At 74.1% G+C, this 57,671-nt stretch carries 44 protein-coding genes, 2 pseudogenes and 1 riboswitch (1 of these 47 running past the window's edge); of the genes and pseudogenes, 13 read left to right on the top strand and 33 right to left on the bottom strand.

Annotated features, from left to right (window positions below; translation table 11 throughout):
• On the bottom strand, window positions 1-397 hold the 5' portion of the coding sequence (locus AB0G14_RS23120; protein WP_357700578.1) for a MarR family transcriptional regulator. The gene continues 53 nt to the left of window position 1, outside the view; 397 of the gene's 450 nt are visible here — the first part of the coding sequence; it begins with the start codon at window positions 395-397; its stop codon lies beyond the left edge, outside the window.
• Between the two features lie 138 nt (window positions 398-535).
• Here AB0G14_RS23120 and AB0G14_RS23115 point away from each other — a divergent pair, with 138 nt between their 5' ends.
• The 4 genes from AB0G14_RS23115 (at window position 536) to crcB (ending at window position 3,585) form a co-directional block, all read left to right on the top strand.
• Window positions 536-1,756 (top strand): MFS transporter, encoded by a 1,221-nt coding sequence (locus AB0G14_RS23115; protein WP_357700576.1) that lies wholly within the window; start codon window positions 536-538, stop codon window positions 1,754-1,756.
• Between the two features lie 139 nt (window positions 1,757-1,895).
• Complete coding sequence (locus AB0G14_RS23110) at window positions 1,896-2,654, top strand: class I SAM-dependent methyltransferase (RefSeq protein WP_357700574.1); 759 nt, start codon at window positions 1,896-1,898, stop codon at window positions 2,652-2,654.
• Window positions 2,655-2,719: 65 nt separating this feature from the next.
• Window positions 2,720-3,226 (top strand): CrcB family protein, encoded by a 507-nt coding sequence (locus AB0G14_RS23105; RefSeq protein ID WP_357700572.1) that lies wholly within the window; start codon window positions 2,720-2,722, stop codon window positions 3,224-3,226.
• On the top strand, window positions 3,223-3,585 hold the full coding sequence (gene crcB / locus AB0G14_RS23100) for a fluoride efflux transporter CrcB (protein WP_357700570.1): 363 nt from the start codon (window positions 3,223-3,225) through the stop codon (window positions 3,583-3,585). The genes AB0G14_RS23105 and crcB overlap by 4 nt, the downstream gene beginning before the upstream one ends.
• Here the strand turns inward: crcB and cobA are convergent.
• The 15 genes and pseudogenes from cobA to AB0G14_RS23025 all read right to left on the bottom strand — a co-directional run bounded on the left by cobA (window position 3,555) and on the right by AB0G14_RS23025 (window position 23,311).
• Complete coding sequence (gene cobA, locus AB0G14_RS23095) at window positions 3,555-5,255, bottom strand: uroporphyrinogen-III C-methyltransferase (RefSeq protein WP_357700568.1); 1,701 nt, start codon at window positions 5,253-5,255, stop codon at window positions 3,555-3,557. The two genes, crcB and cobA, sit on opposite strands and share 31 nt — an antisense overlap.
• Window positions 5,252-5,842 carry a precorrin-8X methylmutase gene (locus AB0G14_RS23090; protein ID WP_357700566.1) on the bottom strand — a complete coding sequence of 197 codons (591 nt, stop codon included), beginning with the start codon at window positions 5,840-5,842 and terminating at the stop codon, window positions 5,252-5,254. The genes cobA and AB0G14_RS23090 overlap by 4 nt, the downstream gene beginning before the upstream one ends.
• Window positions 5,839-6,924: a HoxN/HupN/NixA family nickel/cobalt transporter gene (locus AB0G14_RS23085; protein WP_357700564.1), complete on the bottom strand. Its 1,086-nt coding sequence runs from the start codon at window positions 6,922-6,924 to the stop codon at window positions 5,839-5,841. The genes AB0G14_RS23090 and AB0G14_RS23085 overlap by 4 nt, the downstream gene beginning before the upstream one ends.
• 23 nt (window positions 6,925-6,947) lie before the next feature.
• Window positions 6,948-7,118, bottom strand: a pseudogene (locus tag AB0G14_RS23080) (4Fe-4S binding protein); the annotation flags it as partial.
• Entirely contained in the window at window positions 7,106-8,962 is a 1,857-nt protein-coding gene (cobJ, locus tag AB0G14_RS23075; protein WP_357700562.1) for a precorrin-3B C(17)-methyltransferase, read from the bottom strand. The gene cobJ and the pseudogene AB0G14_RS23080, both read right to left, overlap by 13 nt.
• Window positions 8,959-10,200, bottom strand: a complete 1,242-nt coding sequence (gene cbiE, locus AB0G14_RS23070) for a precorrin-6y C5,15-methyltransferase (decarboxylating) subunit CbiE (RefSeq protein ID WP_357700560.1) — start codon at window positions 10,198-10,200, stop codon at window positions 8,959-8,961. The genes cobJ and cbiE overlap by 4 nt, the downstream gene beginning before the upstream one ends.
• Window positions 10,188-11,333, bottom strand: coding sequence for a cobalt-precorrin-5B (C(1))-methyltransferase (locus tag AB0G14_RS23065; RefSeq protein WP_357700559.1), 1,146 nt, complete (start codon window positions 11,331-11,333; stop codon window positions 10,188-10,190). Before AB0G14_RS23065 ends, cbiE begins: the two co-directional genes overlap by 13 nt.
• Complete coding sequence (gene cobM, locus AB0G14_RS23060; RefSeq protein ID WP_357700558.1) at window positions 11,330-12,211, bottom strand: precorrin-4 C(11)-methyltransferase; 882 nt, start codon at window positions 12,209-12,211, stop codon at window positions 11,330-11,332. Before cobM ends, AB0G14_RS23065 begins: the two co-directional genes overlap by 4 nt.
• Window positions 12,208-12,993, bottom strand: a complete 786-nt coding sequence (cobI, locus tag AB0G14_RS23055) for a precorrin-2 C(20)-methyltransferase (protein ID WP_357700593.1) — start codon at window positions 12,991-12,993, stop codon at window positions 12,208-12,210. The genes cobM and cobI overlap by 4 nt, the downstream gene beginning before the upstream one ends.
• A 50-nt stretch (window positions 12,994-13,043) precedes the next feature.
• Window positions 13,044-14,411 (bottom strand): cobyrinate a,c-diamide synthase, encoded by a 1,368-nt coding sequence (locus AB0G14_RS23050; protein WP_357700556.1) that lies wholly within the window; start codon window positions 14,409-14,411, stop codon window positions 13,044-13,046.
• Window positions 14,408-15,019 (bottom strand): cob(I)yrinic acid a,c-diamide adenosyltransferase, encoded by a 612-nt coding sequence (gene cobO, locus AB0G14_RS23045; protein WP_357460027.1) that lies wholly within the window; start codon window positions 15,017-15,019, stop codon window positions 14,408-14,410. Before cobO ends, AB0G14_RS23050 begins: the two co-directional genes overlap by 4 nt.
• Window positions 15,019-17,232, bottom strand: a complete 2,214-nt coding sequence (locus AB0G14_RS23040) for a VWA domain-containing protein (protein ID WP_357700553.1) — start codon at window positions 17,230-17,232, stop codon at window positions 15,019-15,021. Before AB0G14_RS23040 ends, cobO begins: the two co-directional genes overlap by 1 nt.
• Entirely contained in the window at window positions 17,229-20,897 is a 3,669-nt protein-coding gene (gene cobN / locus AB0G14_RS23035; RefSeq protein WP_357700551.1) for a cobaltochelatase subunit CobN, read from the bottom strand. Before cobN ends, AB0G14_RS23040 begins: the two co-directional genes overlap by 4 nt.
• Before the next feature lie 366 nt (window positions 20,898-21,263).
• Window positions 21,264-21,393, bottom strand: a riboswitch (cobalamin riboswitch).
• A gap of 117 nt (window positions 21,394-21,510) precedes the next feature.
• Complete coding sequence (locus tag AB0G14_RS23030) at window positions 21,511-22,167, bottom strand: response regulator transcription factor (protein WP_357700549.1); 657 nt, start codon at window positions 22,165-22,167, stop codon at window positions 21,511-21,513.
• A complete protein-coding gene (locus AB0G14_RS23025; protein WP_357700547.1) occupies window positions 22,160-23,311 on the bottom strand; it encodes a sensor histidine kinase in 1,152 nt (383 codons plus the stop codon). Before AB0G14_RS23025 ends, AB0G14_RS23030 begins: the two co-directional genes overlap by 8 nt.
• A gap of 108 nt (window positions 23,312-23,419) precedes the next feature.
• On the opposite strand from AB0G14_RS23025, the gene AB0G14_RS23020 reads away from it, so the two are divergent.
• Window positions 23,420-24,868 (top strand): serine hydrolase domain-containing protein, encoded by a 1,449-nt coding sequence (locus tag AB0G14_RS23020; protein ID WP_357700545.1) that lies wholly within the window; start codon window positions 23,420-23,422, stop codon window positions 24,866-24,868.
• 90 nt (window positions 24,869-24,958) lie between these two features.
• Here AB0G14_RS23020 and AB0G14_RS23015 read toward each other — a convergent pair whose 3' ends face one another.
• The gene (locus AB0G14_RS23015; protein ID WP_357700543.1) at window positions 24,959-26,209 is read right to left on the bottom strand and encodes an MFS transporter; all 1,251 of its coding nucleotides are present in this window, start codon (window positions 26,207-26,209) and stop codon (window positions 24,959-24,961) included.
• A 200-nt stretch (window positions 26,210-26,409) separates the two neighbouring features.
• On the opposite strand from AB0G14_RS23015, the gene AB0G14_RS23010 reads away from it, so the two are divergent.
• Window positions 26,410-27,120, top strand: a complete 711-nt coding sequence (locus tag AB0G14_RS23010) for an MBL fold metallo-hydrolase (protein ID WP_357700591.1) — start codon at window positions 26,410-26,412, stop codon at window positions 27,118-27,120.
• Window positions 27,121-27,139: 19 nt separating this feature from the next.
• Here AB0G14_RS23010 and AB0G14_RS23005 read toward each other — a convergent pair whose 3' ends face one another.
• Both AB0G14_RS23005 and AB0G14_RS23000 read right to left on the bottom strand, forming a co-directional pair.
• Window positions 27,140-27,475, bottom strand: coding sequence for a hypothetical protein (locus tag AB0G14_RS23005; protein WP_357700541.1), 336 nt, complete (start codon window positions 27,473-27,475; stop codon window positions 27,140-27,142).
• 93 nt (window positions 27,476-27,568) lie between these two features.
• Window positions 27,569-28,789 (bottom strand): MFS transporter, encoded by a 1,221-nt coding sequence (locus AB0G14_RS23000; protein ID WP_357700539.1) that lies wholly within the window; start codon window positions 28,787-28,789, stop codon window positions 27,569-27,571.
• A 158-nt stretch (window positions 28,790-28,947) separates the two neighbouring features.
• Here AB0G14_RS23000 and AB0G14_RS22995 point away from each other — a divergent pair, with 158 nt between their 5' ends.
• The 3 genes from AB0G14_RS22995 (at window position 28,948) to AB0G14_RS22985 (ending at window position 31,758) form a co-directional block, all read left to right on the top strand.
• Window positions 28,948-29,934 carry a LacI family DNA-binding transcriptional regulator gene (locus AB0G14_RS22995; protein ID WP_357700537.1) on the top strand — a complete coding sequence of 329 codons (987 nt, stop codon included), beginning with the start codon at window positions 28,948-28,950 and terminating at the stop codon, window positions 29,932-29,934.
• A 111-nt stretch (window positions 29,935-30,045) separates the two neighbouring features.
• On the top strand, window positions 30,046-30,750 hold the full coding sequence (locus AB0G14_RS22990) for a phospholipase (RefSeq protein ID WP_357700535.1): 705 nt from the start codon (window positions 30,046-30,048) through the stop codon (window positions 30,748-30,750).
• A 75-nt stretch (window positions 30,751-30,825) separates the two neighbouring features.
• Window positions 30,826-31,758, top strand: a complete 933-nt coding sequence (locus AB0G14_RS22985) for an AraC family transcriptional regulator (RefSeq protein WP_357700533.1) — start codon at window positions 30,826-30,828, stop codon at window positions 31,756-31,758.
• Between the two features lie 224 nt (window positions 31,759-31,982).
• On the opposite strand, the gene AB0G14_RS22980 is transcribed toward AB0G14_RS22985, so the two are convergent.
• A complete protein-coding gene (locus AB0G14_RS22980) occupies window positions 31,983-32,612 on the bottom strand; it encodes a TetR family transcriptional regulator (RefSeq protein WP_357700531.1) in 630 nt (209 codons plus the stop codon).
• A 67-nt stretch (window positions 32,613-32,679) separates the two neighbouring features.
• Here AB0G14_RS22980 and AB0G14_RS22975 point away from each other — a divergent pair, with 67 nt between their 5' ends.
• Both AB0G14_RS22975 and AB0G14_RS22970 read left to right on the top strand, forming a co-directional pair.
• Window positions 32,680-34,386: an FAD-dependent oxidoreductase gene (locus tag AB0G14_RS22975; RefSeq protein WP_357700529.1), complete on the top strand. Its 1,707-nt coding sequence runs from the start codon at window positions 32,680-32,682 to the stop codon at window positions 34,384-34,386.
• A gap of 20 nt (window positions 34,387-34,406) precedes the next feature.
• Window positions 34,407-35,135, top strand: a complete 729-nt coding sequence (locus AB0G14_RS22970) for an HD domain-containing protein (RefSeq protein ID WP_357700527.1) — start codon at window positions 34,407-34,409, stop codon at window positions 35,133-35,135.
• Between the two features lie 27 nt (window positions 35,136-35,162).
• Here AB0G14_RS22970 and AB0G14_RS22965 read toward each other — a convergent pair whose 3' ends face one another.
• The 8 genes from AB0G14_RS22965 to AB0G14_RS22930 all read right to left on the bottom strand — a co-directional run bounded on the left by AB0G14_RS22965 (window position 35,163) and on the right by AB0G14_RS22930 (window position 49,111).
• On the bottom strand, window positions 35,163-37,295 hold the full coding sequence (locus AB0G14_RS22965; protein WP_357700525.1) for a DEAD/DEAH box helicase: 2,133 nt from the start codon (window positions 37,293-37,295) through the stop codon (window positions 35,163-35,165).
• Between the two features lie 14 nt (window positions 37,296-37,309).
• Complete coding sequence (gene brxD / locus AB0G14_RS22960; RefSeq protein WP_357700523.1) at window positions 37,310-38,623, bottom strand: BREX system ATP-binding protein BrxD; 1,314 nt, start codon at window positions 38,621-38,623, stop codon at window positions 37,310-37,312.
• Window positions 38,620-41,361 carry a BREX-2 system phosphatase PglZ gene (pglZ, locus tag AB0G14_RS22955; RefSeq protein WP_357700521.1) on the bottom strand — a complete coding sequence of 914 codons (2,742 nt, stop codon included), beginning with the start codon at window positions 41,359-41,361 and terminating at the stop codon, window positions 38,620-38,622. The genes brxD and pglZ overlap by 4 nt, the downstream gene beginning before the upstream one ends.
• The gene (locus tag AB0G14_RS22950; protein ID WP_357700519.1) at window positions 41,358-45,104 is read right to left on the bottom strand and encodes a hypothetical protein; all 3,747 of its coding nucleotides are present in this window, start codon (window positions 45,102-45,104) and stop codon (window positions 41,358-41,360) included. The genes pglZ and AB0G14_RS22950 overlap by 4 nt, the downstream gene beginning before the upstream one ends.
• A 274-nt stretch (window positions 45,105-45,378) precedes the next feature.
• Entirely contained in the window at window positions 45,379-45,762 is a 384-nt protein-coding gene (locus AB0G14_RS22945) for a hypothetical protein (RefSeq protein WP_357700517.1), read from the bottom strand.
• 74 nt (window positions 45,763-45,836) lie between these two features.
• A complete protein-coding gene (locus AB0G14_RS22940; protein ID WP_357700515.1) occupies window positions 45,837-46,751 on the bottom strand; it encodes a hypothetical protein in 915 nt (304 codons plus the stop codon).
• Between the two features lie 21 nt (window positions 46,752-46,772).
• Complete coding sequence (locus tag AB0G14_RS22935; protein ID WP_357700513.1) at window positions 46,773-47,918, bottom strand: DUF3696 domain-containing protein; 1,146 nt, start codon at window positions 47,916-47,918, stop codon at window positions 46,773-46,775.
• Window positions 47,915-49,111, bottom strand: a complete 1,197-nt coding sequence (locus AB0G14_RS22930; protein WP_357700511.1) for a DUF262 domain-containing protein — start codon at window positions 49,109-49,111, stop codon at window positions 47,915-47,917. Before AB0G14_RS22930 ends, AB0G14_RS22935 begins: the two co-directional genes overlap by 4 nt.
• A 290-nt stretch (window positions 49,112-49,401) precedes the next feature.
• Between AB0G14_RS22930 and AB0G14_RS22925 the strand changes: the two genes are divergently transcribed.
• The gene (locus tag AB0G14_RS22925) at window positions 49,402-49,641 is read left to right on the top strand and encodes a hypothetical protein (RefSeq protein ID WP_357700509.1); all 240 of its coding nucleotides are present in this window, start codon (window positions 49,402-49,404) and stop codon (window positions 49,639-49,641) included.
• 30 nt (window positions 49,642-49,671) lie between these two features.
• Here the strand turns inward: AB0G14_RS22925 and AB0G14_RS22920 are convergent, their stop codons facing one another.
• From AB0G14_RS22920 to AB0G14_RS22910, 3 genes are all read right to left on the bottom strand, one after another.
• Complete coding sequence (locus AB0G14_RS22920; RefSeq protein WP_357700507.1) at window positions 49,672-49,812, bottom strand: hypothetical protein; 141 nt, start codon at window positions 49,810-49,812, stop codon at window positions 49,672-49,674.
• Window positions 49,809-50,285, bottom strand: a complete 477-nt coding sequence (locus AB0G14_RS22915; protein ID WP_357700505.1) for a restriction endonuclease — start codon at window positions 50,283-50,285, stop codon at window positions 49,809-49,811. The genes AB0G14_RS22920 and AB0G14_RS22915 overlap by 4 nt, the downstream gene beginning before the upstream one ends.
• A gap of 280 nt (window positions 50,286-50,565) precedes the next feature.
• Complete coding sequence (locus AB0G14_RS22910) at window positions 50,566-50,739, bottom strand: hypothetical protein (protein ID WP_357700503.1); 174 nt, start codon at window positions 50,737-50,739, stop codon at window positions 50,566-50,568.
• Between the two features lie 134 nt (window positions 50,740-50,873).
• Here AB0G14_RS22910 and AB0G14_RS22905 point away from each other — a divergent pair, with 134 nt between their 5' ends.
• A complete protein-coding gene (locus AB0G14_RS22905; RefSeq protein WP_357700501.1) occupies window positions 50,874-52,190 on the top strand; it encodes a DUF3883 domain-containing protein in 1,317 nt (438 codons plus the stop codon).
• Window positions 52,191-52,251: 61 nt separating this feature from the next.
• Here the strand turns inward: AB0G14_RS22905 and AB0G14_RS22900 are convergent, their stop codons facing one another.
• Both AB0G14_RS22900 and pglX read right to left on the bottom strand, forming a co-directional pair.
• A complete protein-coding gene (locus tag AB0G14_RS22900) occupies window positions 52,252-55,116 on the bottom strand; it encodes a hypothetical protein (RefSeq protein WP_357700499.1) in 2,865 nt (954 codons plus the stop codon).
• Window positions 55,117-55,334: 218 nt separating this feature from the next.
• Window positions 55,335-57,569, bottom strand: a pseudogene (pglX, locus tag AB0G14_RS22895) (BREX-2 system adenine-specific DNA-methyltransferase PglX); the annotation flags it as partial.
• Window positions 57,570-57,671 lie beyond the last annotated feature (102 nt).

Raw genomic sequence — 57,671 nt, 5'->3', positions numbered from 1 at the left:
GTGCGGCCTCGGCATCGGCCAGCGCCTCGGCCAGCACCCGGTCGTGGGTGGGCCGGGCCTGGGCGAGCAGCTCGCACCCGGCGGGGGTGAGCTCGGTGTAGATGCCGCGTCGGTCGTCGGCGCAGAGGACCCGGGTGAGCAGGCCGCGGTCCTCCAGGCGGGTGACCAGCCGGGTGGTGGCGCTGTCGGAGAGCGCGGCGGCCCGGGCCAGCTGCCGCATCCGCATGTGCCAGCCGTCCTGCCGGGAGAGCGCGTCGAGCACCGTGTACTCGACCACGGAGAGCTGGTGCCCGGCCTGGAGCGCGCGTTCCAGCGACGCCTCGATGAGGCCGTGGAGCGCGGCGAGGGTGCGCCAGCCCTGTGCGCGGACCTCCACGGCGTCGTCACCGATGCCCATCCGACCTCCTCGCGATGTGACCCGGTCGACCCCCAGCCTAGCAGGCTTGCGCCGATATCCCGCGCGTGCAACCATTTCGTTGCTTCCGCGTGTAGTTGCATGCGCCATCTATCTGCCTCTCTCCTGGAACGGAAGACCATGTCTGGACGGAACCGGTCCCTGCCCGGTGGGCTGCTCGCGCTGGCCGTCGGCGCCTTCGGCATCGGCCTCACCGAGTTCGTGATCATGGGGCTGCTGCCCCAGGTGGCCGCCGACTTCGCGGTGACCGAGTCGGTCGCCGGGTGGCTGATCTCCGGCTACGCGCTCAGCGTCGCGATCGGCGGCGTGGCGCTGACCGCGGCGGTCACCCGGCTGCCGCGCAAGCCGGTGCTGCTCGGCCTGATGGTGCACTTCATCATCGGCAACCTGCTCTCCGCGCTGGCCGACGGCTACGGCGTGATGATGGCCGGCCGGATCGTGGCCGCGCTCTGCCATGGGGCGTTCTTCGGCATCGGCGCCGTGGTCGCCGCCGGACTGGTCGCGCCGGCCCGGCGCGCGGGCGCCATCGCGCTGATGTTCGCCGGGCTGACCACGGCCAACGTGCTCGGCGTACCGTTCGGCACCTTCCTCGGCCAGCATCTCGGCTGGCGGTCGACGTTCTGGGCGATCACGGGCATCGGCGTGGTCGCGCTCGCCGGCCTGGCCCTGCTCGTCCCGGCCCGCCCGACCGGCGACGCCGACCGACCCGCCGACGGGCTCCGCGGCGAGCTGCGCGCCTTCACCCACCCGCAGGTGTGGCTGTCGCTCGCGGTGACCGTTCTCGGCTTCGGCGGCATGTTCGGCGCGTTCACCTACATCGCGTACACCCTGACCGAGGTCAGCGGCTTCGCCACCGGGACGGTGCCGTGGCTGCTGGTGCTCTTCGGGGTGGGCCTGTTCGTGGGGAACCTGCTCGGCGGTCGCGCCGCCGACGTGTCGTTGTCGCGCACCCTGGTCGTCGTGCTCGCGGCGCTGACCGTGGTGCTCGCGTTCTTCGCCCTGACCGCCGGCAGCCAGCCGCTCACCGTGGCCTCGCTGCTGCTGATGGGCGGGTTCGGCTTCGCCACCGTTCCCCCGTTGCAGATGCGGATCATGAGGTACGCCCACCAGGCGCCGACGCTGGCCTCCGGGGCGAACATCGCGGCCTTCAACGTCGGCAACGCCCTCGGCGCATGGGTGGGCGGGACGACGATCGCGGCCGGGCTCGGCTACACCGCCCCGATCTGGGCGGGCGCGGCGGTCACCCTGGCCGGCCTGGGCGTGCTGCTGGCCGCCCTGCGACTGGCCCGCCGGCAGGCCGCGGCGCGGCCGGCGGAGCGGGAACTGGTCGCCTCGGCCTGACCGGCCGGCGGCAGCGGGGCCGGCCGGGCCGGTGCCCTGCCGACCCCACCCGGACCATCGCGCTGCAAGCTTCTCACTGTTGCAAATTATTGGCAACAAGGTCTGGACACGCTCCGGGACGGTAACTAGCCTCATCGCCATGAGTCCTTACATCAGCAACGTCGCCGCCTGGCAGGAGAGCTGGGACCGGCAGCAGGAGGCGTACCTGCCGGACCGGGAGCACCGGTTCACCGCGATGCTCGACGCGGTCGAGGCGGTCCTCGACGGCGGGCGACCCCGCCTGCTCGACCTGGCCGGCGGCACCGGCACCATCTCGGCCCGGGCGCTGCGCCGCTTCCCCGACGCCGAGATCACCCTGGTCGACCTCGATCCCGCGCTGCTGGCCATCGCCAGGGCGACGTTCGGCGACCGGGTCACCGTGGTCGAGGCCGACCTGGCGCAGCCGGAGTGGACGGCCGCGCTGCCGGTGCGGGAGTACGACGGGGTGCTCACCGCCACCGCGCTGCACTGGCTGCCGGGCGAGCGGCTGGCCCGCCTCTACGCCGAACTGCGCAGCCTGCTGCGCCCGGGCGGGATCCTGCTCAACGCCGACCACATGCCCGACGACGCGCTGCCGGAGCTGACCAAGCGCCTGCTGGACAGCGCGCGGACCCGGCGCGAGGCCCGGTACGCCAGCGGCGCCGTGCTGTCCTGGTCGGACTGGTGGGAGCGGGCGGCGGCCGACCCGGCGCTCGCCCCACTGGTGGAACGGCGGCGCGAGATCTACCCGACCGGGCACAGCCCGGAGTGGAACCCGCCGGCCTCCTGGCACCTGGCGGCGCTGACCGACGCCGGTTTCACCGAGGCCGGCGTGGTCTGGCGGGGCGGCACCGACGCCGCCGTCGCGGCGGTGCGCTGACCCGGCGCACCACGGCACGTCGGTCGTCCGCGGCCGAGCCGGCGTTATGCTGCGGCGACGGCCGGATGGCGGCCGACGGCACCGTGGGAGGAGACGTGACCGGCCCGTCCGAGCCGTCGCGCGTCGACCCGGACGTCGACCTGCGGGTCCCGGCCGACCGCGACGAACTCACCGCGCACCCGGCGGCGGTGCTCGCCGCCGTCTCCGCCGGGGGTGTGCTCGGCGCGCTGTCCCGGGCCGGCCTGCAGGCCGCCGTCCCGCACTCCCCCGCCACGTTCGACTGGGCCACCTTCGGCGTCAACGTGAGCGGGTGCCTGCTGATCGGGGTCCTGATGGCGGTGCTCGGCCACGCCGGCGGCGGCCAGCCGATGGCCCGCCCGTTCCTCGGCGTGGGCGTGCTCGGCGGGTACACGACCTTCTCCACCTACGCGGTCGACGCGCACCAGGCGCTGCTCGCCGGCGCCCCCGGCACCGCGCTGGCCTCCCTCGGCGCCACGCTGGTCGGCGCGCTGCTCGCCGTCTGGGCCGGCGAGGCCGCCACCGGGCGGCTGCTCGCCCGGAGCGGCCGGTGACCGCCCTGCTCGTGGCCCTCGGCGCGGCGCTCGGCGCCCCGCTGCGCTACCTCACCGACCGGGCCGTGCAGGCCCGCTTCGGCACCGGGTTCCCGTGGGGCACGCTGACGGTCAACGTACTCGGGTCGCTGCTGCTCGGCGCGGTCACCGGCCTGCCGGCGGACCCGGCACTCACGGCGCTGGTCGGCACCGGCTTCTGCGGGGCGCTGACCACGTGGTCCACCCTGAGCTACGAGACGCTGCGGCTGGCCCGGGCGGGCCGGCGGCACGCCGCGCTGGCCAACGTGGCCCTCAGCGTCGCCGCCGGCCTCGCCGCGGCCACCGCCGGTTACGCCCTCGCCCGCGCGGCCACCGGTTGACCGGCCGTGCCGGTCTCCCGCAGCCGCACCACCGGTCCGAGCACGAACACCGCCGGCGGCCGGACGTCCTCCCGCGCGGCCAACCCGCCCACCTCGTCCAGCCGGGACGACCAGGTGCGCTGCCCCGGCTGGCCGCCGTCGGCCACGACGAGCACGGGGGTGTCCGGGGCGCGGCCGTGCTCCACCAGCACCGCCGCGATCTTGGCGATGGTGTCCACCGCCATCAGCAGCACCACGGTGCCCCGGGACCTGCCCAGCGCCACCCAGTCCACCAGGGAGTCGGGGTGCCCCGGCGGCAGGTGCCCGGAGACGACGGTGACGTCGTGGGCGACGCCCCGGTGGGTGACCGGGACGCCGGCCAGGGCCGGCGCGGCCACCGCGCTGCTCACCCCGGGGACCAGCACGGTCTCGACCCCGGCCGCGGCGCACGCCTGGACCTCCTCGTGGCCCCGGCCGAAGACGTACGGGTCGCCGCCCTTGAGCCGGACCACCCGCTTGCCCGCGCGGGCGTACGCGATCAGGGTGTCGTTGATGGTGTCCTGCGGCATCGACGGCCCGCGCGGCACCTTGGCGGCGTCGACCACCACCACGTCCGGGCGCAGCCCGGTGAGCAGCCCGCGCGGGGCGAGGCGGTCGGCGACCACCACGTCGGCGCTGTCCAGCAGGGCCTTCCCGCGTACGGTGATCAGGTCGTCGGGGCCGGGGCCGCCGCCGACGACCGCGACCTGTCCCGGGCGCAGGCCGGGCCGCTGGTCGTGGTGGTGGTGACGGCCACCGTGGTGGTGGTCCCCGTGATGGTGGTGGCCGTGGCCGTCGACCGGGTCGTCGGGGTGGTCGTGCGGGGTCTGCGGCCGGCCCACCTTGTCGGCGAAGCCCGGCATCAGCACCCGGTACGCGCAGGTGTCGCAGTTCATCCGGATGTCGCCGCGGCGCGCCTCGGCGTGCCGTTCGAGGACGAGGTCGGCGAGGGCGTCGCAGTCGCCGATCAGGTCGGCCACCCGCACGTCCAGGTCGGGGTAAGCGGCAGCGAAGTCGGCCGACTGGGCGACGATCCGGTCGGGCAGCACGCCGGCGAAGAGGAAGTACGGCGCGACGACGATCCGCCGCGCGCCGAGCCGGCGCAGCCGGTCCAGCACCGCCGGCACCGACGGCTCCGCGAGCGAGATGAAGCCCGGCTCGACGCCGGCGTAGCCGCGTCCCTCCCAGAGCAGCCGGGCCACCTTGGCCACCTCGGCGTTGGCGTCCGGGTCGGTGGAGCCGCGCCCGATCAGCGCCACCCAGGTGCCGGCCCGGTCGGCGCCGGCCAGCGCGGCGTCGATGCGCTGCTCCAGGGCGGTGTGCAGCAGCGGGTGCGGGCCCAGCGGCCGGCCGTAGGCGTAGCTGAGCCCGGGGTGGCGCTGCCGCTCGCGGGCCAGCGCGGCGGGGATGTCGCCCTTGCCGTGGCCGGCGGCGGTCAGCACCAGCGGCAGCGCCACCAGCGACCGGTGTCCCCGGTCGACGAGCGCGCCCACCGCGTCGGTCAGCGGCGGCCGGGACAGCTCGATGAAGCCGCCCTCGACGTCGCCGACGGCGCCGGCGGCGCGCCGGCGGACCCGCTCCACGAACGCCACGAACTGGTCGACCCCGGCCGCGCTGCGCGTGCCGTGCCCGACGATGACCAGAGCGGTCAATGCTCCTCCTCCACGTACAGCAGGGCGTTGAGGGCGGCGGCGGCGACCGCCGAGCCGCCCTTCTCGCCCCGGTTGGACACCCCGGGCAGGCCACTGGCCCGCAGCGCCGCCTTCGACTCGGCGGCACCCACGAAGCCCACCGGCAACCCGACGACCAGCGCCGGCCGGGCGTCCAGGGTGATCAGTTCCTCCAGCGCGGTCGGTGCGCAGCCGACCACCCACACCGCGCCGGGGCCGACCCGCTCCAGGGCGAGCCGCACCGCCGCCGCCGACCGGGTGATCCCGGCCGTGCGGGCCAGGTCGGCGGCGGCCGGCTCGGCGACCGGGCAGACGGTCTGCCGACCGGTGATGCCGGCGGCCACCATCGCCACGTCGGTGACCACCGGCGCGCCCGCGCGCAGGGCGGCCAGCCCGCCGGCCAGGGCCGCCTCGTCGCAGACCAGGTCGGTGACGTAGTCGAGGTCGGCGCTGGCGTGCACCACCCGCTCGGTGACGGCCCGGGTCAGCGGCGGCAGGTGCGCGAGGTCCACCCGGGAGCGCAGGATCCGGTACGACTCCCGCTCGATGGGGTGCACGACCCGGCTCACGGCCGCACCGCCCCGGCACCGTAGCGCTCGTCGTAGCGGCGCAGCTTCCACAGCGCCACCGCGCCGGCCCAGGCGAGCACGAAGAGCGCCACGACGGCGTACCCGAGCTGCTCGAAGTGGTCGGCGATCCCCGCGTACCAGGACAGCGCCGACAACCCGAGGTGGTCGACCAGCAGGCCGGCGGCGTAGACGCTGGCGACCAGGCCGCCGACCAGCACCGTCACCGCCGTGGTGGCCAGGTTGTAGTAGAGCCGCCGGGCCGGGTGCCGGTACGCCCACGAGTAGGCGCGGCTCATCAGCAGGCTGTCGGCGGTGTCCATGGCGGACATCCCGGCGGCGAAGAGCAACGGCAGGGTGAGCAGGGCGAGCACGGGCAGCCCGCCGGCGGCGGCGGTGCTCGCCGACAGGGCGAGCAGGGTCACCTCGCTGGCGGTCTCCAGGCCGAGGCCGAAGAGGAACCCGACCGGCGCCATGTGCCAGGAGGAGCGCACCAGCGCGCGGGCCCGGGAGCCGAGCACCCGCTGCACCAGCCCCCGGTTGAGCAGGTGCAGGTCCAGCTCGCGCTCGTCCAGGTCGCCGTGGCGCAGCCGCCGCCACAGCCGCGCCAGGCCGGCCAGCACCGCCGCGTTGAGCACCGCGACCAGGGCGAGGAACAGCGTGGCGGTGAGGATCGCGACGGTCGCGCCCACCTCGCGGGCCTCGGCCAGCCCGGGGCCGGCGAGGTTGGCCGAGGCGAGGCCGACGACCAGCGCCAGCAGCAGCACCACCCCGCTGTGCCCGAGGGCGAAGAAGAAGCCGACGCCGACCGGGCGCCGACCGCGCAGCAGCATCAGCCGGGTGGTGTCGTCGATCGCCGCGATGTGGTCGGCGTCGAAGGCGTGCCGCACCCCGAGCAGGTACGCCAGCGTGCCGGCCCCGGCGAGGCCGCCGGCCGCGGCGGGCTGGTTGTTCCAGTACAGGTAGAGACTCCAGCCGGCGACGTGCAGCACGGCGACGGCGAGCACGATGCCGCCGAGGCGTACCCGCTCGGCGCGGCTCCACCGGCCGGCCGGGGGTGCGGCGCTGACCGCGGTCGGACTCATCGGCTTCCTCCACGTTCGTCGGTGCCGGTGGCGCGGATGGCGTCCACCGGGCAGATCTCCAGGCATTCCAGGCAGCCGGTGCAGCGGTCCGCGCGGACGGCGAGGCCGCCGGGCACCGGTCGGATGGCGTGCGTCGGGCAGGTGAGCAGGCAGGCGCCGCAGCCCTGGCAGGCGCCGATGGTCACCGCCGCCACCGGTACCCCCGAGGGGTGACCATCCGGCCGGCGACCACCCGGGTCTGGCTGCTGCCCACCACCACGACGCTGTACATGTCGACCAGCGCCGGGTCGAGGTCGGCCAGGGTGGCCAGGTGCACCCGCTCGTCGGGTCGGCTGGCGTTGCGCACCACCCCGACCGGGGTGTCCGGCGGCCGGTGCGCGGCGAAGACCTCCAGCGCCGCGCCGAGCTGCCAGTCGCGGGCGCGGCTGCGCGGGTTGTAGAGCAGCGCCACGAAGTCGCCCTCGGCCGCGGCGGCCACCCGGCGCGCGATGACCTCCCACGGGGTGTGCAGGTCGGACAGGCTCAGGTAGGCGTGGTCGTGGCCGAGCGGCGCGCCGAGCAGGGCGCCGGCGGCGAGGGCGGCCGTCACCCCGGGCACCCCGACCACGTCGATCCGCTCGTCGGCGTACTCCAGGGCGGGGCTGGCCATCGCGTACACGCCGGCGTCGCCGGAGCCGACCAGCGCGACGGCGTGCCCGGCCACCGCCTCGGCGACGGCGGCGCGGGCCCGTTCCTCCTCGGCGCCCAGGCCGCTGGCGAGCACCCGGGTGCCGGGGCGGAGCAGGTCGCGGACCTGGTCGACGTACTGGTCGAGGCCGACGACCACGGCGGCGCGGCGCAGCTCGGCCACCGCGCGGGCGGTGCGCAGGTCGGGCGCGCCGGGCCCGAGGCCGACGATCGCCAGCCGGCCGCGCGGGGCGTGCCGGGCGACCGCCACGGTGGCCATCGCCGTCGCGGTCTTCGGCACCAGCAGCGCCGCGTCGCCGCCGAGCAGCGCCGCCGCCTCGGCGACGCTGGGGGTGCCGACGGCGGCGCGGACCACCTCGCTGGGGTGCGGCACGTCGACCGCCGCCAGCTCCGCCGCCGGATGCGTCACCAGGGGTACGCCGAGCGCGTCGGCGGTCGCCCGGATGCCCGCCTCGTCGGCCTTGATGTCGGCGCTGGCCAGGTGCCGCAGGCTGGCCGGGCTGAGGCCGGCCTCGGCGAGCACCCGGTCCAGCAGGCCGCGCACCTCGGCGGCGGGCACGCCCCGGCTGGCCCCCACGCCGGCGACCAGCGACGGGGGTCGCAGCACGGCCGTCCGGTCGTCGAGCGGCACCACCCGGTCGGTGACCAGCAGCCGGTACCCGCCGCCGACCGCCTCCCCGGGCCCGGCCGGGCCGACCGGCGCACCGGACCCGGCCGGGCCGACCGCCTCCCGGGGCCCGGCCGGGGCGGCCGGCGCACCGGGGCCGGGCGGGGCGGCCGGCGGGGCCGGGTCGGCGGGCGCGACCGGCGTCGGGGCGGGGCGCACGTTGTCGGGCAGGGCGGGCAGCGGCCAGGCGGCGTCGGCGACGAGGGTGACCGGCTCGCCGTCGAGGATGGCGCGGCTGACGGCGGCGACGGCGCCCTCGACCGGCCAGCCGAGCGTGTCCAGCCCGGGCAGGCCGGCGGCGTCGGTGGCGGTGGTGACCACCGGCCGCGCGTCGAGCACCGCGCCGACCCGCCCGGCGAGGTCGTTGGCGCCACCGGCGTGCCCACCGAGCAGCGCGACCGCGTGCCGGGCCGCCTCGTCGACCACCACCACGGCCGGGTCGGTGTGCTTGTCGCCGAGCAGCGGCGCGAGGATGCGCACCACCGCCCCGGTGGCCAGGAACGCCACCACTGCGTCGCATTCGGCCCAGGCGGCGCGCAGCGCGTCCGCGACGGTGTCCGCCGTGACCAGGCGGGCGTGCGGCCAGGCGTCGGCGAGGGTGCGGGCGTGCCGCCGCCCGGCGGCGGTGGCGGCGACCAGGCCGATCCGGGTCGGCTGGTCCGTGGCGGTGGGTGGGTGGTTCACGGGCGCTCCCCGGTGAGGACGACCACCGGGTTGGTGGCCGCGAGTCGAATGGATCCGCCGGGCAGGTCGGCGAGGCGGGCGGCGGAGAGCTGGACGCCCTCCACGGCGTAGCCGCCGGCGCGCAGCAGCCCGACCGCCGGGGCGACCCGGTCGACGGCGGCGAGGGTCACCACCACCCGGTCCGGCCGGCGGTGCGCCACGGCGGCGAGCACGTCGGTGCCGCCACCCCCGACGAAGACGGCGTCCGGGTCGGGCAGCCCGTGCAGCGCCCCGGGGGCGGCGCCGACCACCACCCTGACGTCGACGCCGTGCCGGGCGGCGTTGGCGCCGACCGGCGCCGCCGGGTCTCGGTCGACGGCGACCACGGCCGCGCCGAGCAGGGCACACTCGATGCCGACCGAGCCGCTGCCCGCGCCGACGTCCCAGACCAGCCGGCCGAGGCGGGGGCGCAGCCGGGCCACGGCGAGGGCGCGTACCTCCGACTTGGTGATCATCGAGTCGCGGTGCGCGTAGGCGGACTCGGGCAGCGCCCACCCGCCGGCCGGCGCGGCGGCCGGCTGGTTGTCCGCCCGCATCCCGGCGGCGCCGGGCTCCCCGGCGAGGCTGAGCAGCACGTGCGGGTCGGCCCAGACGCGGGCGGCGGCCGCCTCGGGGGTGGTCTCGGTGAGCCGCTCGGCGTCGGTGCCGAGGTGCTCGGCGACGACCAGCCGACGGGCCCAGCCGACCAGACCAGCGCCCAGCTCGGCGGCCCCGGCGCCGGGCGCGGTGAGCACCGCGACGGCGGGCAGCGCCCGGCAGGCGTTCAGCGCCGGTCGCGGGTCCCGGCCGTGGGCGGTGACCACGGCCGCGCCGTCCCAGGGCAGCCCGGCGCGGGCGAACGCGGCGGCCACGCTGGACACGGCCGGCAGCACCCGCAGCGGCAGCCCGGCCGCCCGCAGCCGCCGGACGACGCCGAACAGCCCGGGATCCCCGCTGGCCAGCACGACCGCGTCCGTTCCGGCGGCGACGGCGGCGGCCAGCCGGTCCAGCGCCGGCGCGAGCGGCCCGAGGGCGACGGTGTCGGCGCCGGCCGGCAGGCGTACGGCGGCCAGGTGGCGGGCCGCGCCCACCACCAGCCGGGCCCCGGCGAGCGCGGGCGCGGCGGCGGGGTGCGGCGGCCCTCCTCCGGCGTCGATCCCCACCACGGTCACCGCCGGCCCGGTGCCCCCGGCGGGCGGGCTCCCGGTCACGCCGCCCACCGGCCCGACGAGGCGACGACCCGGTCGCCCGCGAAGTCCACCATCGCCACGTCGACGGTGACCGCGTTCCCGGCGAACCGGAGCAGCACCTGGCGTACCCGCCGGCAGAGCAGGTCACCGGCGGCGCCGAGCAGCCCGGCGGCCTCCCACAACTCGTACGCGTGCCGCCCGGTGTTCGCCGCGGCGACCGCCGCCACCAGGTCGGGGTCGCCGCCCGCCTCGGCGGTGACGTCGCCGAGCAGGGACAGGTCCACCTTGGACCGGGTGTAGTGGGTCATCAGGATGCCGGCGGCGAGCTTCGCCAGCTTGCCGGCCATCCCGACGAAGACCACCCCGGTCATCCGGTCGCCGACGGCGGCGGTGACCGCCGCGCCGGTGAAGTCGCCGACCTCGACGAAGCACACCTCGGGCAGCTCCGGCAGCAGCGCGCGGGCGGCCCGCTCGGTGCGCCCGCCGGTGCACAGCACCACCGTCCGCTCCCCCTGGGCGGCCATCACGTGCACCGCCTGCACCACGCTGGCCCGCCAGGAGGCGGTGGAGAACGGCCGGACGATGCCGGTGGTGCCGAGGATGGAGATGCCGCCGAGGATGCCGAGCCGCCGGTTGGTGGTCTTGCGCGCCATGATCTCGCCGCGCGGCACGCTGACCACCACGCGGACGCCCACCTCGGCCAGGTCGACCACCTCGGCGACGGCCTGCCCGATCATCCGGCGCGGGGTCTCGTTGATCGCCGGCCCGCCGACGGGCAGCCCGAGTCCCGGCTTGGTGACCGTGCCGACGCCCGGCCCGCCGTCGAGCCGCAGCCCGGGCACGTCCCGCCAGCCGACGGTGACGGTCAGCTCGGCGCCGTGCGTGACGTCGGGGTCGTCGCCGGCGTCCTTGACCACCACGGCCTCCGCCGACGTGCCGGCGTGGACCTCGCAGCGGGCCACCGGGAAGCTGACCCGGCGGCCGGCGGGCAGCCCGATCTCCACCTCCCGCTGCGGCACGCCGGTGACCAGGGCGGTCACCGCCGCCTTCGCCGCCGCCGTCGCGCAGGCGCCGGTGGTCCAGCCCGTGCGCAGCGCGGTGGGCCGGACCTTCGCCGTACGCGGCAGGTCCGGCTCGCGCAGCGGTGGCTCGGCGTACGTCATCCGGCGTGCCCGTCCCCCGCCGTCCCGCCGGCGGCCCGGGCGCGGCGCAGGTCGGCGCGGGCGGCCGGCTCGGCCCGCCGGAACGTGTGGAAGTGCCCGGGGTGGTAGAGGTGCGAGCGGGTGCCGGCGGCGGCGAGCGCCGGGCCGACCAGGAAGAGGGTGTGCTTCCAGAGCTTGTGCTCCTTGACCGTGGCCTCCAGGTCGCCGAGGGCGCACCGCACCACCAGCTCGTCCGGCCAGGTCGCCTGGTACGCCACCACGACCGGGGTGTCGGGCGGGTAGCCGCCGGCCAGCAGCTCGGCCTGCGCCTGCCCGGAGCGGGCGGCGGAGAGGAACAGCGCCATGGTGGTGCCGTGCCGGGCGAACTCGCGGACCCGCTCGCCCGGCGGCATCGGGGTCTTGCCGCCCTCCAGCCGGGTCAGGATCACCGACTGGGCGACCTCGGGGATGGTGAGTTCCCGGCCGACGATCGCCGCGACGGCGGTGAACGACGAGACGCCCGGGACGATCTCGACGGCCAGCCCGAGCGCCCGGCACAGGTCGAGCTGCTCCTGCACCGCGCCCCACAGCGCCGGGTCGCCGGAGTGGATCCGCGCCACGGTCAGCCCCTCGGCGGCGGCCCGCCGGTAGAGCGGCAGCACCCCCTCGATCGGCAGCCGCGACGAGTCGACGATCTCCGCGTCGGGACGGGCGTGGGCGAGCACGTCGGCGTGCACCAGGCTGGCCGCCCAGACCACCACGTCGGCCGCGCCGATCACCCGGGCGGCGCGCAGGGTCAGCAGGTCGGCCGCGCCGGGGCCGGCCCCGACGAACCACACCCTGCCCGTGCTGGTCGGCCCGCCGTCGTCGGCGCGGTCCGCGGTCGGCGCGGTGGTCACAGTTTTCCTCCCCTACGGTCCCGGCGGGCCGGGACCAGCAGCGTCGACAGGTACGGCAGGTCGTCGGCGGCGTCGGCGACGGGGCCGATCCGCTCGTCGGGCAGCCCGAGGCCCCGGCCCAGCACGGCGTCGCCCAGGCGGCCCTGCCGGCGCAGCTCGGCGACCAGCTCGGCGTGCCGCCGCCAGCCCTTGTAGGCCACGACGGTGCCGGGGCCGGCGAGCGCGTCGGCGAAGAGCGCCAGCCCCGCGGTGGCCGGCAGCAGGGTCAGCGGCTCCCGCCCCTCGCAGAGCGGGACGCCGCTGCGCGCCGCCAGGTCCTGCATGGCGGTGATCCCGGGGACCGTGCGCACCTCGACCGCCGGGCGGCGGGCGCGGACGGTCTGCGCGAGGTAGCCGAAGGTGGAGTAGACGTTCGGGTCGCCGATGGTGGCGAAGGCGACGGCGCGGGCGCCGCCGTCGACCGCGTCCACCACGGCCCGCGCGGCCTCGTCCCACGCCCTTTTCCGGCGCGTGGTCACCCCGCCCCGGTCGTCCAGGGCGAACGGCAGCCGGCGCAGCCGGTCCGGCGCGACGTGCGCGGCCACGGTGGTCTCGGCCCGCCCGGGAGGCGCGTCGCCGTCCACGGCGAGGCGGTCCAGCACCGGTACGAACACGAGGTCGGCCTCGGCCAGCACCCGGACCGCCCGGAGGGTGAGCAGTTCCGGGTCGCCGGGACCGACCCCGACCCCGGTCAGGGTGGCGGTGGGGGCGTCCCCGCCCGACGTCCCGCCGCCCGCGCTCACCGGCTCGCCGCCGTCGTGCCCGGCCACCCGCTCGCGGTGCTCCTGCGCGCTCACCGGCTCGCCGCCTCGACCAGGCGGCGGGCGGCGTGCGGGTGCCCGGCCCAGTGGGTGTGCAGGTAGGAGGCGTGCACCCGGCCGGCGACGAAGCCGTGGTCGGCGCCGTCCCAGCGCCACGCCGGCCGGTCGCCGTGCCCCGGGTCGGTGGCGGTGCGGTGGAACTCGTGGCCGCGTACCGGGTCGCCGGGGCGGTGCAGCGGGGAGCTGCTGACGGCGACGGCGTCCCGGTAGCCGAGGGTGAGCCGGTCGGTCATCCGGGCGGTGAGGTCGAGCCGGCCGCACATGGGCACACCGTCGAGGGACCGGCCGAGGTAGAGCAGCCCGGCGCACTCGGCGACGACCGGGCCGTCGAAGCCGGCGAGCTCGGCGCGGAGCGTGGCGTTGTCGGCGAGCTGCGGCGCGTACGCCTCGGGGAAGCCGCCGCCGACGACCACCGCGCGGGTGCCGGCGGGCAGGCCGGCGTCGCGCAGCGGGTCGAAGGGGGCGACGGCGGCGCCGGCGGCGGCGAGCAGCTCGGCGGTCTCGGCGTAGGAGAAGGTGAAGGCGGGCCCACCGGCGACCGCGACCACTGGGCGCTCGCCGCCGGCGGGGCCGCCGACGGCGGCGGCCGGGTCCCAGGCGGGCGCGGTCAGCGGCCCGGCGGTGCGGGCCAGGTCGAGCACCGCGTCGAGGTCCACGGTGGACGTCACGAGGTCGGCGAGGGCGGCCACGATGGCCAGCGACTCCGGCGCCCGCTCGGCGACGGGCACCAGCCCGAGGTGGCGCGCCGGGGCGGCGACCTCGGCGGCGCGGCTGACCGCCCCGAGCACCGGCACGTCCACCTCGGCGAGGGCGTCGCGCAGCAGGGACTCGTGCCGGGGGGAGCCGACCCGGTTGAGGATCACCCCGCCGATCCGCACGCCGGGGTCGAACGCGGCCATGCCCAGGGCGAGCGCGGCGGCGGAACGGCCCTGCGCGGTGGTGTCCAGCACCAGCAGCACCGGCGCGTCGACGAGCCGGGCGACGTGCGCGGTGGAGGCGTACCCGCGGCGGCCGACCGCGCCGTCGTGCAGCCCCATCACCCCCTCGACCACGGCGATGTCGGCGGGCGTCGGGGTGGCGGCGCCGTGCCGCAGCAGCGGCGCGATCCGCTCCTCGCCGACCAGCCACGGATCGAGGTTGCGGCCGGGGCGACCGGCGGCGAGCGCGTGGTAGCCGGGGTCGATGTAGTCCGGGCCGACCTTGTGCGGGCTGACGGCCAGGCCACGGCGGCGCAGCGCGGCGAGCAGCCCGGTGGCGACGGTGGTCTTGCCGTGCCCGCTGGCGGGTGCGGCGACCACCACCCGGGGCAGCGCCCACGGCACCCCCGGATCGACCGTCACCACTCGATGCCCTTCTGGCCCTTCTGGCCGGCGTCCATCGGGTGCTTGACCTTGGTCAGCTCGGCGACCAGGTCGGCGGCGTCGACCAGGCGCGGGTCGGCGTCGCGACCGGTGACGACGACGTGTTGGAACCCGGGGCGGTTCGCGAGGGTGTCGACCACCTCGTCGACGTCCACCCAGCCCCATTTCATCGGGTAGGTGAACTCGTCGAGCACGTACAGGCCGTAGCGCTCGGCGGCCAGGTCGCGCTGGATCTGCCGCCAGCCCTCCAGGGCGTCGGCGGCGTGGTCGGCCTCGCCGCCACGCTGGATCCAGGACCAGCCCTCGCCCATCTTGTGCCAGGCCACCGGGGCGCCCTGCCCGGTGCGCTCGTGCACCTCGCCGAGGGCGCGGAAGGCGTTCTCCTCGCCCACCCGCCACTTGGCGCTCTTGACGAACTGGAACACCCCGATCGGCAGCCCGGCGGTCCAGGCGCGCAGCGCCAGCCCGAACGCGGCGGTCGACTTCCCCTTCATCTGTCCGGTGTGGACCAGCAGCAGCGGCCGGTTGCGTCGCTGCCGCGTGGTCAACCCGTCGGCGGGCACGTGGGACGGCTTCCCCTGCGGCATCAGGCAACACTCCTGTTCTTCGCCACGGCGGTGGCGGCGGCGAGGTCGGTGAGGGGGGCGGTGGCGACCTCGTCGAGCCGGTGGTGGTCGGCACCGAGTTGGGCGGCGAGGCGGCGGGCCAGGCCGAGGCGGACGGGGCCGCTCTCGCAGTCCACGACGACGCAGGGGACGCCGGTGGCCGCGAGCACGGCCGCCGCGCGGGCCGACCGGTCGAGCGGGCGCTCCCCGGCGGTGGCCCGGCCGTCGGTGACGACCAGCACCAGGGGGCGGCGGCGCGGATCGCGCAGCCGCTCCACCCGCAGCAGGTCGGCGGCGGCGAGCAGCCCCTCGGCCAGCGGCGTCCGCCCGCCGGTGGGCAGCTCGGCCAGCCGCGTCGAGGCCGCGAGCACCGAGGAGGTGGCCGGCAGCAGGGTCTGCGCGGCGGCTCCCCGGAAGGCGACCACCGCGACCTTGTCCCGACGCTGGTAGGCGTCGGTGAGCAGGGCGAGCACGGCACCCTTGACGGCGGCCATCCGCGCCCGGGCGCCCATCGAGCCGCTGGCGTCGACCACGAAGAGCACCAGGTTGCCCTCGCGTCCCTCGCGGACGGCCTCGCGGACGTCGTCGGGGCGCAGCCGCAGCGGCCCGGCGACGCGCCCCCGGGCGCTCTGGTGCGGGGCGGCGGCCCGCAGGGTCGCCGGCAGGTGCAGCGCCCCGGCCCGGCCGGCCGGCACCCGCGCCCCGGTGGTGCGGCCCCGCCCGGTGCGGGCGCGGGAACGTCGGCCGGGCACCCCGTCGCCGATCCCGGGCGCGGTGAACAGCCGCGCCTTGAGCCCCTGGCGGGGTACGGCCACCGCCTGCCCACCGGCGCCGGGCCGGCCGTCCGCCGAGCCGGTCGACCCGGACCCGCCACCGTCGACCGGGCCTCCGTCGGCCGGACCGGCCCGGTTGTCGTCGTACCGCCCCTGCGCCGGGTCGCCACTGTCGGGCTCCCCTCGGTCGCTGCCGTCCCCGCCGGCGGCGTCGCCGCGCCCGGGACCCGGCTCGTCGCGACCGGCCGGCGGCGTCCCGCCGGATCCGTCGTCGTCCGGCAGGACGCCGGGGCCACCCGGGCCGCCGGACGGGCCGGGACCGTCGGGGCCGCCGGACGGGTCGGGACCGTCGGGCCCGCCGGACGGGCCGTCGCCGGGGCCGCCGGGGCCACCCGGGTCGTCGGGGTCGTCGTCGCCGGCCCGGTCGAGGGCCTCGTCGAGGCGCTTCTCGTCCAGTCCGGGGGTGTCGAACGGGTCCCGGCGGCGGCGGTGCGGCAGCGCCAGCCGGGCGGCGACCCGGACGTCCTCCACCGTGACCACGTCCCGGCCCTGCCAGGCGGCGTGCGCCAGCGCGGTGCGGGCGGTGACGATGTCGGCGCGCATGCCGTCCACGTCGAACGCCGCGCACACCTCGGCGATCCGGCGCAGCGCGGCGTCGGGCAGCAGCACCCGCTCCAGCCGCTGCCGGGCGGCGGCGACCCGGCGGGCGACCTGCGCGTCGGCGTCGGCCCAGCGGGCGGCGAAGCCGGCCGGGTCGGCGTCGGCGGCGAGCCGGCGGCGGACCACCTCGACGCGTACGGCGGGGTCGCGGCTGGCCCCGACCTCCACGGTCAGCCCGAACCGGTCCAGCAGCTGCGGGCGCAGCTCCCCCTCCTCCGGGTTCATCGTGCCGACCAGCAGGAACCGGGACGCGTGACTGACCGAGACGCCCTCCCGCTCCACGTGGCAGCGGCCCATCGCCGCGGCGTCGAGGAGCAGGTCCACCAGGTGGTCGTGGAGCAGGTTGACCTCGTCGACGTAGAGCACGCCGCGGTGGGCGGCGGCGAGCAGGCCCGGCTCGAAGGCGCGGACGCCCTCGCCGAGCGCCTTCTCCAGGTCGAGCGAGCCGACCACCCGATCCTCGGCCGCGCCGACCGGCAGCTCCACCAGCCGGGCGGGACGCCGCTCGGCCGCCGGCGCGTCGGGGTGCGGGCCGTCCGGGCAGGACGGGTCGGGGGCGGCGGGGTCGCAGGCGAAGCGGCAGCCGGCCACCCGGTCCACGGGCGGCAGCAGCGCGGCCAGGGCCCGCACGGCCGTCGACTTGGCGGTGCCCTTCTCGCCGCGGACGAGCACCCCGCCGATCGCCGGGGAAACCGCGTTGAGCAGCAGGGCGAGCCGCATGTCGTCCATGCCCAGCACCGCGCTGAACGGGTAGGTGGTCATGAGCGTTCCTCCAGGTCGCCCTCGCTGGTCAGGTACGTCTCGCGGAGCCGGTCCAGGGTGGTCGGCTCGGGTGCCGCCCACATGCCCCGGTCGGCGGCTTCGAGCAGCCGCTCGGTGATGCCGCGCAGCGCCCACGGGTTCGACTGCTCCAGGAACTCCCGGGTGGTCTCGTCGAAGACGTACGCGGCGGCCAGGTGCTCGTACATCCAGTCGTCGACGACGCCGGCGGTGGCGTCGTAGCCGAACAGGTAGTCCACGGTGGCGGCCAGCTCGAACGCGCCCTTGTAGCCGTGCCGGCGCATCGCTGCGATCCACTTCGGGTTGACCACCCGGGCCCGGAACACCCGCCGGGTCTCCTCGCCGAGGGTGCGGGTACGCACGTCGTGCGGCATCGCCGAGTCCCCCACGTACGCGGCCGGGGCGGCGCCGGTGAGGTGGCGGACCATCGCCACCATCCCGCCGTGGTACTGGAAGTAGTCGTCGGAGTCGACGATGTCGTGCTCGCGGGTGTCCTGGTTCTTCACCGCCACCGCGATCCGGGCGAAGGAGCGTTCCATGTCGGCGCGCGCCTCCCGCCCGTCCAGCCCCCGGCCGTAGGCGTAGCCGCCCCAGACGGCGTACACCTCGGCGAGGTCGGCGTCGCTGCGCCAGTTGCGGGAGTCGATCAGCGGCAGCAGCCCGGCCCCGTACGCGCCCGGCTTGGAGCCGAAGACGCGGGCGGTGGCCCGCCGCTCGTCGCCGTGCTCGGCGAGGTCGGCGGCGACGTGCGCGCGGACGAAGTTCTGCTCGGCGGGCTCGTCCAGGGCGGCGACCAACCGCACCGCGTCGTCGATGAGCGCGACCACGTGCGGGAAGGCGTCCCGGAAGAAGCCGGAGATCCGCACGGTGACGTCGACGCGGGGGCGGCCCAGCTCGGCCGGCGGCACCACCTCGACGCCGGTGACCCGGCGGGAGCGGTCGTCCCAGGTGGGGCGGCAGCCGAGCAGCGCGAGCACCTCGGCGACGTCGTCGCCCTGGGTGCGCATGGCGCTGGTGCCCCAGACGGTCAGGCCGACGGAGCGCGGGTACTCCCCGGTGTCGGCGAGGTGCCGGGCGAGCAGCGAGTCGGCCAGGGACACCCCGACGTCCCAGGCGTTGCGGCTGGGGATGGCCTTGGGGTCGACGGAGTAGAAGTTCCGGCCGGTGGGTAGCACGTTGACCAGGCCCCGGGTGGGCGAGCCGGACGGCCCGGGCGGGACGAACCGGCCGTCGAGCGCGCCCACCACCCGGTCGATCTCGTCGGTCGTGCGGTCCAGCCGGGGCACCAGCTCGGTGGCGGCGAAGCGGAGCACGGCGGCGGCGTCCGGGACGGCCCGGCCGGTGACCTCCTCGACCACGGCGTCGACCTTGTCGGCGGCCCAGCCGAGGGTCTCCATGCCGAGGACCAGCCGGCGCGCGAGGGCCTCGATCAGGTCGACGGCGTCGGCGGCGGTGCCGGCGGGCCCGTCGACGGTGTCGGTCAGCCCCTCGGGCAGGGCCAGCCGCTTCCCCGGCGCGGCGAGCAGCGCCTGCTCGTCGAGCCCGTACGCGGCGGCGAGGGCCTGGCGCAGGCCGGGCAGGGCACGGGCGCCGCCCCAGACCTGCGGGGCCCGCAGCACGGCGAGGACGAGGTTGACCCGGGGCTCGCCGGTGGGCGCGGCGGCGAGGATGTGCAGGCCGTCGCGGATCTGCACGTCCTTGACCTCGCAGAGGTACCCGTCGAGGTGCAGCACGAAGTCGTCGAAGTCCTCGGCGCCGGGCATGTCCTCGGCGTGCAGGTCGTGGTGCAGCTCCGCGGCGCGCACCAGGGCCCAGATCTGCGCCTGCACGGTGGGCACCTTGGCGGGGTCGAGCGCCTGCACGGTGGCGTACTCGTCGAGGAGTTGCTCCAGTTTCGCCAGGTCGCCGTACGTCTCGGCGCGGGCCATCGGCGGCACCAGGTGGTCGACGACGACGGCGTGCGCGCGGCGCTTGGCCTGGGTGCCCTCGCCGGGGTCGTTGACGATGAACGGGTAGACCAGCGGCAGGTCACCGAGGACGGCGTCGGGGGCGCAGTCGGCGGCCAGCCCGAGGCCCTTGCCGGGCAGCCACTCCAGGGTGCCGTGCTTGCCCAGGTGCACCACCGCGTCCGCGCCGAAGCCGCCGTCGGTGGCGGGCGCGGCCAGCCAGCGGTACGCGGCCAGGTAGTGGTGGCTGGGCGGCAGGTCCGGGTCGTGGTAGATGGCGATCGGGTTCTCGCCGAAGCCGCGCGGCGGCTGGATCAGCAGCACCACGTTGCCGAAGCGCAGCCCGGCCAGCACGATGTCGCCGCCGTCGGTGTAGAGCCCGCCGGGCGGCTCCCCCCAGTGGGCGAGCATCCGCTCCCGCAGCTCCGCCGGCGCCTCGTCGAACCAGCGCCGGTACGTCGCCCCGGGCACCCGGGCCTCGGCGGCGGCGAGCTGTTCCGGGGTGAGCCACTCGACGTCGTGTCCCCCGGCGGCGATGAGGGCGTGGATGAGCGCGTCCCCGTCGTCGGGCACCGGGGCGTCGCCGAGGTGGTAGCCGGCCTCGGCGAGGGCGGCGAGCAGCCGGACCGCCGAGGCCGGGGTGTCCAGGCCGACGGCGTTGCCGACCCGGGAGTGCTTCGTCGGGTAGGAGCTGAGCACGACCGCGAGCCGCTTGTCGGCGTTGGGCACGTGCCGCAGCCGGGCGTGCCGCACGGCGATGCCGGCCACCCGGGCGGCCCGCTCCGGGTCGGCGACGTAGCTGGAGAGCCCGTCGGCGTCGATCCGCTTGAACGAGAACGGCACGGTGACGATCCGGCCGTCGAACTCGGGGATGGCCACCTGCATCGCGGCGTCCAGCGGGGACAGTCCGGCGTCGCTGCCGGCCCACTGCTCGCGGGTGCTGGTGAGGCAGAGCGCCTGGATCACCGGCACGTCGAGGGCGGCGAGCGCGCCCACGTCCCAGGCGTCCTCGTCGCCCCCGCCGGAGGCGTCGGCGGCGACCGTGCCGCCGGCGGCGAGCACGGTGACCAGCAGGGCGTCGCAGCGGCCGAAGAGCCCGAGCGGTCCCGCGCCGGCGGTGAGGCCGCGCAACGAGCCGCAGAAGATCGGCAGCGGGTTGCCGCCGGCCGCGTCGACGGCGTCGGCGAGGACGTCGACGAAGCCGGTGTTGCCGGCGAGGGCGTGCGCCCGGTAGAAGACGATCCCGACGGTCGGCCGGTCGGGCCACACGGGCCGGTCACCGTGGACGCCGTACGTCGGGGTCGGCGCGGGCGGGGCGAACCCCTCGCCGGTGAGCAGCACCGTGTCGGAGAGGAACCGGGCGAGCTGGGCGAGGTTCTCGGGGCCGCCCTCGACCAGGTAGGCCAGCGCCTGGGTGGCCACCCCGGCCGGGACGGTGGAGGCCGCCATCAGCTCCGCGTCCGGCAGGGCCTCGCCGCTGAGCACGACCGTGGGCACGCCGGAGGCCAGCACCGTGGCGAGCCCGTCCGGCCACGCCTGCCGGCCGCCGAGCAGGCGTACGACCGCGAGGTCCACGCCGTCGAGCAGCGCGGGCACGGCGTCGGCGGCGACCCGGGCGGGGTTGGCGAGGCGGTAGTCGGCGCCGCTGGCGCGGGCGGCGAGCAGGTCGGTGTCGGCGGTGGACAGCAGCAGGATGCGCACGGACGGCTCCGGAGAGTGACGCCCGGATCGACGCGAGGACGATCGGGCGGTACGAGGGGTGGGCGCGGTTCAGCGGGTACGGCGGGCCGGGAAGCGGCTCACCGGCGGGCCGGCGGGGTCGGGCGGCGCGGTGCGGGCGTCAGGGACGGGCGACGCGTCCGACCGCTGCGGGGCGGCCGGGGGCGGGCACACCACGGCCGGCCGGACGCGCGGCGCGGCGGCCGGACGGGGCTGCGGAAATGCGGCTGCTCGCCGGCGCGCTGTCGCGGCCGGGCACGATGCGACGATGATCGTCGATGGCGGAGACGCGGTGCGTCATCGGGTCCTCCTCGGGTGTCCACGCCCTGGGGTCGCTCCCGACGGCCGAAGTATCCTGGCTCCCGGATCGACGCTCACCCCCGGTCTTCCAACCGCGCACGCACGGCCGTGACTCACGAGGGGGGATCGCTCCCCGGTGACAGTGGCGGGACCGCGCCGGAATCGCACCGGCTTCCTTCACTGCCGTCAGGCCGCGAATGCTGCCACACCCCCGGTCCCCGGGTCAACGCGACGGGATCGGACGCCGACCCCGCCGGGCCGGCGCGGCGCGGCGCTCACGACGGTCGACCGCACCTCACCGGTCGGCGAGCCCCGACTCGTAGCCCGCGATCACCAGTTGCGCCCGGTCGCGGACGCCCAGCTTCGTCATCAACCGGCCGATGTGCGTCTTGACGGTGCCCCGGCTGAGGTGCAGGTGCTGCTCGATCTCGGTGTTGGACATCCCACGGGTGATCAACGTCAACACCTCCCGCTCCCGCGGGGTCACCCCGTCGAGCCGTCCCGGCACCCGTCGGGCCGCCGGCATCCGGGTGAACTCGGCGATGAGCCGACGGGTGACGCTGGGGGCCAGCAGCGCCTCACCCGCGGCGACCACCCTGATCGCGTCGAGCAGCCGTACGGGGGACGTGTCCTTGAGCAGGAAGCCGCTCGCCCCGGCCCGCAGCGCCCGGTACACGTAGTCGTCGAGGTCGAAGGTGGTGAGGACGAGCACCCGGGGCGCGTCCCGGCCGGCGGTGACCTGCTCGGTGGCGGTGATGCCGTCCAACTCGGGCATCCGGACGTCCATCAGCACCACCTCGGGCGAGTGCGTCCTCGCGAGTTCGACGGCCGCCCGCCCGGTGCCCGCCTCGGCCACCACGGTCATTCTCGGGGTGGCGTCAACCAGCAGCCGCAGGGTGCCGCGCAGCAGCACGTCGTCGTCGGCCAGGAGCACGCGTACGGGCTCACCCATCGTCCGACACCGCCGGGGTGAACGGCAGCCGGGCGCGCACGGCAAAGCCGCCGCCGGGCTCGACGCCGGCCTCCAGGGTGCCGCCGTGCATCACGGCCCGCTCGCGCATGCCCCGCAGCCCGTGGCCGGGCGGCCCGACGGCGCGCCCCGACCCCCCGTCGTCGACGACGGCGACGGCCAGCACCCCGGGCTCGACCGCCACGGCGAGCCGACAGCGGGTCGGGCCGGCATGGCGCAGCACGTTGGTGAGCGCCTCCTGCACGATGCGGTACGCCGAAGCCTGCACGGCCGCGGGCACCCGGGCCAGGTCGGTCGCCCGGTCGACGTCGACGGTGACACCGGCGGACCGGACGGCCTCGACCAGCCGGTCGAGTTCGGCGAAGCTCGGCGCGGTGTCGGCCGGGTCGCGCAGCGCGCCGAGCACGACCCGGATGTCGTCGAGCGCGCTCCGGCTGACCCGCTCGATCGCGCCCAGGGCGGCCCGGCCCTGCTCGGGATGGCTGTCCGCCAGGTGATTGGCGACGGCCGCCTTCATGGCGATCAGGCTGAGGCTGTGCCCGACCACGTCGTGGATGTCCCGGGCGATGCGCAACCGTTCCTCGGCCACCGCCTGGTCGGCACGCGACGCGGCGAGTTGGGCGACGTGACGTCGACGGGCGCGCACCGCGCGGGCGAGCGCCCACGAAGCGGCGACGACGGTCGCGGCGTAGAGCAGGACCGGGACCGGCGTGGCGGCGAACGACTCCTCCCCCGCCCGGGTCGAAACGATCGGCAGCCCGGGGACCGTGCCGCCCGCCAGCCCCGCGCCCGTGAGGGCGGCCAGCACCACGACGAGCGCCGACACGCCGTCCCGGGTGGAGGTGACCAGCGCGACCGGGTAGAGCGCGAACGCGACCGCGAACACCACCGCGTCGCCGGCCACCCCGACGGCGACCGCCACCGCCCCCGCCAGCACCACGACGGCGAGCACCGGCGCCGGCCAGCGCCGGCGGACGGCGAGCGGAGCCCCGAACAGCACCGCCAGGCCACCGGCGAGCGCCGGGACGCCGGGCGTCCGGAACACCGTGAGGAGCAGGAGGGCGACGCCCACCAGCGCGTCGAACGCCATCAACTGCCGCAGCCCGAGCCGCCCCGAGGTGACCACCGGACCACCGTATCCACCGGCCGGCCGCCGGGCGTCGGACCACGGTCCGATCCCGGGTTCGGACCACGATCCGATGTGCGGGGTCCCCGACCGGCCGAGACTCCGACCATGATCACGCGACTCCTCGTCCTGGCCGGTGCGGTGGCGCTCGCCGCGTCGCCCGCCCCGGCAGCCCCGGCCGCGCCCCCGGTCGGGATCGACGCCGCCGCCGTCGACGCCGCCGTCCGCCAGTACCGCGACGCCACCGGGCTGCCCGGCGTCGCGGTGGCCGTCACCCGGGGGACCGCGGTGGTGCACGCCGCCGGGTACGGCCGCACCCCCGCCGGCGACCCGATCACGGCGCACACCCCGATGGCCGTGGCGTCGGTGAGCAAGTCGTTCACCGCCCTCGCCGTGATGCAGCTGGTCGAGGCGGGCCGGGTGGAACTCGACGGGCCGGTCCACCGGCACCTGCCGGAGTTCACGATGGCCGACCCCCGGGCGGTCCGGATCACCGTGCGGCAGCTGCTCGACCAGACCTCCGGGATGTCGGACACGACGTTCCCCGCGTTCAGCAGGCGGCAGCCGGGTTCGCTGCGGGAGGCCGTCGCGGGGATGCGTACGGCCCGGTTGGCCGCCGCCCCCGGCACCAGGTGGGAGTACCACAACCCGAACTTCCAGGTGGCCGCGCGACTCGTCGAGGTGGTCAGCGGGCTGCCGTTCGACGAGTACCTGCGGACGCGGGTCTTCGCCCCGCTCGGCATGACCGACAGTCGCACCCTCGACGTGGCCGCCGACCTGCCGTCGAGCGCGCGCGGCCACCTCATGATCCTCGGCAGGCCGGTCGCCCTGCCCGAGCCGCCGGCCTTCGGCAACGGCTCCGGCGGGGTGCTCAGCTCGGCGCGCGACATGGCGGCGTGGCTGATCGCGCAGGGCAACCAGGGTCGCGGTCCGGACGGCACGGCGGTCGTCTCCCCGGCGGGCCTCGCCACGCTGCACCGCCCGTCCGCGGTCTCCGACTCCTACGCCCTCGGCTGGTTCTTGGAGAAGACCGGGTCGGGGGCGCCGATGATCGCGCACAGCGGTGACCTGTTCACCTCGACGGCGTACCAGGCGCTGCTGCCCGCGTCCGGCCACGGGGTCGCGGTCATGGCGAACACCGGACTGGCGTACGGCCACGCGTCGGCCCTCGCCGAGCGGCTCATCGCGCTGATAGAGGGAACGTCGGCGCCCTCGGCGGGCACGCCGCTCGTGGTCGTCGACGCCGTGCTGCTGGTGCTGGCGGTCGCCTCCGCCGCACTCGCCGGCCGGGGCGTGCTCCGGTCACGCCGCTGGGCCGCCGGCCGGGCGGTACGCTCCTGGACGCTGGTGCGGCTGCTTCCGCTGCTCGCGCCGCTGCCGCTGCTCGCCTCGATCCACCGAGTGGTCGGTTGGCTCTACCGGGGTCGCGACGTCGCCTGGATCCAGGTGGCGTACATCTATCCGACGTTCCTGGTGCTGCTGGTCACCGCGACGCTCGGCTGCGCCGCCGTCCTCGTGGCCCGGCTCGTCCGACTCGGACGCAGCAGGCGCGGCTGACGACGGGCACGACCCTGCCGGTGAGCCGACCGCTCGCGCCCGGTGGCCCGCACTCACGGGTCGCCGGGGCGGCGAGGGCCAACGCCTCCGTCAGGCCGGGTCGGCCGGCGCGGAGGGCCGGGACGCGACGCTCCAGGCGACGGTCGCGGCCACCGCGACGGCGCCGCTGAGCAGGAACGGCGCGTCCAGGCCCAGGCCGGCGGCCAGCGCGCCGCCGGCAAGCGCCCCCAGCGCGGTGCAGCCGTAGGTGAGGACCCGGGAGGCGGCGACCACCCGGCCGAGCAGGTCGCCGGGCACGAGGCGCTGCCGGAGCGACAGCGCGGCCACGTTGAGGACGGCGAACGCCGCGCTGGTGCTGACGACGACGGCCACGGCGGCGACCCGGTGCGGCGCGACGACCAGGAGCGCCGGCGCTCCGGCGGTGACCGCCATCGACCACGTCAGCACGTGCCGGTGCCGGAAGCGGGCGATCAGCCGGTCGGCGAGGAGGGAGCCGGCGAGGCCGCCGCCCGCGCCGGTGGCCAGCAGCAGGCCGAAGCCGAGCGCGCCGAGGCCGAGGCTGTCCCGCGCGTACAACACGAAGATCGCGAACCAGGCGCTGTCCGCGGCGGCGACGGCCGCGCCGACGAGCACGAGCGTGCGGAGCACGGACTGCCGGGCCAGCCACCGCAGCCCGGCGAGCGCCCCGTCCCGCGCGGGGGCGACCGCGCCGCCGGACGGCTCGCCGGCACCGGCTTTCGACCGCTCTGGGGCCGGGCGGGCGAGGGTCAGCGGCAGGGACAGCACGAGCATGACGGCCAACGCGAGGGAGGCGCCGTTGACGGCGAACGGCAGTGCCGCGCCCGCGACGAACAGCAGCGCGCCGACCGGCGGGCCGACGAACTCGTTGCCCACGATCTCGCCCGCCACGAGACGGCCGTTGGCCTTCTCCAGCCGCGCGTCGTCCACCAGCCGGGGAACGGCAGTCTGGGCGGCGGTGTCGCGCAGGGTCTCGCCGACGCCGAGCAGGAACGCGGCGACGACAACGAGGCCGATCGGTGCCCTGGCCGTCGCGACGGCCAGGGCCAACGTCGACAGGACCAGGACCCGGGCCACGTCGGCGGCGGCGATGATCTCCCGGGCTCCCCTGCGGTCCGCGAGCACTCCGGCGAACAGGCCGGTGACCAACCAGGGCAGGAACTGCGCCGCGGCCACGGCGGCCACCGCCACGGGGTCGTCGCTCAGCGCGGCGGCGAGGAGCGGGAACGCCGCCACGCGGATGCCGTCGCCCAGGTTGGCCAGGGCGGCAGCGGTCCAGAATGTCCAGAAGGGACGGCCCAGGGCCGACGACCGGTCAGCCATGCCGGAAACCCTACCGCCCGCCCCGTCCCCCCGGGCGGCGCCGCCAGGCAGGGGCGGCCGACGCGACACCAACCGCCGGCGCCCGGGGCCGGCCGCGACATCGCCTGCATCCAGGCGTCGCACCTGCCCGAGAGCACTACGATCGGGCGGCAGTCCGACGCGTTGTCCGGAATCCAGGGAGGATGTACGCCGTGGCCGCCATGACGTTCCAGCACCTCGCCGGTCGGGTCTGGCTCTGCCCGGGTGATCCAAACCCGGAAGCCGTCCAGGCCGGCGTCGCCCTGGTCGCCGACGACCGGGGCAGCGTGCTGGTCGACGCGGGGCAGAGCCCCGCGCACGCCCGGGAGATCCGGTCCGCGCTGGCTGCCGCCGGGCTGCCCCCGCCCCGCTGGCTGGTCTACACGCACCACCACTGGGACCACGTCTGGGGCGCCTGCGCCTGGCCCGGCGTGGAGATCGTCGGCCACGTCGCCGGCGAGCGGCTGCTGCGTGCGGAGGCGGCCCGGCCGTGGAGCCATCGGTACCTGCGGGAGCAGGTGCGGGCGAATCCGCGGCTCGGCCCGAGTTTCCGGGCCCGGGCGCTGGCGGTCGACTCGTGGGACGACTTCGCGGTGCTGCCGCCGACCCGGACCTTCACCGACGAGTTGGAGCTGCCGGTCGGCGTGCGGGTGCGGCACGTCGGGGGCGCCCACGCGCCGGACTCGACGGTGGTGGCGGTGCCGGACTCGGGCGTGCTGCTGCTCGGCGACTGCTTCTATCCGCCGCCGGCGCACCTGCGCACCCCCGAGGACCGGCCCGACCTCACCCTGGTACGCCGACTGCTGGCCGACGACGTCCACTGGTACGTCGCGAGCCACCAGCCGCCGATGACGGTGGACGAGGCACGCGCGGCGGTCGCCGCCGCGCGGTGACGCCGCGGCGGCGCCACGCTCAGCGGAGGCGGCGCTCCGGGTGGGCCCGGTTCCAGGCCCGCATCCGCTCCGGGTAGCCGGTGCGGGCGGCCTCGTACAGCGGCACCGCGTGCTTGCGGGCGATCGACCCGGCGGCGCGCGGCGAGCCGGTGCGGCGGCGGATCCACTCGCCGTCGTGGGCGATCGCCACCACGGTGGTGTCGGTCGCCGTGGTCTCCGGCTCCAGGTAGAACTCCACGCCCCGGCGGCTGGTGACGAACGCCTCCAGCGCGGCCAGGTCCTCGCGGGTCGCCTCGCGGTCGAGCTTCGTGGGGGCCGCGTCGGTGCCGCGCGACCGTCGACTGAACCAGCCCATCCCCCGCTCCTCTCCTCGGCGTCCTCCCAGTGCAGCACCGCTTCCTGGGACGCGGCTGCGAGCCGGGTGTGAGTGCCCTGCGGAGGTGCCGCGTCAGCGGGCCGGCGGGCGGGTGGCCGGCACCAGGGCGAGGGTGGGCAGCAGCAGCATCGACACCACGAGCAGGGCGGGCAGCGTGCCGACCCGGTCGCCGAGCAGGCCGAGCAGCGGCGGGCCGGCGAGGAACGCCGTGTAGCCGATCACGGCGACCACGCTGACCCGGGCCGGCGCCCGCCGCTCGTCGTCGGCCGCCGCGCTCATCCCCACCGGGAAGCCCAGCGACGCGCCGATCCCCCAGAGCGCGACGCCGGCGACCGCCACCGGCCCGGAGCCGGCGAGCACCGCCACGCCCGCGCCGACGGCGGCGAGCAGGATCGTGCCGGACAGGACGGGCACCCGGCCCCACCGGTCCAGCGCGACGGTGCCCGCCGTGCGGCCCAGGGTCATGCCGACGACGAAGACGCCGAAGACGGCCGCCCCGGCCGCCTCGCTGAGGTCGTGGCCGTCGATGAAGGCGACGGCGAGCCAGTCGTTGGCGCTGCCCTCGGCGAACGCCGACACCAGCACCAGCAGGCCGATGAGCAGCGTGCGCGGCTCCCGCCAGGCGGCGAGCAGGTCGCGGCGGCGCTGGGCCGGGGCCGCCGACGCGGCGGCGGTGCCGCTCTCGGCCGCCGGCAGGAACGACCGGACGGCCAGCAGCGTGCCGCAGAGCACCACCGCCGCCAGCGCGGCGAGGTGCGCCGCGACCGGCAGGCCGAGGCGGGCGGCCCCCGCGCCGAGCCCGGCGCCGGCCACGGAGCCGAGGCTCCACGCGGCGTGGAAGCGGGGCATGATCGTGCGCCCCAGCCGCCGCTCGACCGCCGCACCCTCGACGTTCATGGCGACATCGCAGATGCCGGAGCCATAGCCGAGAGCGCACAACCCGACCGCGACCCCGACCAGGGAACCGGCCGGGGCGGCGACCCCGGCCACGGTCAGCCCGGCCGCGACGAGCAGGCAGCCGAGGGCCACCGTGCGGGCCGCCCCGAGCCGCTGGGCCACCAGGCCGGCGGTGGGCATCGCGAGCAGCGCGCCGACGGACATGGCGAGCAGGAGCAGCCCGAGCCGGCCGGCGCTGAGCCCGAGCGCGTCCCGGACGGCGGGCACCCTGGAGAACCAGGTGGCGACGGCCAGGCCGTTGAGCGCGAACACGACCGCCACGCCGGTGCGGGCGGCCAGCACCGACCGCGGTACGGCCGGGGTCGGCGCGGCGGGCGGGGCGGTGGTGCGGCTCACGGTGGCGTCCTCTCGCCTCGGGCGTCTGCCGCACGATCCCACACCTGAGAGCGCTGCCAGGACAACGCCTTCCCACCCTCTTACCGTCGCCGACCCGTGAGGGAGATGATGCGCATCGACCGTCCGCGCCGGGGACGGCGACCACGGGGAGGACAGGTATGACGACAGCTGGCCGACCGCCCACACTCGACGACGTCGCCCGGGCGGCGGGCGTCTCCCGGGCCACCGCCTCGCGGGTGATCGCCGGCACCGGCTACGCCTCGCCCACCGCCCGCGACCGGGTCACCGCCGCCGCCGACCGGCTCGGGTACGCACCGAACCTGGCCGCCCGCGCGCTGGTCCGGGGCACCGGTGTGCGGCTGGTGGTCGCGGTGTCCGGGGTCGCCCCGAGCGTCCTCGACGACCCGTACGTCGACCGGGTGGTCGGCGCGGCCGCCCGGATCTGCGCGCCGTACGGGCTCGGGGTCGCGCTGCACTGGCTCCCGACGCGGGAGCCGGCCGGGCTGCGCCGGCTGGCCGAGGACCGCAGCGTCGGCGGGATCATCCTGGTCAACACCACCGAGGCGGTGCTCCGGGCGGTCCCGGCGGCGCTGCGCGGCCGGGTGGCCTCGATCGGCATCGGCTCCGCCCTCGTGCCGGCCTTCGACGTGGACAACGGCGGCGGCACGGAGGCCGTGGTCCGGCACCTGTACGCCACCGGCCGCCGCCGCATCGCGATGGTGACCGGCCCCCGCTGGCTGCCCTGCGCCGGCCGGTCGGTGGGCGCGTACCGCCGGGTGGTGCGCGACGCGGGCCTGCCGGTGCGGCTGGTGCCGGGGGACTTCAGCGCGGGCCGGGGCCGGGCGGCGGCCCGGGAGGTGCTGGCGCGCTGGCCGGACACGGACGCGATCGTCGGGATCAGCGACGCGACCGCGCTGGGGCTGATCGACGGGCTGCGCGGCGACGGCGTCCAGGTGCCCGGGGACGTCGCCGTCACCGGCTTCGACGACATCCCGCTCGCCGCGATGACCACCCCCGCGCTGACCACGGCGACCCATCCGGTGGGGCAGATCGCCACGGCGGCGGCGACCGCCGTGCTGGCCGGACGGCCGGTGCCGCCGGCGACGGTGTTCCCGTCCCGGCTGGTCCGCCGGGTCAGCGGATGAGCCGGCCCGGCAGGGGCCGCTGGCGCGCTGGAGGCGGCCCCGCAGGGTTAACCCCGGGGCAGCGGGGTAACCGCTGGCGCACCCCCGCCGAGGACGAGGAGCGGTGATCCCGTGGCCGAACCCGCCGCGCCGCACCGGCAGCCGGAGGAGAACCCACGGCACGGCCGGCTCACCGCGCGTCCGGCGCCGCCCGTCACCCGGGCGGCCACCGGCATGGTGACGCTGACCGACGCCGACGGCGGGCCGCTGGCGATGGTGTACGCCCCGGAGCCGGTCGACGGCCGGCCGTACCGGCTGGTGCTGCTGCTGCACGGGGCCGGCGGCTCGGCCCGGCAGGGCGTGGACCTGCTGCTGCCGGTCGCCGACGCGCACCAACTGCTGCTGGTGGCCCCGCAGGCGGCGTCGAGCAGCTGGGACCTGATCGTGGAGGGCTTCGGGGTGGACGTCCGACGGATCGACGGGCTGCTGGCCACGGCCTTCGCCGGTTACCCCGTCGGGCAGGTGGCGTTCGGCGGGTTCTCCGACGGCGCCTCGTACGCCCTCTCGCTGGGCCTGACCAACGGCGACCTGGTCGACGCGGTGGTGGCCTTCTCCCCCGGCTTCGCCGCGCCGCTGGTCACCCACGGCCGGCCCCGCGTCTACGTCTCGCACGGCGCCGACGACCCGGTCCTGCCGGTCGACGTGTGCAGCCGCCGCCTGGTGCCCCGGCTGCGTTCGCTCGGTTACGACGTCACCTACGACGAGTTCCCGGGCCCGCACGAGGTGCCCGCCGACATCCGCCACCGCGCCGCCGACTGGCTGACCATCGCAGACTGACCCGGTCGGTCCACGCCTGAGACGCCGGAGGACGCGTGACCGCCGGCGCCATGCGCGCTCGTCTACGCTCGCGGGATGGACCCGCTCACCGGGCTGCTCGACGGGCCGCGGGCCCGGGGCGCCTTCCTGCTCCGGTCACTGCTGGATCCCCCGTTCGCGCTGCGCATCGAGGACCGCGCCCCGCTGACCGTCGTCGCCCTGGTCCGTGGCGCGGCCTGGGTGGTGCCCGACGACGGCGCGCCCGTCGCGCTGGGACCGGGCGACGTGGCGGTGCTGCGCGGGCCCGACGGCTATCTCGTGGCGGACGACCCGGCCACCCCGCCGCAGGTCGTCATCCACCCCGGGCAGCGGTGCACCACGCTGCGCGGGGAGCCGCTGGCCGAGACGATGTCGCTGGGCGTACGCACCTGGGGCACGGGCTCGGACGGCGCCACCGTGCTGCTGACCGGCACGTACCAGCTTCCCGGGGAGCTGAGTCGACGGCTGCTCACCGCCCTGCCGCCGCTGCTCGTGGTGGGCGGCGAGGAGTGGCGCAGCCCGCTGGTGCCCCTGCTCGCCGAGGAGGTCTCCCGGGACGCGCCCGGCCAGGAGGCGGTCCTGGACCGGCTGCTCGACCTGCTGCTGATCGCCGCGCTGCGCACCTGGTTCGCCCGCCCCGGCGCCGCGCCCGCCTGGTACGTCGCCGCCGCCGATCCGGTGGTCGGCCCGGCGCTGCGGCTGCTCCAGAACGACCCGGCCCGGCCGTGGACGGTCGCCTCCCTCGCGACCGAGGTGGGCGTCTCCCGGGCGGCGCTGGCCCGCCGGTTCACCGAGTTGGTCGGCGAGCCGCCGATGACGTTCCTGACCGGGTGGCGGCTGGCGCTCGCCGCCGACCTGCTCCGCGAGCCGGACGCCACCCTGGGCGCGGTCGCCCGGAAGGTCGGCTACGGCAGCCCGTTCGCGCTGAGCACGGCGTTCCGCCGGGTCCGCGGCGTCACGCCGCGCGACCACCGCCTCGCCGCGTCCTGACCGACCGCCCACTTCCCCGCCCGGCCGGCACGCGCGGCGCGCTTCCGCTGCCGGATCGTGCTCTCCGGCACCGGCTGGCCGCCGCTCGACGCTGCCGGGGCGTCGGGCGAAGCAGCCGGGACCCGCCGGGCAAGGCAGCCGGGACCCGCCGGGCAACACAGCCGGGACCCGCCGGGCAACACAGCCGGGACCCGCCGGGCAACGCAGCCGGGACCCGCCGGGGGTCAGGTGGTGGTCAGGGCGCGCAGCAGGGCGCGGACGGCGGCGGCGAGGTCGGCGCGGCTGGCGGGGGTGCCGGGCGTGGGTGCGCTGAGGGCGCCGGCGCCGACGAGGCGGTCGAAGAGGAGCCCGTCGAGGAACGCGACGAGCTGGTCGCCACGGCGGTCGGGGTCCGGGGCGCCGGCCCGGGCCAGCAGGTCGCGGGCCTGCACCCGGAGCAGGGTGCCGTGTTCCAGGATCCGCCGCAGCTCGGGGCGGTGCACCGCCTCGAGGAGGCAGGCGTACCGGGCGAGGGTGCGGCTGCGCCCGACGGTGAGCCAGCGGTCCAGCACCTCGCCCGCCCCGTCCGCGAGCTGGTCGAGGTCCGCCCCGGTCAGCGCGGGGAGCGGCGTGCGGGGCGGCGCATCGGTGGGCAGCTCGCGGGCCGCCAGGTCGGCCCGGTCGAGGTCGGCGAGGCGCCGCACCACCGCCTCGATGAGCGCCTGCCGGGTGCGCAGGTACGCCGACGTGCTGCCGGGCGGCAGGCCGGCGCGGGCGTCGACCGCCCGGTGGGTCAGCGCCCGCATGCCGCCCTCGGCGAGCAGTTCGATGGCCGCGTCGGCCAGCAAGGCCACCCGGTTGGTCCGCCCCGCCACACGCCCTCCCCACGTCACTTCTACGGATGTAGTATGCCTTTCTACAGGCGTAGAAGGGCGGGACGTCATGGGCGGGTCGGACGCGGTCGTGGTCGGGGGCGGGATCGGCGGCCTCGCCGCGGCGCTCGCGCTGCACCGGCGCGGCTGGCGGGTCACCGTGCTGGAACGCGCCGCCGAGCTGCGCGAGGTCGGCGCCGGGCTGACCCTGATGGCGAACGCGGTGCGTGGCCTCGACGCGCTCGGCGTCGGGGCGGCGGTCCGGGCGCGCGGGGACGCCGGGGCGGCGGGCGGCATCCGCACCGCGCGTGGGCGCTGGCTGTCCCGGGTGGACGCCGACGAGCTGACCAGGCTGCTCGGCACCACCGCGCTGGGCGTGCACCGGGCGACCCTGCACGGCATCCTGCGCGAAGCGCTGCCGGCGGAGGCCGTGCACACCGGGGCCGAGGTGTCCGACGTGGACCCGGAGGCCGGCGAGGTGCGCCACCGGCGGCACGGCGAGCCGGTCAGCCTCCGGGCCGACCTGGTGGTCGGCGCCGACGGCCTGCACAGCGCGCTGCGCGCCCGGCTCTGGCCCGGCACCCCGCCCCCGGCGTACGCGGGCACGACCGCCTGGCGGGCGGTGGTCGACTTCCCCGAGCCGGTCCCGGCCGCGATCAGTTGGGGCCGGGGCGCCGAGTTCGGCATGGTGCCGGTCGGCGACGGCCGGCTCTACTGGTTCGGCGCCGTCACGGCTCCGCCGGGCGGGCATGCGCCCGACGAACTGGCGGCGGTCCGGGAGCGCTTCGGCTCCTGGCACGACCCGATCCCGGCGCTGCTCGCGGCGACCCCGCCGGAGGCGGTGCTGCGCAACGACATCCACCACCTCGCCACGCCGCTGCCGTCGTACGTGCGGGGGCGGGTGGCACTGCTCGGCGACGCGGCGCACGCGATGACGCCGAACCTGGGGCAGGGCGCCTGCCAGGCGATCGAGGACGCGGTGACGCTGGGGGCGGTGTGCGCCGGCGGGGCCGGGACGGTGCCCGCCGCGCTGGCCGCGTACGACCGGCAGCGGCGGCGCCGCAGCCAGGCCGTCGCCCGGGCGTCGTTCCGGACCGGGCGGTTCGGTCAGCAACTGCGCCACCCGGCGGCCGTCGCGCTGCGCGACACCCTGCTGCGGCTCACCCCGGCCCGCGCGTCGCTCCGCGCCATGACCCGGTACGCGGACTGGCAGCCGCCCACCGCCCCTGACCCGAGGACGCGCACCCGACCCCGGCCCGGCCAGCTTCCGGAGCACTGGCTGCGGGTGGTGTCCGCGCACGCCCCCGGCCTGCTGCGCGACCTCGACCTGGACCTCGGCCCGACCGGCCCCGCTCCCCCGCCGCCCGTCGACGCCGACCACGGCGCGAGCTGCCCCGTTGGGCCGGACCACGCCGCAAGCCGCCCGGCCGGCGCAGGCCACCGCGCGACTCGCCCCGCTAACGATCCGCCGGGCGGCGGGCCGGGCCGCCCTGGACGGCCGATCCACGACCGCCCGCCGTCGGGCCCGGGTGGGGATCGACGCCTGGCGCTGGTCGCCGCGGTCGCCGTGTGGAGCACCGGGCTGTTCTGCCTGAGCCTGGTGCTGCCGGACCGGGTCCAGGGCTGTTCAGCTCGATCCCGGCCATCGTCAAGGCGCTCCGGGTCACCGGCGCCGCCGCCGAACGCTCCGGCGACGGCCGGGCCGGAGCCCCACGCCGGACCTCGTGCGCCGGGCGGTGCGTCGGGCACCCGACGCCAGGGGCCCGCGACATGGTGAAGATCGGCTATAAGTGGCGCATGGAATTTCCCGCCTACCTGGCCACCATGCCGATGCACGCGATCACCGAGATCCACGGCGAGCCCGGCCTGCTGGCCCGGTTCCGGCTGGAGCTGCGCGCGTTCGACGAGGCCGCCCGGGAGCGGCTCACCGAGGCCCTCGACCTGGCCGCCGAACTGCACCGCGACGACCGGCGGGTACGCGAGCCCTACCTGAACCACCTGCTGCGGGTGGCGATCCGGATGATGCACCACTACCAGGTCCGCGACGTCGACGTGATCGTGGCCGGCCTGCTACACGACGCGGTGGAGGACCACCCCGACGAGCTGGCCGGCGAACACGCCGGCGACGATCCGACCGCCGCCGCGCTGGCCATCCTGGCCGAGCGGTTCGGCCCGCGCGTGGCCCGCCTGGTCGGCGCGGTCACCAACCCGGCGTACGACCCGGGGCGCGACAAGCACGTCCAGTACCGCGAGCACGTGGCGGCCAGCCTGGCCCGGGAGCCGTGGGCGCGGGTCATCAAGATCTCCGACTTCACCGACAACGGGGTGGGCGTCATCCACACCGTCGGGCCGAAGGTGGCCTCGTCGGCGGCGAAGTACCGGCCGCTGGTGCCGGTCTACCGGGACCTCGTCACCCGGCCGGACACTCCCCTGTCGGCGCCGGTGAAGCGGCACATCCTCGACCAGCTCGACCTGGCCGAGGAGCGCTTCAGCGCCATCCTCGACCAACCCGCCCACCCGAACTGACACGTTGCCGCCGCAGTCTGGTCGTGGTCAGGCCGGAAGGTGCACGACCCGGGTGGGCTCGGCGAGCACCGCGCGTGCCGCCGGCAGGTCGGCCAGCCGCGCGGCCAGGGTCGCCACCGCCAGTCGTTCCGGCAGCGCGGCGCTGAACTTGAGCCCGGCGAGGGCCTTCTCCGTCACGTCGGGAAGGCAGACCCGGTCTGCGGCGTCGGCCAGGGCCGCCCGCACCATGTGCCGGTCGAGGTCGGGTCGCAGCCGGATCGAGGCGTCGTCGTACCGCTGGGTCGGGTCGGCGATCTCGCTGAGGGTGGCGATCAGGGTGGCGTTGGCCCGGTAGCCGGCCCACGTCCACCACTTCATCTCGCCGTCGGCGTCGCGGGCGACGACCGTGCCGCCGGGGTGGACGAGGGACGTGGCCTCCTCGCGCAACTGGGCGAGCCTGGTGCTGGCCCGCCCGGTGAGGGCGACCGGCGGGTCGGTGCCGAGGAGCACCTCGCGGATCGCCCGGACCATCCGGTACGACAGCCCCTGCGGCGAACCGCCGGTCATCCAGAGCGCCTTGCCGCCGCCGTCGGCGGGCTCCACGAAGCAGCGCCGGCGCTTCCAATCGACGTAGGTGACCCGCCAGCTGCGCCCGGCGAGCAGCAGCAGCCGGGGGCCCTGCACCTTCGCGGTGAGCAGCGCCGGATCGGTCCGGCCGATCTCGGTGCGACCCGAGAGCACGGTGAACTGGGGCGGGGCGGTGAACACCGCCAGCATGTCCATGAAGTGCCGGCGACCGAACCGCAGCTCCGCCTCCGGCCCGATGAAGAGCATCCCGGAGTCGACGTCGAGATAGCCGCGCTCGACGAGGTGCCGCACGATCACCTCGGCGCTCTTGTCGAAGGGCGCCAGCCCGTTCCACTCCTCCGGCCACACCTGGTCGCCGACGCGGTGCCGCTGCAGCGACAGCGCGAGCATCTGCTGGGCCACGATGTGCCGGGGCTCCGGTGGCGGCACGACGGCCTCGACCCAGCCCTGCGACCAGAGGTGGAGCAGCCCGGCGGCGTGTAACAGCCCCTCACCGTCCAGCGCGAGGAAGAGGCAGTTCCGGCTGCTGCCGGGCCGCCGGCCGGTCCGGCCGATCCGCTGTAGGAAGGCGGCGACGGTGCGCGGGGCGTCGATCTGGATGACCCGGTCGAGGTCCCCCACGTCGATGCCCAGTTCGAGGGTGCTGGTGGCCACGATGACGCAGTCCCGCTCCTGCGCGAACGCCTCCTCGGCCCGCCGCCGCTCGTCGACGGAGAGCGAGGCGTGGGAGAGGAACGTCGTCACGTCGAGTGCCCGCAGCCGCTGGCCGAGTTCCTCGACCAGGGCGCGGGAGTCGCAGAACACCAGCCGCTTCTCGCCCTGATGCAGGGCCGCGATCACCTTGGCCGCGTTGTGCACGGACCCGACGTAGTCCAGCTCGACCGCACCGACGGGAGCCGGTCCCCCCGTCGTGGCGCCGGCCGACGCGCCGATATCGGGCGCCACCACTCGCGCCGGCCCCTGGCCGCGGCCGGAGCCCTGCAGCCAGCCCAGCAGCTCGTCCGGATTTCCCACCGTCGCGGACAGCCCGACCCGCTGCACCGGGCGATCGGCCACCCGGGAGAGGCGCTCCAGGACGGCCAGCAGGTGCCAGCCCCGGTCGTCGCCCGCGAACGCGTGCACCTCGTCGACCACGATCGCCCGCAGTTGCCCGAAGAACTCGTCGTGGTCGACGGCGGCGCTGACCAGCATCGACTCCAGGGACTCCGGCGTCGTGAGCAGGACGTCCGGCCGCTCCCGGAGGATCGTCCGGCGCCGGCCCATGGTCACGTCGCCGTGCCAGAGCGCCGCGCGCCGGCCCAGCCAGCCGGTGTAGGTCTCGAGGCGGGGCAGGAGGTTGTTGAGCAGTGCCTTCAGCGGGCAGACGTAGAGCACGGAGGTGCCCGACCAGTTCTCCTCCGCCATCCGCGACAACAGCGGGAACACCGCCGCCTCGGTCTTGCCGCCAGCGGTGGGCGCGAGAAGTAGGGCGTCCTCGCCGTCCAGGAGCGGCCGCACGGCGGCGTCCTGCAACGGCCGCAGCGCCGGCCATTGCAACGTGTTGACCACGTGGTGCAGCACGACCGGATGCAGCAGCTCGGCACCCCTCGTCATCGCAGGCGGCTTCCCTACAGTTCGAGCGCGACCGCGTCGGCGCTGCTCGCGTTGCGCTCAACGTCGGTCATCTCGGTGGCGGTGAGGGTCGGCGCGTAGTGCTGGCGGGGGTCGAACTCAGGGAACTGGTCCACCCGGTCGAGCACCTCCCCCACCAGCTTCTTGAGGAACAGGCGTGGGGCCACCCCGACCTTGCCGCCCAGCCCGCCGGCAACCGCTCGGGCCAGGTCACCGAGATAGCCGTCGTCGACCAGTCGGTGGACCCGTTCCGGGGCCAGCGCCCCGTCCGCGTAGAGATCGCGTACCCGCCCGCCGAGCTCGACCAGGGAGTCGACGGTGAAGCCGGGCAGCCGGATCTGCACCGCGCGCGGGTTGTCGAACCGGGCGTCGGTGGTGAAGTCGACGGCGAGACGCTGCGCCAGCGGCGCGAGCCGCTGGACGCCCTGCGGCCCCTCGTAGAAGGCCGGAGTGCCGGTGATGACCAGGTACAGCCCCGGGAACCGCCCCGAGTGCACCTCGTCGATGAGTTGCCGCAGCGCGTTGAGGGCCTTGTCCCTGGCATCCGACCGGACGCGTTGCAGCGTCTCCACCTCGTCGAGCACGAGCAGCAGGCCGGGATGGCCGCTGTCGCGCAGTACAGCGAGCAGCCCCTGCAGGAAGCTCAGCGCGGCGAAATGATCCAGGTCCCCCTTGACGCCGGCCACTCTGCGGGCAGCGGCGGCGACGTGCGGTTGGCCGCCGAGCCAGGCGAGCACGGCGTCGGCCGTCGCCGGGTCCCCGTCCAGGGTGGCACGGCGGTAGCCGCGCAGGGCGGCGGCGAAAGCCGGGGCGCTGCGGCTCACGGGCGCGAGCCGCTGGTCCAGCAGCGCGGCAACTGCCCGGTCGAGGGCGTCGGCGTCGTCGGGCGCGACCTCTCCGGCCGCGAGGACGTCCTCCTCGAGCGCGTAGAACCAGCCGTCGACGACCGGTCGCAGCGCGCTCGGCGGGAATGTCGAGGTGCTCAGCCGCTCCGTGAGCCGCCGGTAGACGGTCTCCAGCCGGTGCAGCGGGGTCTCGTTCTCGGAGACCTGCACCTCCGCCGTGGCGAGGTTGGCCCGTCGGGCGCGTTCGGCGATCCAGCGGGTGAAGAACGTCTTGCCGGAGCCGTACTCGCCGCGGACGGCCTTGAAGACGGATCCGCCGGCGGCAACGGTGTCGAGGTCCTCGGTGATCGCGGCGCCGAACCGGTCGAGCCCGACCGCGAACAGGTCGAGGCCCGCCGAGGGCACGGCGCCCCGCCGCAGGGCGTCGATGACCTCCCGGCGCCGGGCCGGGCTGACACCGCTCACGGGGCACCCCCGGGCAGGCGGAACTGCTCCCGCAGCAGCCGCAGGTCCAGCCGGACCGTGCGGCCGTTGTCGGCCAGCGAGAGCACAGGATAGTTGTCGACGTTGAATATCCGCTGCAGGGCGTTGACGAAGCCGGTCGCTCGGGCCGGCACCTCGCCGGCCCGCTGGGCCAGCACCGCCGCCGGCAGCACGCCCTTGGCGTCGACCAACGCGCGCATCGCCGCCTCGATCTTCCGCTGATCCACCCGACGCGGCGTCAGGCCGTGCTGTGCCTCGAACAACTCAGTGGCGAGCAGCGCGGCCACCAGGTCACCGTCGCCGGCCGCCGGCGCCGCCGCGGTCGCGGTCGTCGCCTCCGGTACGTCGAACAGCGCGTCCCCGGTGACAGCCGGAGCCTTCCGGCGTGGCTTGGGTGCCGGCACCGATGCCACGGGAGCGGCCGGCGACGCGGCGGGTGCGATGGCATGCCACCACTCCGGTTCGCGGGCCTCGACGGGTGCCCAGCCGACCGGCGGCTCGGTCACGTTCGGCAGCAGGAAGGCCAGCAGCGGGATGGTGACCTCGGCGAGCGAGGCTCCGCCGTGGTAGCCCGCCTTGCTGGGCCGGTACCGCAGCAGCGGGTCCCACAACGCGATGATCCGCTTGCCGTCGGCGACGACGCGCGGGCCGGTCAGCTCGATCTCGCCCGGCCCGACCGGGCCCGGGCCGGTCCGGTGCCGCGCCGAGGCGGCGTCGGCGGCCTTGACGTGCTGACCGCCCCGCTCCAGGACGTGCCCGTGGTCGCTGGTGACGACGATCGCCCGACCGGAGGACCGCGCCTGGTCGAGCAGGCTGCGCAGGAACCCGATGTCGTCGAGCTGCCACCCGGCCTCGTCGCCCTCCCGGCCGTGGGCCAGCGACTCGTCCACCGTGTTGATCACCACGGCGACCACGGGTGCCGGCCCGGCCACCGCTGCCGCCAGCTCCCCGGCGAACACCTCGCCCGCGCGACCCCGGGCCGGTCCCTTGTGGAAGATCCGCGAGCCCTTGCCCCAGCGGCCGTCGGCGAAGAGCTTCTTCTCGTGCTCCTGGTTGCCGCTGCGCAGCGCACCGGCGAAGAGCGACGTGCGGGAGACGGCGGTCAGGGTGGGCAGCGCCGCCACGACGGCCCGTCGACGTCCCTCGCCAGCCTGGGCTAGCGGATCGTATTCGACCCAGTGCTGGGACAGCTCGTCGGCGAGCTGCACCGCGACGGCGGCACTCATCCCGTCGAGGACGACGAGCAGCACCGGCCGGTCGACGCGGATCAGCGGCTCGACGACACGCGGGAGAACGTTCTCCACGGTGAGCAGCCCGCCGTCGTTGCCCGGCCCGGCAGTCGCCCAGGCACCGAGGCGTCGGGCAAAGGCGCCGTCGAGTTCCCGGCGGCGCGCCTGCGCACGATCGTGGATCTGCCGGAACGTCTCCTGCAGCTCCGGGTGGGCATCCTCGCCGGCCCAGACGTGGTTGAGCGCCAGGTCGGCCCAGCCCCACTCGGCGATCTGCCGGTCCACCCCGTCCGCGACGCTCTCGGGCGGCGCCACGTCGGTGCCGAGCCAGCGGACGAGGCGCTGCGCCATCCGGATTCGCGTGATCCGCTCCGTCTCCGCCTCCGCCAGCCGGTGCTCGGCGAGGTGTTCGACCGCCGGCTCCAGCGCGGTGTCTGCCGCGTCGTGGAGCCCGGCGAGCAGGGCTCGGGCCGCGACGCCGATCCGCTGGTTGAAGCCGGTGCGCAGGATCGGGCTGTGCCCGGCGCTGCCGGCCGCGTTGAACTGGACGAGCAGTTCCTCGGCGCGATCGAGCACCGCGTGGCCCTGCCGCCGCACGTCCGTTTTCGGAGCGGCGAGCAGGCCGGTGACCACCTGCACGGCCGCATCGGCGAAGCTCCGCACGGTCGCGTCGTCGTTGAGGCTGCCGAAGTACTGGTCGACCCGGCCCTGGGCGCGTACCGCGTCGGCGCTGTCGGTGCTCCACAACGCGTCGCAGACCAGACCGAGCGGCAGGGCCTCCGTGCCGTGCCCGGCCGCGATCAGCGCGAACAGCGCCTTCGCCGGCCGACCGAACTGCTCCGCGAGCCACCGGGCCAGCCCGTCCTGCTCCTCGTCGCGCAGCAGCCCGTACGCCTCCACCGCGCCCGGTTGGGCGCTCCACCGCAGCAGCGCGGCGACGTCGAGGTCGTCGGGGCCCTCGCCCCGCCGGTCGAGGCCGAGACGTACAGCGGCCAGATGCCGCAGCGCGACGTCCCGGGTCAGCACGGCGGTGGCCAGCTTAGGCCAGCCCGCCGCCGGCATCGCGTCAAGCAACGCCACGCCGGCCCACGACTCCCGCTCCAGGCCGGTGTCCGGCAGCTGCGCGCCGAACGCGTCCACCACGAGGTCCCACGGCTCAACCGTGATGACCCGCTGTCGGAAGATCCGGCTCCGGACGCCGTGGTGCAGCACGGACTCCGGGATGTCGGTGAGCAGCACCAGCAACTCGTCGCCGCGGTCGGCGACAAGGTGCTCCCAGACGGCGAGCGGCGAGACGCACGGCTCGATCCGGGCGCGACGGCCGTCGGGCAACAGCATCGTCGGATCGTGCGGCCACGCCGGGTCGGCGCGCACCACCATCACCGGGTACGCGTCGCCGTTGCGGTGCCGGTCGAGCTGCTGCGTCACCTTCTGGCGCAACGCCACCGGGCTGATCCGCAACGCCTGGGCAGGGGCGGGTGCCTGAGTCACGGCACGATTCTCCAGCTCACCTCGATCGTCGCGTCCGGGTGGTCAGCCGCGAAGGCGCGGAGCTTCTCGACCGCCCGGTCGACGTCGGCCGCCGGAACGGCCACCTCGCTCCTCGGGGCGACCACCGTGTCGCCGCCCGGCTGGACCTTCTCAGCCGGATCGCGGATCACGACGTCACGAGACCGGTCGTCGATCAGCTCACGGCTGCGTGTCACTCGGCGGATGAGCGCCACCGCGTCGGACTGTGCCCGGCGTAGGGCCGGGGACAGCGGGGCGGTCAGCTCGTCGGCCTGGCCGACCCGGCGCAGCTCGGTGAGGATCGCCGTCGCCTCGGTGACGAACGGCGCTCCGAGACCGCTGATGATCTCGAAGTTGTCCCAGGAGACGCCAGCCAGGTCGGCCGACACCTGGCCCGCGCTCTTGATGCTCTTCCCGGTCCGGTCGGCCGGTCCCCCAAGCTCGGCCCGGGCGAGGCGCTCCACGGTGTCCACCGGCGATCGCGCGTTGGCCAGCCCTTCCAGCAGGTCGGCGGCGGCGCGGGCGGTGCCCAGTCGACCACTGGCCGATTCCTTGTCGATTCCCAGCCACTTCGCGTGCTGTTCGAGTCGGGCGACCAGCCCGTGCGCCGCCTCGCGATACCGGTTCGCCTGGGTCGTCAGGTCGCGGCCGAACATCGCCACCAGCCGTCCCCGCCGCAGCGCGATCGGCTGGACCCCGAAGATGGCGGCGGAGCGGGCGCGGGCGGTGTCCCAGTCCTCCTGGCTGGGCAGCCGCTCCTCGCGCAGAATGTGATCCGCCGTGATCTTGCCGACCTCCGGGGCCGGGACGACCTCGCTGCCGTGCAGGTAGAAGGCACGGTCGGTCTGTTCGGCGAAGGTGGCCACGACGAGCTGCGCCACGATCGGGTCGAGGCCGCGCGCCTGCGGCTCGTCGATCCAGCGCAGCAGGTCGGCCACCCGCAACTCACCCTTGATGCCCTCAATGGCCGCCTTGTGCTGAAAGTGCTGGGTCCACTGCCCCTCGATGACGAACGCCGCCTCGTGCATGGTGCCGAGCCCGAGCGGGTTGGCGATGCGGCGCAGCGTCTGCCGGTGGGCCCGCTCCACCTCGACGCGTCCCTCGGGCGACTCGACCGCCCGCCGGACGTGGTCGAGGACGACCTTGACGTCGGGCAGGCGTACGGCCTCGCCCTTGCGGTCGGGGTCGAAGTCCGGGTGGGCGGGGAACTGCTGGCTGAGCATCTGGTCGCCGAGGCTGCGCAGCGCGTCGTTGAAGGTCGCGCCCATGGGCAGCTTCGGCTCCAGGGCGCGGGTGAGCGACTGGAGGTGGTCGTCGAACCCGAGCTGCACGTCGGTGGGCTGCTTGCCGGCCAGCCCGTACGCCTGGCGCAGCACGGCCTGCATCTTGGCCAGCAGCGCGCTGCGCTGGTTGGTCAGCGCGGTCTGCGCGCGGCGTCGGTCGTCGGGGTTGAGGTGCTCGGCGTGGCTCTCGAAGCGCTGGCCTTCGAGCAGCTTGTCGATGATGACCAGCTTGCCCAGCTCGGTGCGGCGCTCGACGGTGAGGGCGGCCGGGATCCAGCAGACCGTGCGGGAAGCCGTCCGGCTGGTCAGCTCCTGCACCCGCTGCCGGTCGTCGGCCGGGCCGTGGCTGCCGTCGTCGAACGGATAGTCGATGATCATGCGCCAACCGGCCGGGTCGTTCGGGTGGAACGCCTCGTCCCGGATGTCGTGCGGGTCGCGGACGTTGCCGTAGACCAGCTCGATGGTGCGGCGGCTCCCCCGCCAGGTGAGACCCGCCTCGGCGAAGAACGAGTCGCTCCACGGCACGCCGAGCTGCTGCCAGAGCAGCCGCTGGACGATGTGCTTGCGGGCGCCCTCGTTGTCGTAGTGCTTGGCGGTGGCGAGCACGCTGTCGACGTCGACGCCGACCAGTTCCAGGGAGACCACCGGGTCGTCGCCCTCGCCGATGCGGATCTCGGCGAACCGGCCCGCCCAGTCGGTGAGCTTGCGGCTGACCTGGGCGACCTCGCCGCCCGGGATCGGGCTGGTGATGCTGCCGTGGTTGAGCGCGGACAGTCGCCGGGCGGTCAGGTTCCGCAGCGCCGGCACGCTGGGCGCGAGTGCCGCCAGCAGCAGCGTCTTCATCAGCCGGTCGTCGCCGGTGAAGGCCCGGATCCGGCCGGCCGTCTCGGCGGGCTGTGGGTCACCGCGGCGGGCCGCGTCGAGGTCGTCGTCGGTGAGGTCGTACTGGCCGAGGAGGTGCGGACGCAGCTTCAGGTCGTAGAGCTTCTGGGCCATCTCGAACTCGGCCTTGAGCTTCTCGGTGAAGGGCTGGTCGCCGCCGCCGCTGATCACGTCGTAGAGGTCGCCGAGCGGCACGAGCTGGCCGAGGCGCAGCGTGTCGCGGCGGTCGACCAGCAACTGGCGCATCAGCTTCAGCGCCGTCCGCGACCGCTGCAGGGCGCTGGAGACGTGCACGAGCGTGGAGAGGAACGCCGGGCTGAACGGGTACGTCGACCGGAAGGCGTCGATGTCGGCGCCGCTGCCCGAGTCGGTGCCGAGCAGGGTGTCGAAGACCTCCCGGCGTACCTTCGTGGTGGCGTCGAAGGCCCGGCCGATGGCCTCGCCGGCCGTGGTGTCGCGGGGCTTGAGCAGCCGGCGGCGGGCGATCTCCGGGAGGTTGCGGTCCTCCAACTTGATCACGTCGAACCGGCCGCTGGCCAGGTTGAGGGTGTCCTGGTAGCTCAGCTCGTTGGCGCCGGTGACCTCTTCGCCGACGAGCTCGCGCAGGTCACGCTGCCGGGCGATGAAGCTGATCACCGGGATGGGCCGGCGGGTGTCGCCGCCCTCCACGAAGTTGGTGATCTTCTGGATCTCGCGGGAGACGAACTGCTGGTCGCCGATCGAGTTGGCCAGCCAGAGGATCAGCTCGTCGAGGAAGAGGATCAGGCCGTGGTAGCCGAGCTCCTTGGCGTGCCGGCTGATCTCGGTCAGACCCCGGTCGAGGGAGACGAACGCCTCGGCGTCCTCGCGCGCGTTGCTGAAGAAGCCCTTGTTCCAGCTGGTCAACAGGTCGTTGACCAGCTTGCGGCGCAGCTCGTCGTTGTACGCGCCGGCGAACGCCTGGTCGAGCCGCTCGGGCGTCCAGAAGGTCTCGCTCTCGCCCCACTCGTCCTCGACGTCCCCACCCGGCAATCCCTCGATGAACTGCTTGTCGCCGATCTTCTCCCGCAGCGAGGCCGCCTGGTCCAGCAGCGCGTCGGTGCGGTGCACCGCCGGGATGGGCGCCTCGGGGTGCAGCGCCCGGACCCGGTCGACGTAGCCGCCGAGCACCCGCTGCTCCAGGGAACGGGCGTCGAGGAGGTGGTACGGCACCAGCAGGAACTTGCGGCCGTCGAGCCAGACGCTGTGCTTGGCGACAAGCGGCGCGAACTCGTCCCGCCCCCGGGCGACGGGCTCGCCGCGCAGCAGCGCGTGCAGCACCGCCATGAAGTGCGACTTACCGGAGCCGAAGGAGCCGTGCAGGTAGGCGGCCTTCGACGCGTGCCCCTCGACCGCGGAGCGGATCAGCCCGAGCGCCTCGTCGAAGTTACCGAGCAGCCGGTCCGTGACGACGTAGTCGCGGAGGGTGGCGTCGGCGTCGGCGACGCTGTCGGCGAGCTTGAGCACGAAGTCGCTCGTGCTCGTGCGCTCCGGGATGTCGATGAACTCCCGGAGCAGCGGCGCAGGGGTGGGCGAAGACATGCTGCTTACCGTACCGATCACCGAACATCGCGTCATGACCCGAGCGGGTCAACACGCATCCGCCTCCCTAGCCAGACCGGCCGGCTGGCGCGGGCCGGTTGGCCGTCTGCGACGACATCTTGTTCGGGCGCGCTTGCGCGAGCCGCCCCGAGAGCAGGGCCGCCTGAGCGACCGAGCCGCCACCGACGCCCAGGCCACCCCGGGCGGCGCTGTAAGAGTTGGTCACGCGCCTCGTTTGCCCGATGCAACAGATCGTCGATGTCGTCCTGACCGGTCAGCCCGCGAGCGGCACGCTCGATCGCCCAAACGGCGTCGCGCCAGCCACGTGCCGCCGACACCGTCGCGGCGCCCCCAGCAACAGGACGCTCTCCCAGGCCAGCGTGTGCCGGACGTCGGCGTCGGCCAACCGTGCCAGGCCTTCCTCCTGATCGATCTGGTGCCCTCGGGAGCTGGGGCGGGCACTGGCGAACATCCGGACGGCGATGGCGTGGATCTCCTTCAGGACCTGCGCGAACTCGACATAGGCGTCCAGCCGCCGGTCGTCCCAGCGAACGGTCTGGTTCCGTTTCCATCGTGTGCGGTCGACGACGGAGGTGGCAACGATCGTGCCGATCAGCACGCCGAGAAGTGCGGGTAACTGCGCGACGACGCCTCCCATGGCGTCGAGCCTGCCATGCCCCGGCAAGACCAGCGGCGCCGCAACCGGCTGTGGGAGCCGACGGGTGACGACGACTACAGCTTGGCACCAATGTAGGCGATCACCAGCGTCCGCTGCCCGCCGTCAAGCCTGAAATGGAGGCGCCCTGCCCTCGGCGTGAATCGGGCATGCCACTCGAAGATGTGACTGTTCCCGTCTTGCTCGTCCGTGAACCAGCAGAGGGATTTCCGAGTCTCACTTTCCGGAGTGATCTTGCTTCGCCAGACAGGTGCCGGCCCGCCCTTCAGCCGCCACTCCGCTACGGTCAGCTCCAGCTCTGCCAGCCGTTCCTTGACAGGATGAAGCCAGTCCGCCGGAAGTTTGTCGAGATCGTCGGCGACCCGTGACAGGAACCTGAGGTGCGGAAAGACGTCGGATCGCGCTGCCCAGACCTCGGCACCGGAGTGCAATCGGTTCAGCTCCGACTCGCACATCCAGCGCTGATGCTCGTCGACATGCTGGGTTGCGCAGGCATGCCGCACCGGCACCTCAGTCCTGAGGAGGCCGAGCTCGCCTTCGTCATTCTCGCCGAGCGTGAGCTGCGTGAGTTCCAGCCATGGAGTTTCCCAGACCGGCGCAAGTCGGAGACTCACCGCCAGCCCGCCCATGAGGTGCGCTACGCCCAGACCGAGGGCGGTGAGGCCCTGGTGGAGATATTCCACCTCATCGAATCTGTCGGCTGGGGTCACATCACGGAAGGGGGCACGATTCCGCATCGCCAACATGAAGCGCATGAAGTCTCGGTTACGACCGTCGCTCGCCCATTCGCGGACGGTGTAGCCGTCCGCCAGCGCAAGATCGAAAAAACGGGTCTCGGTTACGAGCGCGACGTCCTCACGATGCTGGCGTACGCGACGTATCAAGGTGACCAGGTCACGGAGCGACGTGGACACCTCTTCACGTCGGGCCTTGACGTCGCGATATGACAGCTCATTCAGCACCAGCAGCATGGACAAGAGCCGATTCCCGTCTCAGTCAAGCAAGCGATCGAGCGCTCGATCCCATTCGTCAAAGAACCCGAGCGGCCACTCAGACAACATGCCGTCATGACCGACCTGAGGTGAGGTGATGTCGATCTTGCCGTCGTTACGGTCGAAATAGTGCAGGGCCACCCGGTCGGGCGTCAGCACCCCTTCCTTCACCGCCAGGCGCACCCCGTTCAGGACGTGGTCGCTGTGGCTTTCGATGATCACCTGAGCGCCCGCTGAGGCAGCGAGGCAGGCAAGGCGGGCCATCATCGTCTGACCTCGTGGATGCAGATGCGCCTCGGGATTCTCCAGCAGCACGAGGGCTCCTTCGCCGGCCGAGAGGCAGGCGACGATGATGGGCAGCGAGTACGTCAGGCCGAAACCGACGTTGGTCGGCCGGTAACGGAAGTTCGACGAGTGGATGCCCGCGGTTCCGCCGAACCCGAAACTGAGCTGGACAAGATCCGTGCCTCTCAGGTCCTCCGCCGCCAGATTCACACCCGGACACACGACCTGCAGCCAGGACTCCGTCTGGTCGAGAAGCCCATCGGATTTGGCATCTGGGTGACGGACGGTGGAAGCGCGAACCTCATCGTCGCGGTGCGTCCGCAGGAAGTTCACGGTGTGCTCACCCCTGGCACCGAGGAAGCCCTTCCGGACGGCCGCCTCGTAGGACTTCGGGTAGTGCACCGCCGGCACGATCCGGTCAGCTTTCAGGAACTGGAACCCCAGGCCGAACAGCCCGGGCAACGGCTCGTAGTCACCGGGATCGGGCAACGGGTAGTCACCGAACCTGAGCAGGTCCGCCTCGCGGTCCCGGCTCGGGTCGTAACCCACGCGCCAGGCGACGTCGTGATCGTCGATGGTCAACCCGATCCCGATGGGTACCGCTCTCTTGCCTCGGCCGTCCGAGTAGTCCTCGTGGAGAACGTCTCGCCCCACGCCGAGTTCGACCAGATCCCCGTTGAGCAGGAAACCGCCGTCGGCGTCCAGCACGCCGGCGTCGTGCGCCTGCCGTAGCAAGGCCAGGGCCTGGATGGTGGTGCTCTTGCCGGCAGCGTTGACGCCGGTGAGCAGCGTCAACGCACCCAACGGCAGCTTGAGCTCCCGGAATGCCTTGAAGTTCTCCAGCCTGAGTCGGTTAATCATTGGTCAGCCACCTCGTCGAAGACCTCCCGGATCGCGGCGAACCGCAGACGCACCTTCGCCGGGTCACCTGTGCCCTGCGAGATCGCCGACTGAAAATCGACGTCCGACATGAGCTTCAGAAACTCGTCCTTGACTCTGTCCTTTCGCTTGACCAACAAGGCGATCTGCTCGTCGGTGGACACCGCCAGATTGACTGCGACGGTCTCGAACAACGCCTTGTTGATCGGAAGCCGTCGCGGGCCGCCGTGCCGGTCACGTTTCCGGAAGGCATACGAGCCGAAGATCCTGGTTGCGGCTGACATCGCCTTCTCGAACTGGCGCTGCAACTCCTCCGTCTCCTGCGAGGACAGGCTGTTCAGTGCCTTCATCGACACCCGCAGAAAGCGATCGAAGTCGTCACCCTCGTAACCGTCAGGATCAGTGAGCCGAAACGCGAGGAAGCGTAGGATCATCTCTCGGTCAGCCATGCGGTCGCTGCGGACGCTGTGGCCAGTAGCCGAGGTGAACGCGTCCGAGTCAGCCCACTGCCGGAGCATGATCCGGCCCTGCCCAGGCATGAGCGCATGCCGCAACTCCTGCCGCGACAACGGCAGCCCGCCGGTGTTGATCCGGGCAAAGATGTTGAACTTCACCTCCTCCGGGGTGCCGCGCCGGATGAGGTGCACGATCAACTCGGTCTCACGGAGCCGGGTCTGCAGCCGACCCGGCAGGTCCGCGAACGTCGCGTTGTCGTACTCCTTGCCGAGATATTCGAGGTTGCGCAGACGCAACGGTTCCGCGCCGATCGACTCGGGCTCGATGAACTGGACGATCGTGGTCAGCCGCTGAATCCCGTCGACCATTGCCCATACCTCGTCGTCGGTCTCAGCCGCGTAGAAGGTCGGCAACGGAATCCGCAGCAGAAGCGACTCGATGAGTCGGCTCTTGGCCACCGCCTTCCAGATGCCCGCCTGCCGTTGGAAGTCGGGTTGAAGGTCGACTCGCTCCGTGCGTACGCGTGACAGGAGGAGGTCCACGGTGGTGGTGCGGGTGACGACATCGATCAGCTCGGGATCGAAGGGGGTGTTGATAACGTCGCCCGGCCGATCCGCCCTGGCCGCGTCGAGGTCGTCCTCGATCTCCACGCCGGTCAGGTGACCGAGTGAGTCCAGTTCCTCGACGACCTCTTCCACCGGCTCGGAAATCTTCGCCACCCCGATCCCTAGCACGTCCGGCCGTGCCAGCCGGACGCGGATGTCAAACTGCGGTAAGACTATCGGACCCCGACGCTGACAACACCAGTACAGGGCCGGAACATCTGGACAGTCAGGGAGCCGGCGAATCCCCTGGTTCCGTCGACCACCGGAGCGTCCGACCGCACCGGGGATGACCGCCTGGGCATCCATAGTTAAGGATGGCGGACGCGAGCTGGTGAGAACTGTGCGGCATCGGATCGCCATGGTCACCATCGCAAAGGCTCGTTCAACAGGGGAGGGTGACCGGCTTGTCCAAGTACGACGCGCTGCGCGACATGCTGCGTAGGCACAACGGCGAGGTGCGGTACACCTTCGCGGAGCTGGACGACATCGTCCCCGGAGGCCTTCCGCCCTCGGCGTACCGGTACGAGGCCTGGTGGTCGAACGGCGACAGAACCCACGCGCAGTGCCGGGCCTGGGGCGATGCGGGCTACGACGCCCACCCCGACATCGCCGGCCGGCAGATCCGCTTCACGCCAGAGCGGTAGATCCGAGGCGAGCTACAGAACGAGGTCAGCTCACCTGCCGACGATGCTCCGAGGCGGCGTACGCGTCCAGGCCCACTCCTCCAACACGTGCCGGTCGACCAGGACGATGTTGAGCTGTCGGGCGCGCTGCACGCCGTCGCCAGCGGTGAAGAACCCGTTGGTAACAATCATGCACAGCTCGCCTCCGTGCACCTCGCGACAGGTCCCGGCGAACCGTCCGGAGCGATCGCCGTGACATCGGCACCCCGATCCCCGGAGCCGCCCCGGACCCGGATGTCCCGAAACCCCGACGCCCCGAGCAATCGCGCGAACCACTGCTCGAACTCGGAACCCGTCATCGCGTCCGTCACCGCGATCGCCCTGTCCCGCTCGGCCTGCTCGGCTCGTTGACGTGCCCGCCGCTTTGCCCCGACCGACAGCAGCGCACCTGCGGCCACGACGACGACCACGGCCAGGAAGGCCGACCAGTACGGATGCCGCTGGACGAAGTCGACGACCAGGACGACCGCGATGAGGGCGGACCGCCCAGAAGGCAAGCCCCCAACCGTTCCGCGAACTGCGTGCGGAGTGGCCCCGGCGCGCAGATCCTCCACTGCCCGCGCGGCGCCGCTTGCGGTAGTGCGCTCGGACTCGGGCCCCGTCACGACGGATATGCGACTTCACGTACGGCATGCGGCACCTCCAAGAGGTCGGGCATTTAGCTTCACGCCTGGGTGTGACACACGAGGTGCATGGACGTCGATACTGTCGGCTACCCGTCACTCCGGCCTAGTCTGCGAACCCTCCGCGTTTCCGCACGCCGCCATCCGACAGTCCACACTGCCTGCGACGACGCCGATGCCCTCCTACCTGGACGCCGCCCCGCACCGCCTGCGGCTGGGCTCGTGGCCTGCGCTGTACGTTGGCGCACGATGTGGGATCGACCTACCAGTCGCCCCTTGGGCAGACCATGACCTCGGCGTCGTCAAGGCGAAGCTCGGTCGCCTCCACGAGCCGCACATCGCGCCGATCACCGGTCTTGTGGATCAGATCCGCGAGGAGCGGGTCGATCAGAGCGCGCCGTACGTCGACCCGACGCTGGGTGGGGTGCACGCCCAAGTGCTCTTCCTGTTAGAGGCGCCGACGCGGACTGCCCGCGCTGAGTAGTCCTAGACAGGCACGATGGGCGGTCGAAACACACTGGGTCCTTTCGACGGGTGGAGCCGTTGCGGCGGCACCGGCAGGATGGGGCAATGCAATCCGGTCAGCCAGAGTTTGAGCGGGCGGTGGACGCCAGCATCGCGATCCTGCGGGAGATCGCGGGCACGGCCCATAGTGACGCCGACGCCCTGATCACCTACCGGCAGCTCAGCGAGAAACTCGCTGAGCAAGGCCTCCGGGTCCCGTATCACGGCGGACCGATGCCCCACGTCCTCGAGGAAGCGTCGCTACGGGAGCACGCGGACGGGCGTGGAATGGTGTCCGCGCTGGTCGTGCGGCAGGGGCAGAGACGCAAGCCGACGACTCCCTCTGGCGGCTTCTACCGGATGGCGCGACGGAAACCGTTCCGGCGCGTCGGTGACGATAACGAGATCTGGCTGACCGAGGTACGCCGACTACGAGCCGAGAATGCGACACGAAGGGCGGGCAGCGACGGCGCGGCTGACGGATTCGGCTCGACCAGCAAGCTGGTGACGACCGACAACCTGGGCGCCTGGCTGGTCAAGTGCAACCCGCAGGTGTGGGACCTGGCGGGGTTTCTCGCGGACGGTGGAGAAACGATCACGAGCTGGTCTGTCGTTCCGAACTACCGAGCGGGGTTGATCCGGCAGGGCCAGCGGATCTTGTTCTGGGTCACCGGCCGAGACGGTGCCTACCCGGAGCCCGGTCTGTGGGGCTCCGGTCTGGCGCTTGGCCCCCTCTACAACATGGAGCCCGATGAGGACCCTGACTACTGGCTTGACGAGGAGCACCAGCGAAGGACCCAGCACTTCGCGCCGATGGACGTCCAACTCTTCCTCGAGCCGGTGCCACGACGGGCGTTGCAGGCCGACCCGCGGTTGGCGGACATGGAGATTTTCCGTCAGCCGCAGATGGGCAATCCACTGTTCGTTACCAAGGAGGAACTGGCTGCAATTGAGGAGCACCTGCCGCCGCAGCCGACCAGGGTGACGGTGACCGCCACCGGTGCCGGATTCGGCAACCCTGCCACGAACGCGGCTGTGGAAGCAGCAGCGATGGAGGCGGTGACCGCCGACTACGAAAGCCGCGGCTGGGGGGTTAAGGATGTCAGTAAAGACTGCCTGGGCTGGGACCTGACATGCACCTCGCCCGGCGGAGACGTGGAGAAGGTCGAGGTCAAGGGTGTCAGCGGGCTTCATCCGGCGATCCTGCTGACACGCAACGAAGAGCGGGCGATGCGAGCAGAGCCTGGCTGGCGGCTCGCCGTGGTCACCAAGGCACTCGCCGATCCGACGCTGACGATCGTGGACGGCAAGACCGCTCTGGCCGCCACCCGTCCCTTCATGTTCCAGGTCGACCTGCGGGAGAGCGTCAAGCTCGAACAGTGACGAAGCAGATCCATCCCGGCACGTCGTGCTCCGGGCACCGCGTCCGTCGGGTCTTCGACTGTCATCGCTTGCGGTAGTGCGGCTTCACATAGGTGCGCCCCTTGGGAAGTCCCCGGTCTACGATCTTCGCGTCCCGGACCGTTTCGAGGTAGGCCTCTTCCTGTTCCGGAGACGCCTGCGCGCCCGCCGGCAGACGCCGGAGAAATCCGGCCACCTCGTGCCCCTTCTTGTGTGGATGCCACTCGCTGGATTTGTCGCGCGAGGATGTGACCGTTTCCACCCGGGGGACATAGCGCAACAGGGGCACTCGTCTGCTGCCTGGCCGGGGCGGATACCAGGGCCTGCCGTCCGGGTCGACGCTGCCCATGACCCGGTGCAGAGCCTTGTCGTCTACGAGCTGCTCGACAGCCTTGTGGACGCCCCTCGCCCGCTGGGGTGGCAGGCCCAGCCGCAGGCAGTTCTGCACCAGGGCGTCCTCGGCGAGGATCGCGCCGCCGTCCTCGGTGAGGTAGCCGAGTTTCCGCAGCGTGTGCAGGACCCAGCTCATGTCGGTGAGGTCCGGCACGCGACCGTGGGCGTCAGCCCCAGGCCCGTTCTGCCGGGTCACCACGCGCGGGTCGTAGCGGTGGGAGAATTGGATGCCGTCGACGCTCTCCAGCTTCGGCAAGGGCGTGGTTTGAGCGGTGGCGACGTCCCGGGCGGACTCCACGGTGACCGTGACCAAGGTGCCCGGGCTCAGTTCCGTCGGCCACTGGATGCCGGCGATCTCCCATCGGCCGTCGCGTCGCCGCAGCGCCACTCGCTGCACCCGGGCGAAGGACGACCCGCCGCGTGCTTCGTGGTTGAAGTGCAGGCGGAGCTGTCGCCCGGGTGAATCTTCACTCAACCCGTCGGGCAAGGGGCACCACTTCCCGTCGAGGTGCGCCCGGTGCAGGGCGACGCTCCACGACATCTTTGCCCGCTTCCCCTCGCTGACGTTCAGCCAGCGGGCGGGGCCGTCCTCGTCTTCGGGACCGATGAGTTGGTCCTCGACCGGCGTTGCCTGCGGCGGGACGACGGGGATGGCTACGGGCTCCTGCTCTCCTGTGGCGTATCCCGGCTGTTCGGCGCGCCGCGCCAGGTCTTCCGCTCGCACCGAGCCGCCGTGGCGTCGTGAGCACGGTTCCATCGAGACGGTGACAGACCGTCGGCCTGCGACCACTTCCTGGAGCTTACGCCGCGTGCCGGCCGACAGGATGGTGTCGAGCGGAGTGAACGCTCGACCAGCGCTGAGGCTGAGCTGGATGACGTTGGCCGCCCTCGCGTGCCGGGTGACGAGATGAATTTTGTCCCCGGCCTCGAGGTGGAGGGCGGCCCGGCACAGCGCCTGCACCGCCTCATCAAGCTTGTTGACGGCTCGACCGTTGCCCTGGCCGGTTTGACCGCTCCGGTCGATCCAGCCGTAGCCGAACCAGCCGTCGTCCCGCGAGTACGTCTCGACCACCAGGACCCGCTTCATCGGAAATTGCCTGAGGACCGTGGGACAGACGAGGTTGCTGTCGGGTGGTTGCTCGACCGGCGGCTTCGGCGAGGACGGTTCCTGTGCTCCGACGGCGGCCGGCTGCGGACTAGGAACGCGGAGCAACGGGTCCGGCTCCGTCAGCGCACGCGCCCTCCGCCCCCTTACCACGTCGGCCACCGTCGGAGCACAGGAACCGCACGGGACGGGTGCGTCCGCGTCGGCGCAGCCCGCGCGATGTTCCCGGCATGCCTCGAGCACGACGCGGGTGAGCCCGGGGTGGCTCTCGGCAAGCGACATCATCGCTTCGGCGAGGCAGTCGGTGCGGAGTCGTCGTACCGAGTCGCCGCACAACAGGCGCGCGATTCGGACGTGGAAGCTACCGACGATGAGTCTGGCTTCCAGGCACAGGGCGCTTCCCCGGGCGTACGCCTCCCCCGTCTGCCGTAGCCGGGTCGCCAGGTCAGCCTTGGCGCGTGCTTCCGCCCGCCGGAGTTCGGTCTCCGCCGAGTCACGTGCCTCGCTCAGAGCGGACATGATCTCGTCGGCGCAGGCCATCCATTGCTCCGCCACCGCCACATGGGTCAGGCCCGCGTCGGCCTGCCGTCCATTGAGGTCGTCCAGGACGGTGCGAACGAAGGTGGCAGCGTTCATCTGCCGAACCCGTCGCACAGTGGCGGGCAACGGCTCCTGCGCGGTCGTCTCATGCGCGTTCAGCCAGCCCCACAGGTCATCGGTGGGTCGTTCCAGTGCGTGCGGGGGGAGGCCACGCCGCTTCAGCACCCGGGCCAGTGCCTCGTCGAACGGGTACGCGGCGACACTCCGCATGACCGTGGTATCCAGCCCTTCCGCTGCTGCGGGCGGATGTCCCAAGACTGTCAGTTCCGCCTGGTACGCGCTTTTGAAGGCGAGGGCTGCCGTCTGACATGCGCTCCTTAGCCAGTCCCGCGTGCGGTGCAGCCGCCCTGCGGTGTCACTGTCGCCGGCCAACCGAGCGAGACGCGCCTCCGTGTCGACGAGCTTTTCGGCGTAGCGCGCGGCGGCGATCGCAGCCGGTTCGCCGGCCCTGCGCCGAAGCAGGTCCTCCTCGGCGGGTGCCAGCTCCGTACCCTCTGCTTTCGCCCGATGCAGCGAGGCCAGCCACATGATGTCCCGAGGCAGCGGACTGGCGATCGTCGGGGGCGGTCCGGATGGTGCCGGAGCCGGCTTCTTCTTGGCGGTTGTCGCCTTCTTTGCGGCGGACGCCTTCTTCTTGTCGGACGAGGAGGTTTTCGTCGTCGCTGACTGCGCCGTGCCAGCCGTCGCTCGGCGCACCGCGTCCGGCTGGCCGTAGCACCTGCTGCACAGCAGTCGCGACCAACTGCCGGCCACCGTCACGACCGAGTCGGACATGCTCATGTGCTGGCACAGGATGCAGCGCAGTGTCATCGGGCGGTCGAGGGTGAACCGCTGCAGTGCTCCCTGCGGAGGAAATGCCCGCACGATCCGCGGTACGGGCGATTTCCGTGACGTCATCCTGCCTCCCGTAGCACCAATCTCTCCGGTCACGAGTTGCGCCGCCCTGGGAGCCACCCCACCTGCGGTGCGGCTCCCAGGGGTCAGGATCTCGCCGATCGATCAGCGGACCGGCACGTCGTTCTTCACGGTCACTGCCGGGGCTTACGGCCGCGGGTGGCCTTCGGCGGGCGCCACGACGTGAGCACCTCGTCGGTGAGGTGGAGGCGGTTGGTGGTCTCGGCAAGGAAGCCGTCGTAGATGTCCGCCGGCGACGCGCCCCACTCCGGGTCGAAGTCGCCGTGCCACTGGCGTACCCAGGGGAGAATCTCGCGCAGCCCCGCGACCAGCGGCAACAGCCGGTCGGCGGCCCAGCCGTCCTCCTGCTCGCGGGCCACGATCAGGGTGGCGAGGGCCTGGGCCTGCTCGCGGTGGTCCCAGCCGGCCCAGCCGACCAGCAGCGACGGGTCACCGTCGCGGCTGGCACCCGGGTACGACACGAACCGCTCCTTGGGCACGTCGAGCTTGCCCCGGTGCTTCCAGTAGCTGCCCTTGAGGAAGTCCGCCGAGGTGTACTTCGGTGGCACCGGGATCTGCTTGCGGAACTCCCGCTTCGCCGCCTCGTCGGGCAGCGCGTCCTCCTGCCGCTGCAGGTCCCACACGTGCTCCCAGTCGGCGCGCTTCGCCAGCCCGGAGTCCTTGTAGCGCAGCGCGGCCAGGTGCGGCACGTGCTCGTCGGCGACCAGGTCGGCGATCACCTTGCCGAGATCCTGACCGGGCGCGTAGATGCCGGCGACGGTGAGCACGTCGGCGTCGCGGCGCAGCTCGTCGGCGAGCTGCGCGGTGGTCAGCGGGCGCGGCTGCTCCAAGCCGTCGACGTGGTGGTACCACAGCTCACGCGCCTCACACCGGTCCAGCAGCCAGTCGCGCAGCGCCTTTCGCTGCATCACGTCCCAGCCCTCGGTGGCCCAGCGCCGCTTGCACTCCGGCCGCTCGATCAGCCCGATATTGCGGTTGCCCTCGATGACCGCGATCCGCCGCTCCACGACCGCCTTGTACTCCGGCGACCAGTGCGCCGGCAGCTCGGTGATCGGCGTCGACCCGTGCCGCGCGAACCACTGCGTCTCCAGGCCCTCGTCGCGCATCTTGCGAGCCAGCACGATCTCGAAGGCCCGCTGCCCGAGCTGGAGCATCGGCGGCCGGACGTTCTCCGGAGCGGTCAGTTCCTCGTCCAACAGCCCGTAGAGCGAGTAGACCTGCCAGTCCAACTCCTCCTGCAAGGAGATCATCGCGCCACGCAGCATGTGCCACTCGTAGCTGGCGGCATCCAGCCGGTCGCGGGTGGGCACCCCGGAGGCCGCGACCGCCGCCGGGGTCACGGTGGCGAGCCGCTGCGCCGCGCCGTCAATCTGCCGGCTCAGCTCAAGGGGGTACGCCGACGGCAGCGGAAATTCCTGGAGTCTTGTTCCGTTGCGCTCGAGCATGTGCTCCCAGATCTCGGTAGCGATACCTCGACCGTTGCCCCCACCGCCCTTATCGAAACAAGTGAGACGACACCAGAAATTGGCCGCAGAACTGTTGAGCACTCCGAGCAGCCCTAAATATTCATCTTCAGATGCGCCGGCCGGCAGTTTCATCACTGGTGCATGACGATTGAATGCACTCCCTCCCCTATCAAGACAGACATGCATATGCGTTGCGACAGTAGCGAAAGTAAGCAACCTCGGCGACGCATACCGATCACTAATCCACCGATACCACGCCCACCAAGCGCTTCCTTTGGACCCACCGAACGTATCGGCGCCATCCGAACGGAGAACAGTCCGCATCGACCAAAGATGCCGGCCCCACTTTGCTTCGGAGTCAAAGGAAAAGACTTCACCGGTCAGGTCGTATGGCACAAGGGCAACGACATCAGAACTAACCTGCCAGTCACGGATGAACTCGCCAGTAATAAGCCGCCTCGCCATCACACTGTTTGTCGAACCGCGGCGATGCCAATGCGCAGGAAGGAAATACGGGTCGTCGACTCCTGGGAAGCTCGCGAACCCAATCAGCCCGTCTAGGACTCGACCCAACGGGACAGCGCTAGCGGCCGTCATTGCCTCGGCAACGACTGAGGCACCTCCGCCAGTCAGGCTCCAAGGATAAGTAGCGAGCTCTTCGCGGGGAACATTAGCAACACTTACCCATTGACTTTCGGACCCGGGGCGGTTGAGTTGCTCAACTATGGCGCGCCATACGCTGCCCTGCCGAGGATCGGCAGGTTCGTTCAGCTCCCCACGGACACCTAAGACGGTACGGATCGTACGAGCCCTACCGAGGTTGGTGTTGCGGCCGATGAGAATGACCGTCGGCGTGGCATGTCCGGGAATATAGGCACCTGACGCGTCGGTGACTGATCAGGTGGTCGTTCCGGTTGCGGGTAGCCAGGGACGGCCGGTGGCGAGTTCGGTGAGGGCGTGCATGATGTTGCGGCCGTGCGCGGC

The sequence above is a fragment of the Micromonospora sp. NPDC023814 genome (assembly GCF_040639595.1).
Lineage (GTDB): Bacteria > Actinomycetota > Actinomycetes > Mycobacteriales > Micromonosporaceae > Micromonospora.
The sequence above is the reverse complement of the archived record's forward strand: the minus strand, read 5'-3'. Positions and strand labels throughout refer to the sequence as shown.

What these genes read in the sequence shown, in the direction of transcription:
- AB0G14_RS23115 (WP_357700576.1), top strand. Translation starts at nt 536, where the DNA reads ATGTCTGGACGGAACCGGTCCCTGCCCGGTGGGCTGCTCGCGCTGGCC.
- AB0G14_RS23110 (WP_357700574.1), top strand. Translation starts at nt 1,896, where the DNA reads ATGAGTCCTTACATCAGCAACGTCGCCGCCTGGCAGGAGAGCTGGGAC.
- AB0G14_RS23105 (WP_357700572.1), top strand. Translation starts at nt 2,720, where the DNA reads ATGGCGGCCGACGGCACCGTGGGAGGAGACGTGACCGGCCCGTCCGAG.
- AB0G14_RS23085 (WP_357700564.1), bottom strand. Translation starts at nt 6,924, where the DNA reads ATGAGTCCGACCGCGGTCAGCGCCGCACCCCCGGCCGGCCGGTGGAGC.
- AB0G14_RS23065 (WP_357700559.1), bottom strand. Translation starts at nt 11,333, where the DNA reads ATGACGTACGCCGAGCCACCGCTGCGCGAGCCGGACCTGCCGCGTACG.
- cobO (WP_357460027.1), bottom strand. Translation starts at nt 15,019, where the DNA reads ATGCCGCAGGGGAAGCCGTCCCACGTGCCCGCCGACGGGTTGACCACG.
- AB0G14_RS23040 (WP_357700553.1), bottom strand. Translation starts at nt 17,232, where the DNA reads ATGACCACCTACCCGTTCAGCGCGGTGCTGGGCATGGACGACATGCGG.
- AB0G14_RS23030 (WP_357700549.1), bottom strand. Translation starts at nt 22,167, where the DNA reads ATGGGTGAGCCCGTACGCGTGCTCCTGGCCGACGACGACGTGCTGCTG.
- AB0G14_RS23020 (WP_357700545.1), top strand. Translation starts at nt 23,420, where the DNA reads ATGATCACGCGACTCCTCGTCCTGGCCGGTGCGGTGGCGCTCGCCGCG.
- AB0G14_RS23015 (WP_357700543.1), bottom strand. Translation starts at nt 26,209, where the DNA reads ATGGCTGACCGGTCGTCGGCCCTGGGCCGTCCCTTCTGGACATTCTGG.
- AB0G14_RS23010 (WP_357700591.1), top strand. Translation starts at nt 26,410, where the DNA reads ATGACGTTCCAGCACCTCGCCGGTCGGGTCTGGCTCTGCCCGGGTGAT.
- AB0G14_RS23005 (WP_357700541.1), bottom strand. Translation starts at nt 27,475, where the DNA reads ATGGGCTGGTTCAGTCGACGGTCGCGCGGCACCGACGCGGCCCCCACG.
- AB0G14_RS22995 (WP_357700537.1), top strand. Translation starts at nt 28,948, where the DNA reads ATGACGACAGCTGGCCGACCGCCCACACTCGACGACGTCGCCCGGGCG.
- AB0G14_RS22985 (WP_357700533.1), top strand. Translation starts at nt 30,826, where the DNA reads ATGGACCCGCTCACCGGGCTGCTCGACGGGCCGCGGGCCCGGGGCGCC.
- AB0G14_RS22975 (WP_357700529.1), top strand. Translation starts at nt 32,680, where the DNA reads ATGGGCGGGTCGGACGCGGTCGTGGTCGGGGGCGGGATCGGCGGCCTC.
- AB0G14_RS22970 (WP_357700527.1), top strand. Translation starts at nt 34,407, where the DNA reads ATGGAATTTCCCGCCTACCTGGCCACCATGCCGATGCACGCGATCACC.
- AB0G14_RS22965 (WP_357700525.1), bottom strand. Translation starts at nt 37,295, where the DNA reads ATGACGAGGGGTGCCGAGCTGCTGCATCCGGTCGTGCTGCACCACGTG.
- AB0G14_RS22950 (WP_357700519.1), bottom strand. Translation starts at nt 45,104, where the DNA reads ATGTCTTCGCCCACCCCTGCGCCGCTGCTCCGGGAGTTCATCGACATC.
- AB0G14_RS22945 (WP_357700517.1), bottom strand. Translation starts at nt 45,762, where the DNA reads ATGGGAGGCGTCGTCGCGCAGTTACCCGCACTTCTCGGCGTGCTGATC.
- AB0G14_RS22940 (WP_357700515.1), bottom strand. Translation starts at nt 46,751, where the DNA reads ATGCTGCTGGTGCTGAATGAGCTGTCATATCGCGACGTCAAGGCCCGA.
- AB0G14_RS22935 (WP_357700513.1), bottom strand. Translation starts at nt 47,918, where the DNA reads ATGATTAACCGACTCAGGCTGGAGAACTTCAAGGCATTCCGGGAGCTC.
- AB0G14_RS22920 (WP_357700507.1), bottom strand. Translation starts at nt 49,812, where the DNA reads ATGATTGTTACCAACGGGTTCTTCACCGCTGGCGACGGCGTGCAGCGC.
- AB0G14_RS22905 (WP_357700501.1), top strand. Translation starts at nt 50,874, where the DNA reads ATGCAATCCGGTCAGCCAGAGTTTGAGCGGGCGGTGGACGCCAGCATC.
- AB0G14_RS22900 (WP_357700499.1), bottom strand. Translation starts at nt 55,116, where the DNA reads ATGACACTGCGCTGCATCCTGTGCCAGCACATGAGCATGTCCGACTCG.